This is a genomic window from Chryseolinea lacunae, from assembly GCF_016735595.1.
Taxonomy (GTDB): Bacteria; Bacteroidota; Bacteroidia; order Cytophagales; family Cyclobacteriaceae; genus Chryseolinea; species Chryseolinea lacunae.
Genome location: NZ_JAERRB010000004.1, coordinates 56,829 through 114,499, shown reverse-complemented (window position 1 = coordinate 114,499; position 57,671 = coordinate 56,829). Strand labels below are relative to the sequence as shown.

At 51.9% G+C, this 57,671-nt stretch carries 55 protein-coding genes (2 of these 55 cut by a window edge); 25 read left to right on the top strand and 30 right to left on the bottom strand.

Annotation, left to right across the window (positions count from 1 at the left end):
* The 4 genes in view from JI741_RS13310 to JI741_RS13295 are tightly spaced (at most 47 nt apart) and all read right to left on the bottom strand, a layout consistent with a single transcriptional unit that may run on beyond the window.
* Positions 1-441, bottom strand: partial view of a DegT/DnrJ/EryC1/StrS family aminotransferase gene (locus JI741_RS13310; RefSeq protein ID WP_369411778.1) — the 5' end (the start) only. 690 nt of this gene lie to the left of the window's left edge; the window shows 441 of its 1,131 coding nt (coding positions 1-441); it begins with the start codon at positions 439-441; the stop codon falls past the left edge of the window.
* Positions 442-488: 47 nt separating this feature from the next.
* Entirely contained in the window at positions 489-1,517 is a 1,029-nt protein-coding gene (galE, locus tag JI741_RS13305; RefSeq protein WP_202010202.1) for a UDP-glucose 4-epimerase GalE, read from the bottom strand.
* A 7-nt stretch (positions 1,518-1,524) separates the two neighbouring features.
* Entirely contained in the window at positions 1,525-2,775 is a 1,251-nt protein-coding gene (locus tag JI741_RS13300; RefSeq protein WP_202010199.1) for a nucleotide sugar dehydrogenase, read from the bottom strand.
* A gap of 12 nt (positions 2,776-2,787) precedes the next feature.
* Complete coding sequence (locus JI741_RS13295) at positions 2,788-3,810, bottom strand: NAD-dependent epimerase (RefSeq protein ID WP_202010190.1); 1,023 nt, start codon at positions 3,808-3,810, stop codon at positions 2,788-2,790.
* A gap of 91 nt (positions 3,811-3,901) precedes the next feature.
* Between JI741_RS13295 and JI741_RS13290 the strand changes: the two genes are divergently transcribed.
* From JI741_RS13290 to JI741_RS13260, 7 genes are all read left to right on the top strand, one after another.
* Positions 3,902-4,759 carry a GumC domain-containing protein gene (locus tag JI741_RS13290; protein ID WP_202010188.1) on the top strand — a complete coding sequence of 286 codons (858 nt, stop codon included), beginning with the start codon at positions 3,902-3,904 and terminating at the stop codon, positions 4,757-4,759.
* Complete coding sequence (locus JI741_RS13285; RefSeq protein WP_202010186.1) at positions 4,756-5,412, top strand: heme exporter protein CcmB; 657 nt, start codon at positions 4,756-4,758, stop codon at positions 5,410-5,412. Before JI741_RS13290 ends, JI741_RS13285 begins: the two co-directional genes overlap by 4 nt.
* 71 nt (positions 5,413-5,483) lie before the next feature.
* Positions 5,484-6,161: a cytochrome c biogenesis protein CcsA gene (ccsA, locus tag JI741_RS13280; RefSeq protein WP_202010184.1), complete on the top strand. Its 678-nt coding sequence runs from the start codon at positions 5,484-5,486 to the stop codon at positions 6,159-6,161.
* On the top strand, positions 6,145-6,390 hold the full coding sequence (locus tag JI741_RS13275; protein ID WP_202010176.1) for a CcmD family protein: 246 nt from the start codon (positions 6,145-6,147) through the stop codon (positions 6,388-6,390). Before ccsA (JI741_RS13280) ends, JI741_RS13275 begins: the two co-directional genes overlap by 17 nt.
* 86 nt (positions 6,391-6,476) lie before the next feature.
* The gene (locus JI741_RS13270; protein WP_202010174.1) at positions 6,477-6,881 is read left to right on the top strand and encodes a cytochrome c maturation protein CcmE domain-containing protein; all 405 of its coding nucleotides are present in this window, start codon (positions 6,477-6,479) and stop codon (positions 6,879-6,881) included.
* A gap of 117 nt (positions 6,882-6,998) precedes the next feature.
* Positions 6,999-9,530 (top strand): cytochrome c biogenesis protein CcsA, encoded by a 2,532-nt coding sequence (ccsA, locus tag JI741_RS13265; RefSeq protein ID WP_202010172.1) that lies wholly within the window; start codon positions 6,999-7,001, stop codon positions 9,528-9,530.
* A gap of 131 nt (positions 9,531-9,661) precedes the next feature.
* Positions 9,662-11,086, top strand: coding sequence for an amidohydrolase (locus JI741_RS13260; RefSeq protein ID WP_202010165.1), 1,425 nt, complete (start codon positions 9,662-9,664; stop codon positions 11,084-11,086).
* A 43-nt stretch (positions 11,087-11,129) separates the two neighbouring features.
* Here the strand turns inward: JI741_RS13260 and JI741_RS13255 are convergent, their stop codons facing one another.
* The 7 genes from JI741_RS13255 to JI741_RS13225 all read right to left on the bottom strand — a co-directional run bounded on the left by JI741_RS13255 (position 11,130) and on the right by JI741_RS13225 (position 19,247).
* Positions 11,130-12,098 carry an AAA family ATPase gene (locus JI741_RS13255; RefSeq protein ID WP_202011070.1) on the bottom strand — a complete coding sequence of 323 codons (969 nt, stop codon included), beginning with the start codon at positions 12,096-12,098 and terminating at the stop codon, positions 11,130-11,132.
* A 2-nt stretch (positions 12,099-12,100) separates the two neighbouring features.
* Positions 12,101-13,462 carry a peptidylprolyl isomerase gene (locus JI741_RS13250; RefSeq protein ID WP_236676054.1) on the bottom strand — a complete coding sequence of 454 codons (1,362 nt, stop codon included), beginning with the start codon at positions 13,460-13,462 and terminating at the stop codon, positions 12,101-12,103.
* 1 nt (position 13,463) lies between these two features.
* Positions 13,464-14,339 carry a peptidyl-prolyl cis-trans isomerase gene (locus JI741_RS13245; protein ID WP_202010163.1) on the bottom strand — a complete coding sequence of 292 codons (876 nt, stop codon included), beginning with the start codon at positions 14,337-14,339 and terminating at the stop codon, positions 13,464-13,466.
* A 13-nt stretch (positions 14,340-14,352) separates the two neighbouring features.
* Positions 14,353-16,320, bottom strand: coding sequence for a peptidylprolyl isomerase (locus JI741_RS13240; protein ID WP_202010161.1), 1,968 nt, complete (start codon positions 16,318-16,320; stop codon positions 14,353-14,355).
* Positions 16,321-16,343: 23 nt separating this feature from the next.
* Positions 16,344-16,763 carry an ATP-binding protein gene (locus JI741_RS13235; protein WP_202010159.1) on the bottom strand — a complete coding sequence of 140 codons (420 nt, stop codon included), beginning with the start codon at positions 16,761-16,763 and terminating at the stop codon, positions 16,344-16,346.
* Positions 16,753-17,097: an STAS domain-containing protein gene (locus JI741_RS13230; protein ID WP_202010157.1), complete on the bottom strand. Its 345-nt coding sequence runs from the start codon at positions 17,095-17,097 to the stop codon at positions 16,753-16,755. The genes JI741_RS13235 and JI741_RS13230 overlap by 11 nt, the downstream gene beginning before the upstream one ends.
* Before the next feature lie 77 nt (positions 17,098-17,174).
* A complete protein-coding gene (locus tag JI741_RS13225) occupies positions 17,175-19,247 on the bottom strand; it encodes a GAF domain-containing SpoIIE family protein phosphatase (protein ID WP_202010155.1) in 2,073 nt (690 codons plus the stop codon).
* 228 nt (positions 19,248-19,475) lie between these two features.
* Here JI741_RS13225 and JI741_RS13220 point away from each other — a divergent pair, with 228 nt between their 5' ends.
* Entirely contained in the window at positions 19,476-22,235 is a 2,760-nt protein-coding gene (locus JI741_RS13220) for a T9SS type A sorting domain-containing protein (protein WP_202010153.1), read from the top strand.
* A gap of 71 nt (positions 22,236-22,306) precedes the next feature.
* Here the strand turns inward: JI741_RS13220 and guaB are convergent, their stop codons facing one another.
* Positions 22,307-23,779: an IMP dehydrogenase gene (guaB, locus tag JI741_RS13215; protein ID WP_202011068.1), complete on the bottom strand. Its 1,473-nt coding sequence runs from the start codon at positions 23,777-23,779 to the stop codon at positions 22,307-22,309.
* A gap of 173 nt (positions 23,780-23,952) precedes the next feature.
* Between guaB and JI741_RS13210 the strand changes: the two genes are divergently transcribed.
* From JI741_RS13210 to JI741_RS13195, 4 genes are all read left to right on the top strand, one after another.
* A complete protein-coding gene (locus tag JI741_RS13210; RefSeq protein ID WP_202010151.1) occupies positions 23,953-24,636 on the top strand; it encodes a septal ring lytic transglycosylase RlpA family protein in 684 nt (227 codons plus the stop codon).
* Positions 24,637-24,750: 114 nt separating this feature from the next.
* Positions 24,751-25,539 (top strand): sulfite exporter TauE/SafE family protein, encoded by a 789-nt coding sequence (locus JI741_RS13205; RefSeq protein ID WP_202010149.1) that lies wholly within the window; start codon positions 24,751-24,753, stop codon positions 25,537-25,539.
* 100 nt (positions 25,540-25,639) lie between these two features.
* A complete protein-coding gene (locus tag JI741_RS13200; RefSeq protein ID WP_202010147.1) occupies positions 25,640-27,103 on the top strand; it encodes a sensor histidine kinase in 1,464 nt (487 codons plus the stop codon).
* A gap of 65 nt (positions 27,104-27,168) precedes the next feature.
* On the top strand, positions 27,169-27,573 hold the full coding sequence (locus tag JI741_RS13195; RefSeq protein ID WP_202010145.1) for a response regulator: 405 nt from the start codon (positions 27,169-27,171) through the stop codon (positions 27,571-27,573).
* A 50-nt stretch (positions 27,574-27,623) separates the two neighbouring features.
* Here JI741_RS13195 and JI741_RS13190 read toward each other — a convergent pair whose 3' ends face one another.
* Positions 27,624-29,087, bottom strand: coding sequence for a flavin monoamine oxidase family protein (locus tag JI741_RS13190; protein ID WP_202010143.1), 1,464 nt, complete (start codon positions 29,085-29,087; stop codon positions 27,624-27,626).
* Between the two features lie 67 nt (positions 29,088-29,154).
* On the opposite strand from JI741_RS13190, the gene JI741_RS13185 reads away from it, so the two are divergent.
* The 4 genes from JI741_RS13185 to JI741_RS13170 are packed head-to-tail and all read left to right on the top strand — an operon-like array spanning position 29,155 to position 32,695.
* Positions 29,155-29,691, top strand: coding sequence for an AAA family ATPase (locus tag JI741_RS13185; protein ID WP_202010141.1), 537 nt, complete (start codon positions 29,155-29,157; stop codon positions 29,689-29,691).
* Positions 29,692-29,694: 3 nt separating this feature from the next.
* Positions 29,695-30,933 carry an MFS transporter gene (locus JI741_RS13180; RefSeq protein ID WP_202010139.1) on the top strand — a complete coding sequence of 413 codons (1,239 nt, stop codon included), beginning with the start codon at positions 29,695-29,697 and terminating at the stop codon, positions 30,931-30,933.
* Between the two features lie 18 nt (positions 30,934-30,951).
* Positions 30,952-31,350, top strand: coding sequence for a DUF2721 domain-containing protein (locus JI741_RS13175; RefSeq protein WP_202010137.1), 399 nt, complete (start codon positions 30,952-30,954; stop codon positions 31,348-31,350).
* A gap of 55 nt (positions 31,351-31,405) precedes the next feature.
* On the top strand, positions 31,406-32,695 hold the full coding sequence (locus JI741_RS13170) for an aminotransferase class V-fold PLP-dependent enzyme (RefSeq protein WP_202010129.1): 1,290 nt from the start codon (positions 31,406-31,408) through the stop codon (positions 32,693-32,695).
* Positions 32,696-32,744: 49 nt separating this feature from the next.
* Here JI741_RS13170 and JI741_RS13165 read toward each other — a convergent pair whose 3' ends face one another.
* Positions 32,745-33,047 carry a hypothetical protein gene (locus JI741_RS13165; protein ID WP_202010127.1) on the bottom strand — a complete coding sequence of 101 codons (303 nt, stop codon included), beginning with the start codon at positions 33,045-33,047 and terminating at the stop codon, positions 32,745-32,747.
* A gap of 190 nt (positions 33,048-33,237) precedes the next feature.
* Between JI741_RS13165 and JI741_RS13160 the strand changes: the two genes are divergently transcribed.
* Together JI741_RS13160 and JI741_RS13155 are read left to right on the top strand one after the other, a co-directional pair.
* On the top strand, positions 33,238-34,335 hold the full coding sequence (locus JI741_RS13160; protein ID WP_202010126.1) for a sensor histidine kinase: 1,098 nt from the start codon (positions 33,238-33,240) through the stop codon (positions 34,333-34,335).
* On the top strand, positions 34,332-35,072 hold the full coding sequence (locus JI741_RS13155) for a LytR/AlgR family response regulator transcription factor (RefSeq protein WP_369411776.1): 741 nt from the start codon (positions 34,332-34,334) through the stop codon (positions 35,070-35,072). Before JI741_RS13160 ends, JI741_RS13155 begins: the two co-directional genes overlap by 4 nt.
* Here JI741_RS13155 and hemH read toward each other — a convergent pair.
* The 3 genes from hemH to JI741_RS13140 are packed head-to-tail and all read right to left on the bottom strand — an operon-like array spanning position 35,069 to position 39,081.
* Positions 35,069-36,079: a ferrochelatase gene (hemH, locus tag JI741_RS13150; RefSeq protein ID WP_202010124.1), complete on the bottom strand. Its 1,011-nt coding sequence runs from the start codon at positions 36,077-36,079 to the stop codon at positions 35,069-35,071. The two genes, JI741_RS13155 and hemH, sit on opposite strands and share 4 nt — an antisense overlap.
* A 6-nt stretch (positions 36,080-36,085) precedes the next feature.
* Positions 36,086-37,255: a hypothetical protein gene (locus tag JI741_RS13145; protein WP_202010122.1), complete on the bottom strand. Its 1,170-nt coding sequence runs from the start codon at positions 37,253-37,255 to the stop codon at positions 36,086-36,088.
* On the bottom strand, positions 37,255-39,081 hold the full coding sequence (locus tag JI741_RS13140) for a PAS domain-containing sensor histidine kinase (RefSeq protein WP_202010120.1): 1,827 nt from the start codon (positions 39,079-39,081) through the stop codon (positions 37,255-37,257). The genes JI741_RS13145 and JI741_RS13140 overlap by 1 nt, the downstream gene beginning before the upstream one ends.
* 305 nt (positions 39,082-39,386) lie before the next feature.
* Here JI741_RS13140 and JI741_RS13135 point away from each other — a divergent pair, with 305 nt between their 5' ends.
* The 3 genes from JI741_RS13135 (at position 39,387) to JI741_RS13125 (ending at position 42,555) form a co-directional block, all read left to right on the top strand.
* The gene (locus JI741_RS13135) at positions 39,387-40,262 is read left to right on the top strand and encodes a YdeI/OmpD-associated family protein (RefSeq protein WP_202010117.1); all 876 of its coding nucleotides are present in this window, start codon (positions 39,387-39,389) and stop codon (positions 40,260-40,262) included.
* Positions 40,263-40,278: 16 nt separating this feature from the next.
* Complete coding sequence (locus JI741_RS13130) at positions 40,279-41,799, top strand: serine hydrolase (protein WP_202010115.1); 1,521 nt, start codon at positions 40,279-40,281, stop codon at positions 41,797-41,799.
* Positions 41,800-41,910: 111 nt separating this feature from the next.
* Positions 41,911-42,555 carry a DUF4349 domain-containing protein gene (locus tag JI741_RS13125; protein WP_202010113.1) on the top strand — a complete coding sequence of 215 codons (645 nt, stop codon included), beginning with the start codon at positions 41,911-41,913 and terminating at the stop codon, positions 42,553-42,555.
* Between the two features lie 12 nt (positions 42,556-42,567).
* Here JI741_RS13125 and JI741_RS13120 read toward each other — a convergent pair whose 3' ends face one another.
* Positions 42,568-43,026 carry a hypothetical protein gene (locus JI741_RS13120; protein ID WP_202010111.1) on the bottom strand — a complete coding sequence of 153 codons (459 nt, stop codon included), beginning with the start codon at positions 43,024-43,026 and terminating at the stop codon, positions 42,568-42,570.
* A gap of 130 nt (positions 43,027-43,156) precedes the next feature.
* On the opposite strand from JI741_RS13120, the gene JI741_RS13115 reads away from it, so the two are divergent.
* Positions 43,157-43,534, top strand: a complete 378-nt coding sequence (locus JI741_RS13115) for a helix-turn-helix domain-containing protein (protein ID WP_202010109.1) — start codon at positions 43,157-43,159, stop codon at positions 43,532-43,534.
* A gap of 7 nt (positions 43,535-43,541) precedes the next feature.
* On the opposite strand, the gene JI741_RS13110 is transcribed toward JI741_RS13115, so the two are convergent.
* The 12 genes from JI741_RS13110 to JI741_RS13055 all read right to left on the bottom strand — a co-directional run bounded on the left by JI741_RS13110 (position 43,542) and on the right by JI741_RS13055 (position 52,009).
* On the bottom strand, positions 43,542-44,174 hold the full coding sequence (locus tag JI741_RS13110; RefSeq protein ID WP_202010107.1) for a class I SAM-dependent methyltransferase: 633 nt from the start codon (positions 44,172-44,174) through the stop codon (positions 43,542-43,544).
* Positions 44,171-44,986, bottom strand: a complete 816-nt coding sequence (locus JI741_RS13105) for a hypothetical protein (RefSeq protein ID WP_202010105.1) — start codon at positions 44,984-44,986, stop codon at positions 44,171-44,173. The genes JI741_RS13110 and JI741_RS13105 overlap by 4 nt, the downstream gene beginning before the upstream one ends.
* Before the next feature lie 57 nt (positions 44,987-45,043).
* Positions 45,044-45,934 (bottom strand): ATP synthase F1 subunit gamma, encoded by an 891-nt coding sequence (gene atpG, locus JI741_RS13100; RefSeq protein WP_202010103.1) that lies wholly within the window; start codon positions 45,932-45,934, stop codon positions 45,044-45,046.
* A 24-nt stretch (positions 45,935-45,958) separates the two neighbouring features.
* Positions 45,959-47,539 (bottom strand): F0F1 ATP synthase subunit alpha, encoded by a 1,581-nt coding sequence (gene atpA / locus JI741_RS13095; RefSeq protein WP_202010102.1) that lies wholly within the window; start codon positions 47,537-47,539, stop codon positions 45,959-45,961.
* A 13-nt stretch (positions 47,540-47,552) separates the two neighbouring features.
* Positions 47,553-48,113, bottom strand: coding sequence for an ATP synthase F1 subunit delta (gene atpH / locus JI741_RS13090; protein WP_202010100.1), 561 nt, complete (start codon positions 48,111-48,113; stop codon positions 47,553-47,555).
* Between the two features lie 3 nt (positions 48,114-48,116).
* Complete coding sequence (locus JI741_RS13085) at positions 48,117-48,611, bottom strand: F0F1 ATP synthase subunit B (RefSeq protein WP_202010098.1); 495 nt, start codon at positions 48,609-48,611, stop codon at positions 48,117-48,119.
* 81 nt (positions 48,612-48,692) lie between these two features.
* Positions 48,693-48,941 carry an ATP synthase F0 subunit C gene (gene atpE, locus JI741_RS13080; protein ID WP_236676053.1) on the bottom strand — a complete coding sequence of 83 codons (249 nt, stop codon included), beginning with the start codon at positions 48,939-48,941 and terminating at the stop codon, positions 48,693-48,695.
* Positions 48,942-49,004: 63 nt separating this feature from the next.
* Entirely contained in the window at positions 49,005-50,054 is a 1,050-nt protein-coding gene (atpB, locus tag JI741_RS13075) for a F0F1 ATP synthase subunit A (protein WP_202010096.1), read from the bottom strand.
* 90 nt (positions 50,055-50,144) lie between these two features.
* A complete protein-coding gene (locus JI741_RS13070; protein ID WP_202010094.1) occupies positions 50,145-50,519 on the bottom strand; it encodes a hypothetical protein in 375 nt (124 codons plus the stop codon).
* Positions 50,516-50,752, bottom strand: coding sequence for an AtpZ/AtpI family protein (locus JI741_RS13065; protein ID WP_202010092.1), 237 nt, complete (start codon positions 50,750-50,752; stop codon positions 50,516-50,518). Before JI741_RS13065 ends, JI741_RS13070 begins: the two co-directional genes overlap by 4 nt.
* Entirely contained in the window at positions 50,706-51,137 is a 432-nt protein-coding gene (locus tag JI741_RS13060) for a bactofilin family protein (RefSeq protein ID WP_202010090.1), read from the bottom strand. The genes JI741_RS13065 and JI741_RS13060 overlap by 47 nt, the downstream gene beginning before the upstream one ends.
* Positions 51,138-51,148: 11 nt before the next feature.
* The gene (locus JI741_RS13055) at positions 51,149-52,009 is read right to left on the bottom strand and encodes a M23 family metallopeptidase (RefSeq protein WP_236676052.1); all 861 of its coding nucleotides are present in this window, start codon (positions 52,007-52,009) and stop codon (positions 51,149-51,151) included.
* Between the two features lie 96 nt (positions 52,010-52,105).
* Between JI741_RS13055 and porW the strand changes: the two genes are divergently transcribed.
* The 3 genes in view from porW to uvrC are tightly spaced (at most 12 nt apart) and all read left to right on the top strand, a layout consistent with a single transcriptional unit that may run on beyond the window.
* A complete protein-coding gene (porW, locus tag JI741_RS13050; RefSeq protein ID WP_202010088.1) occupies positions 52,106-54,709 on the top strand; it encodes a type IX secretion system periplasmic lipoprotein PorW/SprE in 2,604 nt (867 codons plus the stop codon).
* Positions 54,678-56,987 (top strand): transglycosylase domain-containing protein, encoded by a 2,310-nt coding sequence (locus JI741_RS13045; protein ID WP_236676051.1) that lies wholly within the window; start codon positions 54,678-54,680, stop codon positions 56,985-56,987. Before porW ends, JI741_RS13045 begins: the two co-directional genes overlap by 32 nt.
* A 12-nt stretch (positions 56,988-56,999) precedes the next feature.
* On the top strand, positions 57,000-57,671 hold the start of the coding sequence (gene uvrC / locus JI741_RS13040; RefSeq protein ID WP_202010084.1) for an excinuclease ABC subunit UvrC. Its footprint extends 1,125 nt past the window's final position; only the first 672 of its 1,797 coding nucleotides appear in the window; the start codon lies at positions 57,000-57,002; its stop codon lies beyond the right edge, outside the window.

Here is a 57,671-nt window from a genome sequence, read left to right as displayed (position 1 = left end):
CAGTGCGAGAATGGGCTCCATGTCGGCACATTGTCCATACAAATGCACGGGCACGATGGCAAATGTTTTCGCGGTGACCTTTGCTTCCAGCGCTTTCACATCCACGTTAAACGTGTTGTCGTCCACTTCCACAAACACCGGCTTCAGGCCCAGCAACGCCAGCACTTCGGCGGTGGCCACATAGGTGTGCACGGGCAAGATCACTTCGTCGCCGGGCTTTGCATTCAGCGCCATCAGTGCGATCTGCAACGCGTCGGTTCCGTTGGCACAGGGCACCACCGGAGTACCTCCCAGGAATGTTGACAGCGCGTCGGCAAATACCGAAACATCTTTGCCCTGAATGAAGGCCGTCGTGTTCAGCACGTGTTGTATCGCTTCATCAATCTCTGGCTTGATGCGCAGGTATTGCGTTTGAAGGTCAACCATTTTTATCTGTTCCACGGCGCGACTATAAATTTCGGTTTATAAAAAACGTTTCTTAAAAACGTTTATTGAATGTTCCTGATTTTCTTTTCCCACTGCCATGCGTGCAGCAGCGATTCTTCAAGGGTATATTTGGTCTTCCAGTTCAACGCGGCATTCACCTTGGCGGGATCGGCATACACTTTCTCCACATCGCCAGGTCTTCTTGGTCCGATGGTGTAGGCAAACTTCACGCCGGTTGCTTTCTCAAACTTGTCGATGAGCTGCAGCACCGAAACGCCCACGCCAGTGCCCACGTTGAAGGCCTCACACAATTTATCTTCCGGCCGTTTTGCAAGATATTCCATCGCCTTCACGTGTGCGATGGCCAGGTCCACCACGTGAATAAAGTCGCGGAGACACGAACCGTCAGGGGTGTTGTAGTCGTTGCCAAACACCGTAAGCTTTTCGCGAACACCGGCCGCCGTCTGTGTCACATAGGGCACCAGGTTGTTGGGCGCGCCAATGGGCAACTCGCCCAGTTGTGCCGAAGGGTGCGCACCCACTGGATTGAAGTAGCGCAGCGAAATGACACGGTAGCCATTGAGGTGCGCGTCTTCCAGGATGCGCTCGCACATTTGTTTGGTGGCGCCGTAGGGCGACTCGGCTCTTTTGAACGGCGCCGACTCGTTCACCGGTATCTGGTCGGGTTGACCGTATACTGTGCACGACGACGAGAATATAAAATCCGTTACGTTGTTTTCTTTCATCACTGCCAGCATGGTCACCAGCGAGTCGATGTTGTTTTGATAATAGGTCAGTGGAATCTGCACCGACTCACCCACCGATTTGTAGGCGGCAAAGTGCAGCACACTCGAAAAAGGTCCTTGTGTTTTAAACACGTCCCTAACAAAAACCTTGTCACAACAATCGCCTTTCTGAAAGTTCACCTTTTTGCCGGTGATCTTCTCAATGCCTTCCAGCAAGGTGCGATCGCTTTTAGAGAGATCGTCTATGATCACCGGTTCGTATCCGGCGTTGATCAGTTCTACTACAGTGTGGGCGCCGATATAGCCTGCGCCGCCGGTGACAAGGATTTTTTTTGTTAAAGCCATAGGGTTTTTAGAGTCGTGCCGTGATTTTAGATTTATCCAATGTACCCTTCACATCATAGATCACGGTTTTCTCTGTTGTGAAAGATGACCAGTCGAGATCAGTAAAGTCTTTGTGGCTCACCGCTAATACGACGGCGTGATACTTTTTGTTCGGCTTTGCCACCAGCGGCACGCCATATTCATGCATCACTTCTGCGCTGTCGGCCTGAGGATCGTATATATCCACCGTGGTGCCAAAGCTTTGCAGCTCGCGCACTACGTCAATCACTTTGCTATTGCGGATGTCGGGACAGTTTTCTTTGAAGGTGATGCCCAACACCAGCACGTCGCCTTTGTGAATGGGTTGCTCGTTTTGCGCCATCAGCTTAATGACCGTGTTGGCGATGTAGATGCTCATGTTGTCGTTGATCCGTCGTCCCGACAAGATCACTTCCGGGTGATAGCCCAGGCTTTCGGCTTTGTGGGTCAGATAATAGGGGTCAACGCCAATGCAATGGCCGCCCACCAGTCCCGGTTTGAAGGGAAGGAAGTTCCACTTGGTGCCGGCCGCTTCCAGCACTTCGTGTGTGTCGATGCCCACGCGCTCGAAGATGAGGGCAAGCTCGTTCACAAACGCGATGTTCAGGTCGCGCTGCGAGTTCTCGATCACCTTGGCCGCTTCGGCCACTTTGAGCGACGACGCTTTGTGCGTTCCGGCGGTAATAATTTTTCGATAGAGCTGATCCACCTTCTCGGCAATTTCGGGTGTGCTGCCGCTGGTCACTTTCTTGATGGTGGTGACGCGGTGCAGTTTGTCGCCGGGGTTGATGCGCTCGGGCGAGTAGCCGCAGAAAAAATCCACATTAAATTTCAAACCGCTCACGCGCTCCAGGATGGGCACACAAACTTCTTCGGTGCAACCGGGATACACGGTGGATTCATAAATAACAATGTCGCCTTTCTTCAACACACTGCCCACGGTCTTGCTGGCGCCTTCCAGCGGGCGAAGATCGGGTGTCTTAAATTCGTCGATGGGTGTGGGCACCGTCACAATGAAGTAGCTCACATCTTTCAGCGCAGCAATGTCTGACGCAAACTGCAGGTGTGTTGACTGCTTCAATTCTGCCGGTTCAACTTCCTTGGTGCGGTCATGACCGCGCTTAAGCTCTTCAATTCGTTCGGTGTTGATATCAAAGCCTACAACAGGCAATATCTTTCCAAACTCCACGGCCAACGGGAGGCCTACATACCCAAGTCCAATGATGCTTATTTTTTCCACAAGGTCTGTGCTTTATTTTTTCTGATAATAGGATTTATACCAATCGATAAACCGGCCAATGCCCGACTCGATCGTCGTCGATGGTTTGAAGTCTACTTCGCGCATCAGGTCTTCCACGTCGGCATACGTTTGGGGCACATCGCCTTCCTGCAGGGGCATCATGTTTTTGATGGCCTTGATGCCGAGTTTTTCTTCGATCACTTCAATGAAGCGCATCAGTTCAACGGGTTGGTTGTTGCCGATGTTGAAGATATGATAAGGCGCAAAGCTGGTGGCAGGGTCAGGCGCCATACCGTTCCAGTCGGTGTTTGGTCTGGCCGGTTTGGGCACGAGACGGGATATGCTCTCCACGATGTCGTCTACATAGGTGAAGTCGCGCATCATTTTGCCATTGTTATACACGTCGATGGGTCGGCCTTCGAGAATGGCCTTGGTGAAAATGAACAACGCCATGTCGGGTCGGCCATAGGGGCCATAGACCGTGAAGAAGCGAAGGCCCGTGGTGGGCAGATTGAAGAGCGCCGAATAGGTATGCGCCATCAGTTCGTTCGATTTTTTGGAGGCCGCATAGAGCGATATGGGGTGGTCAACATTGTGATGCACCGAAAAGGGCATCTTTTTGTTTGCGCCATAAACCGAGCTCGACGAGGCATAGACCAGGTGTTTCACCTTGTGATGACGACACGTTTCCAACACATTCAGAAATCCGTGAAGGTTGCTCTTCAGGTAGGCATGCGGGTTGGTGAGCGAGTAGCGCACGCCGGCTTGCGCCGCCAGGTTCACCACATAGTCAAACTTATAGGCGGCAAACACGCTGTCGAGCGCCTTATAGTCCACCAGATCGCCCTGTTCGAAGGTGAAGCCCGGAAGCTTCCGCAGGATGTCGAGACGGGAGTTTTTGAGGTTGACGTCGTAATAATCGTTGAGATTATCATAGCCCACTACCTTGAATCCCAGACTAGTGAGTTTTTGGGTGAGGTGGAAGCCGATGAAGCCCGCCGCCCCGGTGACAAGAACTGTTGCGTTTGATTGCATTGAATCGCTGCTGAATTAAGCCGACAAAATTAACAGATTAGGGGGAATTTGTAATATTTTCTAATTTTCGCGGAATTTAACCAGCACGGGAATGGCGAACGGTAGAAATGATGAGATCGACCTGCTTGATTTAGTCCTCAGGGCAGTCCGAATCATCCGCGACAATTTTTGGATGATTCTCATCTTCTTTGTTCTGGGCACCGCGCTAGGCTCCATGCACTATTTCTCTTCCGTTAAGGTATATGAAAACAAGATGATCGTGAGCTCCGAGATCATGACGGAGTCTTACAGCAAAAAGCTCATCGACAACATCAACCACTACCTAGCCGAAGGCAACACGAAGGCCCTCACATCGCTGCTCGGCATTTCGGCCGAGACGGCCAGCAACGTAGGGGTGGTCAGAATTGAAAGCCCCTACTCAAATGAATCGGAAGTAGCCAAAGAGGAAGACCGCAAATATTTCATCATCACCGTAGAAGTCTACAACCAGGACATTCTGCCCGATCTTCAAAAAGGACTCATCAACTATTTCGAAAACAACGCCTATGTGAAAGTGCGCGTCAACCAAAAGCGCACAGGCTATCAGGAAACCATTGCACGCTACGACCAGGAAATCAAAGACCTCGATGGGTTGAAAAAACGGATCTACGATGGCGATTTCTTCAACAACACCAAAGGCAGTGTGGTGTTCGACCTCACCTCCATCAACAAGGAACTGGTGGAGCTCACTATAAAACGGTTGGAAGTGAAAGACAAACTGGAGTTGGTGAACAGCGTTCAACTGTTGGAAGGCTTCACCCGGTTCAACAATCCCGTGAAACCCCGGCTTTCGGTTTCCATTGTGGCCGGTTCGTTTGTGGGGCTCATCTTTGTGTCGATCCTCATTGCATTCAAATCCATTCGCAAGTTGCTTCGCATGGAAGAAGCTGCGCGCGAGGCCAAAAGATGATCTTCAAACTGATCCATAAAGAACTTTTGCTGGAGCTTCGGCGCAAGGCCGTGATCTCGGGCATTGGCCTCTATTTGTTCAGCCTCATCTTCATCTGCTACCTCACCTTCAGCCTTCGCGAAAATTCCATCAACGAAGCCACGTGGTCGGCGCTCTATTGGCTTGCCATTTTGTTTTCGGTGGTGAACAGCGTGGCCAAAAGTTTTATCGGCGAAAAGAAGGGCACCTTCATCTACTACTATGCGCTCGCAAGCCCTCAGGCCATCATCCTTTCCAAAATCATCTACAACACGTTGTTGTGCCTGTTGTTGTCGCTCACGGGCTATGTGCTGTTTTCGCTTTTCATCGGCAACCCGATTCAAGACCATGCCCTGTTCGTGTTCACGCTTGTGCTCACGTCATTTGGATTTTCGGCCGCACTCAGCCTCATTTCCGGCATTGCCTCGAAGGCAAACAACAGCAACATCCTGATGGCGGTGCTGAGTTTTCCGGTCATCATCGCGTTGCTGCTCATGGCCATCAAAATCACAAAAAATGTGCTCGATGGTCTCGACCGCTCGGCCAGCATGGACGAGTTGCTGAACCTGTTCGCAATAAATTGCATCCTGTCCGCCTTGTCGTACCTGCTCTTCCCGTATATTTGGCGCAGCTAAAAACGCAGCAACGAGGGCAACTCCTTTCAGCAAATTCCGTTGCACCTTTGTTCTGTCTCCAACGATCATCCATGAAGAACTGGCTCAAGATTATTGCAGTCTTTTTATTATTCTACGTTCACACCGCCGGCCTCTTGTTTGACGTGCCGCGGCTGAACATCCTCAACGAAACCATCCGCGCGCTCTACTTCCACGTGCCTATGTGGTTTGGTATGGTCACCTTATTTTCTATTTCGGTCTATTACTCCATTGTCTATTTGCGAAATCCCACGGCCGAGAACGATCGCAAGGCAGTGGAGAATGCCAACGTGGGCCTGGTGTTTGGCATCCTGGGCATGCTCACCGGCATGCTTTGGGCAAACTATGCCTGGGGTTCGTTCTGGCACGGCGACCCGAAACAAAACGGGGCCGCCATTGCCCTGCTGGTGTATCTGGCCTATTTTATATTGAGAGGTTCTGTGGAAAACGAGGAACAAAAAGCCCGCCTCAGCGCCGTCTATAACATCTTTGCCTTTGCGGCGATGATTCCTTTGATCTTTATCATCCCCCGCCTCACCAGCTCCCTCCACCCGGGCAGCGGCGGCAACCCCGGATTCAACATGTATGATCTCGACAATCGCATGCGCATGGTGTTCTACCCGGCCGTGATCGGCTGGATATTGATCGGCATCTGGATCGTTTCGTTGCGGGTGAAAATGCGAACCCTGGAAGACAAAATTCACGACATAGAAGATGAAAAAATTCATTAGCAGCCTCCTGAGCCTGATTCTCGCCCTGGCAAGCCTTTCGGCCTATGCCCAAACCGGTGCGACAGACGTTCCCATGGCCGACGGTTTGCGGGCCGAGGGCAAAATTTATGTGGTGGTGGCCATCATTCTCATTGTGCTGGCAGGCCTCATCACCTACCTGTTCACGATGGACCGGAAAGTGAAAAAGCTGAAAAACCTGCTGGCTGACAAAAATCACCGAACCAAATAGGCAGCCCTCCGTTTTTCAGGTAAAAAATTACCTGAATTTCTAGTCGTTTGTGGCTAATTTTGCCCCGGCTTTTGAAGGAGGCTCTTATGAAAAAATCACACATACTCATTCTCGTCATCATTGCCGTGGCAATCGGCATCATCGTGTCCACCTCGAACGACGCCAGCACCTATGTGGGCTTCGACGAAGCGCTGAGCATGTCGACTGCGGGTAACAAAAAGGAAATCCACGTGGTGGGCGAACTTAAGAAAGATGACGAAGGCCACGTGCTGGGCATTACCGAAGGGGCCGACAAAGTTTCCTTCTCCTTCATCATGATCGACGAAACCGGCAAAGAACAACTGGTGCAGTACGCCCAACCCATGCCCGCCGATTTTCTGCGTTCCGAAAAAGTGGTGGTCATTGGCAGCTACCACGACGACGCCTTCAACGCCAGCAAGATTCTGCTGAAATGTCCCTCTAAATACCAGGAGCAAAAGATAAACGTCTAAGGTTTTTCTTCGCCTGGCATCCTCCATAAAAACACACCCAGATCCCTTCCGCACCCACACCCGAATCGCGACGGTTCCCTACTGGCACCTGACTGAATTTTTACTAACCACACCAGCATGCATTATTTCATTGGTGACCTGGGCCACCTTTTTGTCATCACCTCCTTCATCACCTCGCTCGTTGCAGCTTTTGCCTATTTCAAAGCCACGACATTAAGTGACCTGAAAGAAAAAACACTCTGGCTGCAAAACGGCAAAACCGGATTCTACCTGCACGCGCTGGCCGTGCTCGGCATCTGTGTTACACTGTTTGTGATCATTGCCAATCACTATTTCGAATATCACTACGCCTACAACTATTCCGACCGCAAGCTTCCGGTCTACTACCTCATCTCCACCTTTTGGAATGGACAGGAGGGCAGCTTCATGCTGTGGTTGTTCTGGCATGCTGTGCTGGGCATCATCGTCATCAGCACCAACACCTATTGGGAAGCGCCGGTCATGACCGTGTTCGCGGTGGTGCAGGCATTTCTGGCCTCTATGATCCTGGGCGTTGTCATTCCCGGGCTTGATGTCAAGATCGGAAGCTCGCCATTCATTTTGCTGCGCGACGCCATGCGCGATGCCCCCATATTCATGGCGCAACCCGAATTCATTCCCAAAGACGGCAACGGCCTCAATCCGCTGCTGCAAAACTATTGGATGGTCATTCACCCGCCCACGTTGTTCCTGGGGTTTGCCAGCACACTGGTGCCGTTCTCTTTCTGCATTGCCGGATTGTGGATGAAAAAATACCGCGACTGGGTTCGTCCTGCTCTACCCTGGGCGTTGTTCAGCGGCGCCATTCTCGGGCTTGGCATTTTGATGGGTGGCTACTGGGCCTATGAAACCCTGAACTTTGGCGGTTACTGGAATTGGGACCCCGTAGAAAACGCGGTTTATGTTCCGTGGCTCGTATTGGTGGCGGCCATTCACACCATGATCACCTATAGAAATAGCGAAACCGCGTTGAAAGCCTCCATCATTCTGGTCATTGGCGTGTTTGTGCTCATTCTCTATTCAACGTTCCTTACCCGCAGCGGCATCCTGGGCGATGCTTCGGTGCACTCGTTCACCGACCTTGGTCTTTCGGGACAGCTTTTCATCTATCTTTTCTTCTTCCTCGGCGCGGCCATCATCCTGGCCATTGCACGGTGGCGCGAAATTCCATCGTCCGAAAAAGAAGCTTCGGTCTATTCGCGCGAATTCTGGATTTTCATTGGCGCGGTCACGCTGTGCCTCATGGGCTTTCAGGTGCTCATGCCCACCTCCATTCCGGTATGGAACAAGGTGCTGGGATTTTTTGGTGTGACCTCCAAGCTGGCCTTGCCGGCCGATCAGATTGCATTCTATTCTAAGTTTCAGTTGTGGTTTGCTGTGGTGGTGGGTCTGCTGTCGGGCATTGGGCAATTTTTCTGGTGGAAGAAGATCGATGCCGACCGGTTAAAGAAAGAACTGACCACACCGGCGCTGATCACGCTCATTTTATTTGCCCTGATTGTTACCATCGGAAAAGTTTATACACCGGCCTACATTGTGCTCACCCTGGCAGGCGTGTTCACGCTGGTGAGCAACGCCAAGATTTTGTTCTCGGTGCTTCGTTCAAGCCCGGGTCTGTCGGGTGGTGCCGTGGCACACATCGGTGTGGGCATGATGCTGCTGGGCATCATGTTTTCGGCGGGCTATTCCAAGATCGTGTCGCTCAACAACACGGGCATGCTCATCTCCAAAGAATTTAGCCAGGACTTTAACCGCGACAACCTGTTGCTGTTTGTGAACGAACCCCGTGGCATGTGGGGCTATGATATCGAATACCTCGGCGAACGCCTGGAGCCGCGTCATAACGGAGGCTATATACGCAAAGGCGATGTGACGCCTACCGGCGACCGCGACCTGGTGGTGGCCAAGCGCGACATTGTGGCCGACGGCATTACCTACAAAGCCAACGACACCATCGACATTAAAGGCGAAAACACATTCTACGAAATTCAGCTGCGCAAAAACAACAAGACCTACACGCTCTATCCGCGCGCGCAGATCAACCCCGAAATGGGCGGCCTTTTGGTTTCGCCCGACATCTACAAAACCGTGTCGGCCGATTTATACACACACGTGTCGTCGGTGATGAAACCTTCGGAGGGGGAAGAGTGGAGTAAGCTCGAAGAAATGAAGGTAAAGATCGGGCAGGAATTTTATGCCAACGACTATGTGTCGGTGCTTCAATCGGTGGAGCGGATTTTTGAAGTGAATGGCATAAAGCTCGACCAGGAAGACGTGGCCGTGAAAGCAAAAATTCAGATTCGCGGAGAGAATGGCGACTATTTTGCCGAACCCATCTTCCTGATCAAAGATAAAATGGCGGGCCGTATCCCCGACGAAGTGGCCGACCTGGGTCTGCGCCTCACGCTGCTCAACATCCATCCCGAAACAAACGAATTTGCCCTGGGCATCAACACCCGTCAGAAAGATTGGGTGGTGATCAAAGCCCTGGAGAAGCCCTACATCAATGTGCTTTGGCTGGGCACACTCGTGCTAATGGTAGGCTTCGGCATTGCCATGACACGACGCGTGCGCGAGTTCCGCAAAATGAAAGAAAAGGGCCTGGAGTGATCCTGCCCAAAATTTTCTTCACACCATTCTCAGCCTCCACCTCAATCCATTGCACTGCGGTGTTCGGGCCGCTGTTGGAAAAGCTTAGGCTTTAAAATTTCCATTCGCTATTTTCCGTCAAACATTAACCTATGATGAAGACGGCCTTGACCACCGGATTGCTCTGCGCATCCTTATTTTCCTTTGCCCAAAAAACAAAACCCGATGTAGCGAAAGCCATCGACGCCAAGTATCAAACCTATGCCGACGTGGCAAAAAAGATTTGGGACTTCGCCGAAGTGGGCTACCAGGAAACCAAAAGCTCTGCACTGCTCCAGGAAACCCTGACACAGGCAGGCTTCAAAGTAGAAAACAACATTGCCGGCATGCCCACGGCCTTCATCGCCACCTTTGGCTCGGGCAAACCCGTGATCGGCATCCTGGGCGAATATGATGCACTGCCCGGCATCTCACAAGACGCCGTTCCCGAAAAGAAAACCATCGATGGAAAAACAGCAGGCCATGCCTGTGGTCACCACTTGTTCGGCACAGCTTCGGCCGCGGCCGCTATCGAAATAAAGAACTGGTTGCAGGCCACTAAAAAATCAGGAACACTTCGCTTCTATGGCACACCTGCCGAAGAAGGTGGCTCGGGAAAAGTATACCTCGTGCGCGATGGCCTCTTCAAAGATGTTGACGTGGTGCTGCACTGGCACCCCGGCGATGGCAACTCGGCATCAACGGGTGGCACACTGGCCAACAAAAACGGAAAGTTCAGATTCTACGGCGTGGCCTCGCATGCCGCCGCTTCACCCGAACGCGGTCGCTCCTCGCTCGACGCCGTTGAAGCCATGGACGCCATGGTGAACATGATGCGCGAACACGTGTCGCAGGAAACCCGCATTCACTACGTGATCACCCGTGGCGGCGAAGCACCAAACGTAGTGCCCGCTTTCGCGGAAGTTTATTATTATGTGCGTCACCCGAAACGCGAAGATGTGAAAAGCACCTGGGACCGTATTGTGAAAGCCGCTCAAGGCGCAGCGCTGGGCACCGAAACACGCATGGAGGTGGAAGTGACCGGCGGCGTCTACAACATGCTGCCCAACGAAACCCTGGCGCGCGTGATGGACAAAAACCTCCACGCGGTTGGTGGCTATACCTACACACCCGAAGAAAAATCATTTGCTACAAAAATTCAGAGCACGTTCACCACGAACGTGCCCAAACTTGAAAGCACAAACGAAGTGGAAGCATTCAAAATTCAGGAAGGCCCCGCGTCCACCGATGTGGGCGATGTGAGCTGGGTGGTTCCAACGGTTGGGCTATCTACCGCCACATGGGTTCCGGGCACCGCCGCGCACAGCTGGCAGGCCGTGGCCGCCGGTGGCACCACCATTGGCTATAAAGGCATGATCGTTGCCGCAAAAGCCATTGCCTTCACCGCGATGGATTTGTTTGAATCGCCAGCGGTGATTGCCGAATCGTGGAAAGAGTTAAAGAAAAGAACGGGCGAAAGCTTCACCTACGAAGCCCTGGTGGGCGATCGCAAGCCTGCGTTGAACTACAGAAACTAATGTTTTAAAAGAGAAGAGTTTGAATGAACGCTTAAGGAATATCTTAAGCGTTCATTAATTTTTCGATAAGGTCATCCACACTGATGCCTTCGGCTTCGGCCTTGAAGTTGCGCACAATGCGGTGGCGCAACACGGGCTTGGCAATGGCCTGCACATCTTCGATGTCGGGCGAATATTTTCCATTGAGCAAGGCATTGCATTTCGAACCCAGCACCAGATACTGCGAGGCACGTGGTCCGGCTCCCCACTCCAGATAGTCGTTGGCGATGGACGAGCTACCTGCCGAACCTGCGCGGGTTTTGTTGGCAAGGCCCACGGCATATTCTATAACATTATCGGCCACGGGCACGCGGCGCACGAGGTGCTGGAAGTAGGCAATTTCTTCGCCGGTCAGCACCTTGCTGATTTTCTTCGGTGTGTCGGACGTGGTGCTTTTCACCACCTCCACTTCGTCTTTGAACGACGGATAGGTGAGCTTGATGTTGAACATGAAACGGTCGAGCTGTGCTTCGGGAAGCGGATATGTTCCTTCCTGTTCAATCGGGTTTTGCGTGGCCAACACAAAAAACGGGCGGGGCAAATCGTAGCGCACGCCGGCAATGGTCACACAATATTCCTGCATCGACTCCAGCAACGCAGCTTGTGTCTTGGGCGGGGTGCGGTTAATTTCGTCGGCCAACACTATGTTGGCAAACACAGGACCCTTCACAAATTTAAAGTTGCGTTCGCGATCCATGGTTTCCGCGCCAATGATGTCTGACGGCATCAGGTCGGGCGTGAATTGGATACGCTTAAATTCCAGGTCGAGCGACGTAGCGATGGTTTGCACGAGCAAGGTCTTGGCCAGGCCGGGCACGCCCACGAGCAATGAATGCCCCTGACAGAAAATGCCGGTAAGCACCTGGCGCACCACTTCATCTTGTCCGATGACAATCGTGGATATTTCTGCTTTTAATTTCTTATAGGCTGCTGCCAAGGCATCGGCTGCGGCTACGTCAGAAGAAAATTGTATCATTATCGCTCGTCTAATAGTCCACAATTGTCATAGGCGGGGTCGATGTTGATAAACACATCGGTCCGCGCTTTCTGAAACCACTTTTGCAAAATCCTGTCTTTCTTTTCGGCCAACGTTGCAGCCTGTATTTTTGTCCAGTCGGCTTCCAGCGATGCTTCGTGTGGAGGGATGCGACCTTTGTAAAACAAAATTCTCACCGCATCTTTTCCTTCGTCGGTGCGGTAGGCAATGGGTTGCGACACCTCGCCCACTTTCATGGAGTCAAGCTTGAAGAACACAATCGGGTCGAGGTCTTCCACCGTCAGGCGTATGCCACCGTCGCGGTCGGCAAAGAAACCGCCGTTGCCTTTGGTGGTCACATCGTCCGAAAATTCTTTGGCTGCTTTTTGAAAGATGATGCTGTCGTTCACCACAAGCAAGCGAATGCTGTCGAGGAAATGTGTGGCGTCTGCAAGATCCTGTGCCGAAGGTTTTGGCGAGATCAGGATGTGGCGTGAATTGTATTCGCTACCGCGACGTTCAATCAATTGCATGATGTGAATGCCGAAGGGCGAACTGAAGGGCATCGAAATTTCGTTGGGCTTCAGTTTGAATGCCGTTGCTTCATACTCCGGCACCATGCGGCCACGACCCGACCAACCCATGTCGCCACCGTTCTGAATCACGCTGGGGTCGTCTGAATATTTGCGGGCCAGGTCGGCAAAGTTTTCTCCCGCCAGCAAGCGCTTGCGGATTTCCATGAGCTCGCCCTTGGTGATGTTCTTCTGGGCTTCGCTGACCTTAGCCACACGCACAATCTGCGCCACTTCAACCGACGCAGAAAAATAGGGAAGACTGTCTTTGGGAATTTTTCCAAAGAAGCGTTTCACTTCCGAAGGCGTCACGGCAACACCCTTGGTCATCTCTTCTTCCATTTTGCTCACAATCATCTGCTCGCGCACCTGGTCGCGCAGTTCGAGGCGCACCTGCTCCAATGTTTTACCATAGAGTTCTTCAAGGTCGGCCACCGAACGTCCCGATTGCGACACAATCATGTCCATCCGGTTTTGTGTGTTCAGATCCACTTCGCCGTCGAGCACCACCACCGAGTCGATCTCGGCTTTGGCCAACATTAACTTGTTGCGCACCAGCATGGCCAGGTATTGACACTTGGCCTGGCCCGAAGCCGAACCACCGTTGGTGATATACTCCTGGTAGGCACGCTCCAGTTCCGACTTGGTCACAATATAGTTGTCGACCTTCGCGATGATTTTGTCAACCACGAAGCTGTTGCTGGCTTCTGTTTCCTGCGCCACGGCATGTTGCATGGCAAACGCTGCAACCACGACCAAGGCAATTCTTACTCTGCGTACAATCTGCATATCAATTAAATATCTCAAATTCTTTTTGATCCTGGGCTTCCTTAAACACTTCGTCTTCCAGTTTTTTTCCCAACTCCACTTTGCGTTTGTTCACCAGGATGTTCTGGATGTCGTCTTTCACAAACTCCATGGGCGACACGTTATCGGATATTCTGTACTGCCCCACTTTCAGGAAGTATAAAAAGTTATCGTCCGATGTTTCGTAGTACGGGTTTGACTTCAGGAATTGAATTTTGTTGGGGATCTCTGCCAGCGGAGAATTTTTCACCAGGTCGTCGAACACCACCCAGGTGGAGTCGGAGATGTGATAGGCCGATGAAAAGCTCAGGCAGTATGATTTCAATTCCCGTTTGTCTTTGTCGCGCGTTGAGAAAATCAACTCTTTTATTTTCGCCGTGCGCGGTGCGTTCTTCGGAATTTTGATGAACACGCCCTGCACGATATTTTGCTTCAGGATAAAGTTATCAATGTTGGCCTTGTAGTACGTTTCAATTTCATCGAGCCCCACCAACGTGTCGAGGTGTTGTTTGATGTAGTAGGTCTGGTATTCGTAGGCAATGATGCTGTAGCGATAGTCCAGAATTTTGCGTTCCACCTGGGCCTCGTTGATGTCTATTTTGCGCGACGCCTCCTGGATGAGCAGTTGTTTGCGTATCCAGGTGTTGATGTAGGCCTCCACCAGCTTGGTGCTGTCTTCGGGAGGCGTGCCGGGAGCGGTGATGCCCACAAGCTCGTCTTTATACAAATAAGAATCGTTGGCCCGGGCCACAGGGGTTCGCCCGGCTTCTCCGTCGGCGTGGCTGCCTTTCATTTTGATAAGGTCGCATCCGGAAAAAAGCAGGCACAAAAGTACAAAAACGGTGGTCGCACCGTTCATGCCCCGTGTAGGGTTATTTTGCCTGAAGTTCTGCCAGTATGAATTTTTTTCCTTTCTCATTCACCTTCACGGTATGCTTCTTTTTCAGCTGATCCAGCCATTTTTTCTCCAAAAAGGCCTGGTAATCCGAGATCACGGCCGGCCTTGCTTCTTCAAACGACATAATGCCGGGGGGCAGTATCTCCTTTAGCCACGCAAGGTAATATATTCCATTGTTTTCCGCGGGATAAACGCCTTTAGCCCAGGGCATCTTTTCCAAGATGGCCTTGTCTTCCTTCTTAAAGTAGCCCGATTCGGTCTTCAACTTCCGAAAGGTCACCGCCTCCTGGATCTTGTTTTCGTCGCCTCCCTGCACAATTTCCCGCACGGGCGTCATAAACTCGCCCGTATTGCCCGAATAAAACACGGCCTTCACACGGTCGCCGGCCGTATAGCTGGCCCGGTGCTCGTCATAATACTTGCGCTGGCCGGCCGTATCCTGCGAAGCCTTGTTCCAGACTTCCTTTTCCATGATCTCAAACAGCAGGATTCCTTCGTAGTATTCGCGGAGCAAAAAGCCATAGTCGGGATTTTTAGTGGCGATTTCCGCTTCTACCAAGGGCATGATGCAGGCCTCTGCATAATGGTTGTAAAGTTCTTCGAAATATTTGCGGGGGTCCTGCAGGTTGGCGTGCTGGTTTTTTTGCACATAGGCCATAAAATCTTTCACCGCATAGGGTTTGCCCTGCACGCTGAACAACATTTCCTTATCCGCTTTCAGGGTGGCCGGCACTTTCCAGGCGGCTTTTTGAAGCGACGAGTCGGCGGCGCCCATGGCCCGGGCCTTGGCCGCTACATTTTCTTTGAAGAGGTATTGATGGCGGAGTTTGGCCTGCAGCGCGGCTTTGGAAACTTCGCTCCGATCGTCGCGCACCACTTTGCTTTTCAGGGCCGGTGCCGCTTCGGCATAGGATTGCATCGGCAGTTTTTGTTCGAGGCGAACAATGTGCCAGCCGTATTGGGTTTGAAACGGGTCTGAAAGTTCGCCGGGTTTCTGGAGGCTGAACGCCACTTTTTCAAATTCCGGCACACCGGCCATGCCTCGCGTACCAAAAGGCCGGAGCCGGCCACCGTTGTCTTTCGAGCTGGGGTCTTCCGAATATTGTTTGCACAGCTCCTCCCATTTCACGCCGGCCTGAAGCTGGTCGTAGAGCGAAAAGATGGTGTTCTTCACTTTCTCGTTGTCTTTGCCATCGCCGGTCCGCAGCATGATGTGCGACACTTCCACTTCGCCGGGTGCCGGGCGCCGGTCCGTCACTTTCACCAAATGGTAGCCAAAGCGGGTGCGGACAGGCTGGCTCATTTCGCCTGTCTTCAACTGATAGGCTGCAGTTTCAAAGGGATACACCATTTGCAATGCCGTGAAGTAGCCCAGGTCGCCGCGGTTCAGTTGAGCCGAGGGATCCTGCGAATAGGTAGCGGCTGCGTTGCCAAAATCTGTTCCCGCCAAAATCTTGTTGCGCACTTCAACAGCCTTGTTGTAGGCGCGGAGGGTGTCGGCCGGTGAGGCGTCGGGCGTGAGGCTCATGAGGATGTGCGATGCCCGGATTTCCTCTTTCGACCGTTCGTAGGTGAGGCGCACCAGGCTGTCGGTGAGTTTGGCGTCGGGCAGGTAGGGCTTGCGTAGTTCTTCTTTGTAGGAATTAAATTCTTTCACAAACGCGGCGGTGGTGTCCATGCCACGGCGTTTGGCTTCCTCCACTTTCACCTTGAAGTTGATGAACAGGGCGAGGTATTCATTTATTTTTTCGGGCGTATAGTCCAGCGTTTTGTTGGGATGATTTTTCCGGTAGAGGTAGGTGAATTCGTCGGCATTAACAGGCTTGCCGCTCACCGTGAACACCGTGACGGGTTTGGCTTTGGCAACGGGACTGTGGGTTTGAGCAACACTCAGGGAGACGAGTGTGCCGCAGAACAGCATCGTGATGGCGCTTTTCAACATGGCTCTGAAAAAAGATTGGTGATTTAAATAAAGTGAACGGTCTTCACCAGGCGGCAGATATTCCGGCCACCGGTTTTTTGATATTCTATTTTATCCATGATCGATTTCACTAGGCGAATGCCTAACCCTCCCTTGCGCTTTTCGTGCACGATGTTGTCGAGGGCGGGGGTGTTGAATTCGTTTATATCGAAAACCGTTCCGTCGTCGATGAGTTCGAAGACGAGGGGATGATTCTTTTCTACACTGATGATGAGCTCAAACAGATCGTCGGGGTTGCACTGGTGTGCATGGATCATGAGGTTGGAACACATCTCGTCCAGGGCCAGCACAATCTCGCTTATTTCCAATTCGGAAATATTGTGATTCTTCAGAGAGCTGCGAATGAAGTCGCGCACCCCCTTCAGGTTCTCGATGCTACACCCAACTTTAAACTTATAGTTCATTGACAATTTGCTTAGCTTGAACTTTATCTTTTCCGATGTGCAGCAGCTCGTTAAGCCCCAGGATGCTGAAGGTGTTGGCAACCTTATCGCTCATTCCGAATAATACCATCTTGATGTTGCGGTCCTTGAATTCTTCGATGTAGGACATGAACACACCGAGGCCCGCCGAAGAAATATACTCCAATGCACTGCAGTCGACCAGGATCTTGGAGAACCCCTCCCCCACACTCTTGGCAATTGCCAGATCAAGCTCAATGGAAGAGCTGGCGTCTATTTCGCCTACCAACGCGATGACGTCGGCACCATCTTCCTGCAATCTTTTAATGTGGATCATAAGTTTTTAACGTGGTTTAATATTTTATGTTGAGTTCCATGCAAAGCCCTATTTCAAGTGAAACGGGAACTTTTTATTTATTTAAATTTTACAATCATGGTCGTGTAGTCGTCATCAATATTTTCGGTGCCCGAAAATTCATACAGCTTGTGAATCATATAGTCCTGGATCTGCGCCGGCGCCAGGTCTTTGATCTCGCAAACCATGGCCAACAGGCGTTCATAGCCAAACTCCTCGCCTTTGCCATCTTTGGCTTCCGTCACACCGTCGGTATAGAGCACCATGATATCGCCCGGCTTATACGCAAACTCGTTGGCCTGAATGAAGCTGGCGTAGCTCTTGTTGCGCACCATGCCCAGGGCCACGCCCTTGTCTTTAAAGTACTCCGTCAGTTGGCGGTCGGCATGATAATACAACACCGGGCAATGGCCGGCGCGGGCATAGCGGATCTTCTTGGTTTGGGTATTGATAATGAAATAGGTGGCCGAAATAAACGAGCCACGTTCGAGACAGTAGACCAACGCCTGGTTGGCCTGCACCATAAATTCGTCGGGCGCAATGTCGCGTTGTGCCAGGCTGTGAAAGATCCCTTTCATTTGCGACATGTGGAACGCGGCCGTGGTGCCCTTCCCCGAAACGTCGGCAATGATGATGGACACCAGGTGGTCGTTGATGCGGAGGGTGTCGTAATAGTCACCGCCCACTTCATCGGCCGACTCCGAAAACGCAGCCACGTCAAAGTCGGGGTCTTGTTCCAGCAAGGTGGGCAGCAAGCTCTTCTGCACCATCTTGGCAATCTTCAGTTCTTCTTTGTAGCGCTCGTTTTGAAGCGCTTCCTCCATCAACCGGAAATTCTCGATAGAAATTCCCGCCTGATTCGAAAACGTCGACACGATCTTGGTCATCTCCTTGTTGAACCCCTCGGGAAGCTCTTTTAACAAGGCCAGCGTGCCAATGTTATCGCCTTTTACATAAATGGGAAATGCCAGGATCGAACGGAACCGTGAACCCTTCAGCGTGGCCAGGTGTTTTGACAGATTTTTTGTTTTTTCGCTTCCCTGATCAAACACGCCTTTGATGTTGTGCGAGTTCAGGTGATGAATGATGTCGTACGATTCCTTGTCGGTTATCTTATAGGTGAAGAGTTTGTGTTCATGCGCGTTGCTGTTGATTTCCAGCCATGCCGCGTCGGCAAACACCGAGCTTACCGAAGTTTCCAGCAAGATGTTGTAGACACTCTCTTCGCTTTGTTCGGTTTGAATGGACTGGCTGATGCGTTGAAAGTTCACCACCTCTTCCAGCTTTTGCTCGAACACCGACGTGGTGGGCAGGTTGAACAAAATCACCAGGAACGAGAAGATGCTATAGACCGTCACAAACACAATGAGCGACATGATGAACACGTGCTGGTGATAGTCGGTATAGAACGTCGAAACTTCGCCGATGCCTTGTGAAAGCGTGCTGTTGGTGAAGAAAATGTAGAGCAGGTAGAAAATGGTGAGCAGCAATAAGAGCAAGCTTGTCCACTTCTGTTTGAAGTTGAGGAAGGCCACCCACTTCATGTTGCCCGACAGCACAAGACCTACCACCACAAAAATCCCAAGCAAGGCGCCAAAGAGCCATTCCACCTGCGGCACTCGGAAGCTGTTGTAGACCAATGTCACCAGCAGGCCCACTTCAAAAAAGGCCCACAGGCGCAACAGCCATTTTGATTTTTGATAGAGGATGAGTCGCTTCCAGGCACTGAAGGCCATCATGAGGAAGCCGATCATGAGCCCGAGGTTGATGAGGTAGACAAGGTCGTTAAAGACCACGTTGAACGCCGAGTGCGAATCTATTTTGGGACTGCCCAGCAGGTGTTCTACCAGGCGCAGGGCCAGCGAAATCACGGTCGAGATCAACCCGGTGGCAAACACACGCCACAGCAGGTCAACAAAGTTCAGCACCTCGTCGCGCTCAATTTTCAGCTTATAATAATAGAAAAGCGAAAGGATGAAAAGGTTGAGGATCACCCCGGGAAGCCACACGGGCACCTCGGGTTTTATGTTGCTGAGCGAGCTGAACAGGATAGAAATGTCTGTAAACACCAAGGCCAGCCAGGTAATCACACCCACCGTAAACAATAACCTGGTGATAGCTTTTGAACGCACAGACTGCCGGATTTTAACAAAAAAACCAATCCTGAGATTGGCCTACAATTATAGGAATAAAGTGAGAAACTATGGATTAACCTTGAAATTTAGGGTAAACCTTGAATGCACCAATCCAGAATTCTTGCTTTTCGCCATTTTTTTTGCATGAATCTTACATAACGATCTCCTGTAAAACTATCTTTGATCACTGTTTTTCGAACGAGAACCCTATCCGATTCAAATATTATGCGTCATTCCGTTTATCAGGGAGTAGGCCTGGCCCTGTGCGTATTTCTTTCTGTTACCTTTTCTTTCGCACAAACTTCAGGCGACTATCGCTCCATTGCAGACGGTGACTGGTCGATTACCACAAACTGGGAACGCTTCGACGGCGCCATCTGGGCCACGCCCGGCGCACTGGGCTATCCCGGTCAGTTCGACACACCCGAAACCGTGACCATCCGCAACAATCACGATCTGCTTTTGGATGTAACGCCTCCCCTGAATGTGAATAACCTGGTGGTGGGCGGCGGTTCTTCCGGCAGTTTTGCCACCAGCGCCGCGGCATCGCTCATGGTGGTGGGCGACCTCACCATCAGCACCGGCGCAAACTTTTTGTTCTCCAACACGGGCAACCTCATTGTGAATGGCGACACCCAGGTGAATGGCTTCTTCCAATCGTCTACCACGGGCAACACCATCTTCACCGGCATGGTGACCAACGCCGGGGCCTGGAACACCACGGCCATCACCACCCAAAACAAAATGATCTTCAACGGCGGCCTCACCAACGGCAGCACGTTCAACGCCGGGGGTATACGCCTCGCGGCAGGCCGCACACTCACGGCCAACAGCCTCACCAACGTGAACAGCGGTCTCAATTCGCCGGGCGACCTCACCATTGCCGGCACCTCGGCCGTGGTGGTGGCCAACGACGTGTCCACGATCGGCCGCGACCTCATTGTGCAGGGCAGCATCACCTTTTCAGGGTCCGACCCCGCCGGTGTGCTGCTGGTGACACGCAACCTGGTGGTTGACGGCACACTGGTGCTCAATTCGCCTACCGAAGGCAACATGGACATTCAGGGCACCACCACCATCAACGGCAATTTCATCGATGTGCAAAACAGCGGCATCGACAACTTCAACGGCAAGGTGACCGTGGCGGCCACCGGCAACTGGAACACCACGTCGGTGACGGCCGAAGCCAACATGATCTTCGAAGATGGCATCACCAACGACGGCAATTTTTCGGCCGGCGGTGCTTCATTCAACACACGCGACCAGTCGATCGACGGAACCTCAGCGCTCATCTTTTCCAATACCGTGACCGTTGCCTATCAGAAAATTCTGACCAACAACGGCATCGTCACCATTTCCAACAGCGCGCCCGAGTCGCTCACCGGCACCGGTACGTTTGTGCAGGGGGCCAACAGCGTGTTGAACTATGCCGGAGGTTCGTCAAACATCATCACGTTGCAGGCAGACCAGACAGGCAACACCGTGAACTATAACGGCTCGGCCGATCAAACCATTTTCAACACCACGGGTGGCGAATATTATAATCTGCAGGTATCCAATAGCGGCATCAAGTCGCTCTCAAGCAATTTTCTGGTGCATGGCAGTGTCACCATCACTGACGCGGCCGTGCTGAAGAGCGATGGCAGCGACCTGAGCCTGGGCGGCGACTGGATCAACTACAGCACGGCGCCCGACCCGTTCGAGCAGGAATCGCGCTCGGTCAGGTTTGTGGGCACCACACAACAACGTATCATCAACACGGGCAGCGCGCTGGGCACAAACTTCTTCAACCTCGAACTGAACAACTCCAACACCACGTCTCCCCAATTTGTCCTGAACACAAACGTGACGGTCGACAACCTGATCACCATCACAAAAGGAAACACAGACCTGAACACCTACACGCTTTCGCTGGGCATCTCGCCGGTGTTCTTTGGCTCTTTGTCGCGCACGTCGGGCTGGCTCTACAACGGCACGTTCACACGCCAATGTCCCGCGGGGGCCTTCAACGGTCTTTTTCCCATGGGCAGCGCCACCAACACCAGGCCCTTCAACATCCAGACCACGTCGGCACCTACCACTGGGGGCACCATCACCCTGACCTATACCGATTCGCCCTACACCAACTACATCGTGCCGTCGTTCATGGATGGCGCCTATGAAGTGCTGCTGCGTCACGAAGCCCAATGGAACGTGAGCACCACCGATGTTGCGGGTGGCGTGTTCAGCCTCATGGGTGGCGGCACAGGGTTTGGCGTCATCAACAACCTGTCCGACCTTCGGCTCATTCTGCAAACAAGTGCCGTGGGCACAGCCGGTGCCAACGGCGGCACCACGGCCAACCCGCAGGTTACGCGCACGGGTGTGACGCTAGCCAATCTCAACAACAGCTTTCACATCGGCTCGGGCGATCCCACCGACTCTCCACTGCCCGTTTCTCTCCTGTTCTTTAAAGCCGCTGGCGAAGGTCATCAGGTATACCTCACCTGGGAAACCGCGACGGAAACCGACAATGCTTTCTTCACCATCGAACGTTCGCGCGATGCAAAATCATTCTACACCGTGGGCACTGTTGACGGCAAAGGCACAACCTCCGTAGCGTCGCGCTACAGTCTGTGGGATAACGAACCGTATGCCGGTCGTTCCTACTACCGCCTCAAACAAACCGACATCGATGGAAAGGAAACCTATTTCGCCGTGGCCACCGTGAATCTAAAAATGGCGGAGCGCGAATTTTTCAGCCTCTATCCTGTGCCCTCTTCGGGCGAAGTGTTTGTAGATCTCAAAGGCATGGAAACCGGGCGCGAGCTTTTCGTGCGCATATACACCGACCAGGGGCGGGAAATTTATTCGCTTCAGAATTTCAAAATCGAAACCAACGCGCCGCTTTCTTTGAACGCGGGTGGCGAGCTTTCGCCCGGCATCTATCTGGTGCGCATCAGCAGCGGTCTTGACGTGCGCGTGCAAAAGATGGTGATCCGGTAAGAGAATCATTTTCATAAAAATGAAGAAGGCCACCCAAACGGGTGGCCTTCTTTCTATGCTCAGTTCAGCGCTTACTTTCGGCTATAGTTCGGTGCTTCACGCGTGATGCTGACGTCGTGAGGGTGACTTTCGGTGACGCCCGCAGCGGTGATTTTCACAAATTTCGCGAGCTTCAGTTTCTCGATGTTTTTGGCACCGCAGTAGCCCATACCAGCGCGTAGCCCGCCCGTAAGTTGATAGAGCACTTCCGACACCAGTCCTTTGTAGGGCACGCGGCCCGAGATGCCTTCGGGCACCAGCTTCTTCACATCGTCTTCCACATCCTGGAAGTAGCGGTCTTTCGAACCGTCTTCCATGGCCTCGAGCGAGCCCATGCCGCGGTAGGATTTGAACTTGCGTCCTTCGTAGATAATCATTTCGCCCGGTGCTTCTTCGGTTCCGGCCAGCAACGATCCAATCATCACGCTGTCGGCACCGGCCGCAATGGCCTTCACAATGTCGCCCGAGAAGCGAATGCCGCCGTCGGCAATCACACACACGTTCGATCCTTTCAACGCCTTGGCGGCTTCATACACGGCCGACAATTGGGGCAACCCTACACCGGCCACGATGCGCGTAGTGCAAATGCTGCCGGGACCGACGCCCACTTTCACGGCGTCTGCTCCAACCTTGGCCAGCGCCTTGGCCGCTTCGCCGGTGGCAATGTTGCCGACAATGAGTTCGAGCTCGGGATATTTTTTCTTCACACGCTTGGCGGCTTCCATCACACCTTTGGAGTGACCGTGCGCCGTGTCGATGCTGATCACGTCCACACCGGCGGCCTTGAGGGCATCGATGCGGTCGAGCACATCGGGTGTTACCCCCACGGCTGCACCCACGCGAAGTCTGCCAAATTTATCCTGGCAGGCCGTGGGTTTGTTTTTCTTTTTCTGAATGTCTTTAAAGGTGATGAGGCCGATCAGCTTGCCCTTCTTGTTCACGATGGGCAGCTTTTCGATTTTATATTTCTTCAGGGTGCCTTCGGCCTGTTCGAGGGTGATGCCTTCGGACGCGGTGATCAGGTTGTCTTTGGTCATGATCTTTTCCACCGGCACGTTCATGTCTTTCTGGAAACGAAGATCGCGGTTGGTGATAATGCCCACCAGCTTGCCGCCGTTGTCCACAATGGGAATGCCACCGATCTTGTAGTCGCGCATGATGTTTTCGGCATCGCGCACGGTCGAGTGGATGTCGAGGGTTACGGGATCGAGAATGAGACCGCTTTGGGAGCGTTTCACTTTGCGGACCTGTTCGGCCTGCAGCTCGATCTTCATGTTTTTGTGGATGAAACCCAGCCCGCCTTCCATGGCAATGGCAATGGCAAGTTCGGCTTCTGTCACGGTGTCCATGGCGGCCGATACCAGGGGAATGTTTAGCGAAATGTTGGGGGTTAGCTTGCTTGAAGTGTTTGTGTCGCGGGGAAGTACTTCAGAGTAGGCGGGAACCAGGAGCACGTCGTCGTAAGTCAGTGCTTCAAAGAGGAATTTGGATGTATCGAGTGGCATGGCAAATAATTTACGATTCATTATTTGCCGGGCAAAGGTAACGAGTTCAGATCATTTATTTGCACCGCAATCACAAATGCCGGGAATATTTCTTTAACGCTGCGTTGCACCCGGGATTTTATGCCGAAATTGGGGCCGTCAACGTATTTTTTAATCGGCTTAACCCCTTTTGCATGACGAGAATATTTTTTACGACCGTGTTGCTTTTTTTTGCCGCCGTTTCTTTCGCACAGGTTCAAACCGGAAAAGCATCGTTCTATGCCGACAAATTTGAAGGCGCCCGCATGGCCAGCGGCGAAAAATACCGGCGCAACAAATTTACGGGTGCCCACAAAACCCTGCCCTTCGGCACCAAGGTGCGCATCACCAATTTAGGCAACAATCAAACGGTTGAAGTAACCATCAACGACCGCGGCCCCTACGTGGAGGGCCGCATCATCGACCTGTCGCGCGCCGCCGCCGAACAGCTGGGCTTCACCAACAAAGGCCTCGCCGACGTATCGCTGGAAGTGATTGACCCTGGCGATGGCAAAACGAGCGACCCAGGCCAACCCATCGACCAGGTGTCGGTGGAAGAAAAAGAATTCTACGACTTCAAAATCTCCCGGCTCGAACCCAAAGGCTTTGGTGTGCAGATCGGAACCTACCAGGAACTGGTAAACCTGATGCGTCTTTCCGACAACCTCAAAAATTCCTACAAAAAAGAAGTGACCGTGCAGGTAAAGGTCATCAACGGCGTGAAATACTACGGCCTCATTCTCGGCCAGTTTTCGTCGCGCGAAAAAGCCGAGCAGTTCCGCGAAGAGCTTCGTCCCAAGTTTCCCGATGTGTTTATTGTGGAGTATAACCGGCTCTAGGCTGGTTTCAAACTCTATGGAAATAGTCGGTTAATTTCATTTTCGCCCAAAAAATAGTCCCTTTGTGATGGCGACACACCTTTCCACCAAAACGCGTTGTCGCCTTGTGGATACATGGAAATTGTTGGGTATGCGGCGGCGATTCTGATCGGTCTTGTGCTGGGCCTCTTGGGCGGAGGTGGATCCATTCTTTCGATTCCGATTCTCGTCTATCTTTTCCACGTCGATGCCGTGCTGGCGTCGGCCTATTCGCTTTTCATTGTCGGGGCCACCAGCCTGGTGGGAGCCATACCCAAATACAAAGATCACCTCATCAACATCCGAACGGGATTTCTGTTCGGCATCCCCTCCATCATCGCCATCTTCAGCACACGCCGGTGGATTGTGCCGGCCATATCCGATGTGCTGTGGCAGGGCGACGCGGTGGTCATCACCAAACGATTTCTGTTGCTGGGCATGTTTGCCGTGCTCATGGTGCTGGCCTCCATTTCCATGATTCGCGGGCGCCAGGAAATCCAAAACGATCGCGATAAATTCCGCACGTTCCTCGTCATTCTGGAAGGCACCCTCATCGGGTTCCTCACCGGGCTGGTGGGCGCCGGCGGTGGGTTTCTCATCATTCCCGCCCTGGTTCTACTGACCGGCCTTTCGTTCAAGACAGCCGTGGGCACCTCTCTTTTTATCATCGCCATCAACTCGCTCACCGGCTTTTTGGGCGACGTGTTGAACTATGCTATGGACTGGCCCTTTCTATTGCTGCTCACCGGTCTTGCGGTGTTGGGTGTGCTGGCCGGCAACCGGTTGTCGCGGCACGTACGGAGCGAAAAGCTGCGCACGGCCTTTGGCTGGTTTGTGCTGGCTATGGGGTGCTGGATTTTATTCCACGAAATCGTGCTGCGATAAGCGTCCATCCTTTCCCTGCTTTTGCTGGCGGCGGTTCCGATTTTAGAGTACCTTAGAGTAAACACATTTTCCAGTTGCCGTTGCTTTAAGATCCTCCGCCATGATTGTACGCCGTTTTGCTTTACTCCGTGAAAAACTCGTAGCACTCACCCAACGCAACTTCTTTGCTTTGTTGGTCACCATTGTTGTGTCTCTGGCGTTGCTAACCGTCACCAACTATTTCACCATAAAAATTCTATCGTCTGTTCGCGCCTATGCCAACGGAGAATCACAATATTCGAAAGGCGAAAAGGGCGCGGCACGTCACCTCATCTCGTATGTGAACACGCATGATGACAGCGACTGGGCAAAATTCAAGGAAGAGCTGGGCGTGCCTATTGGCGACAGTCTTGCCCGGGTGGCACTCACTCACAACGGCGACATCGACGTCATTCGCCAGGGTTTTCTTGCCGGACGCAATCACCCCGACGACATCGACAACCTCATCTGGCTCTTTCGCCATTTCAAAAACGTTTCCTTCATGGCCCAGGCCATCCAGGCCTGGAAAGAAGCCGACCAGGCAATCGAGAAAGAATATCGCCTAGGCGAAGAAGCGCACCATCGCCTCACATCGGGCCAGTGGAGCAGCAACGATCAACGCGAACTCATTCGCCGCATCAACGACATCTCGTCGGAACTGACCCTGAAAGAACGCACGTTCTCCAGTGTGCTCGGTGCGGCGGCGCGCGACATCAATCATTATCTTTTTGTCGCCAATATTTTCTTCACCCTGCTCATACTTGGGTGTGCCCTTGGCTATGCCGCTTCCATGATCGGCCGCATCCTGAAATCACAAACCGAACTTGAACTAAAAAACCTTGACCTGACCAACACCAATCGCGAGCTCGACAATTTTGTTTACAGCGCATCGCACGACATCCGCGCACCGCTCATGTCGCTGAAGGGCCTCATCGAAATTGCACAGATAGAAGACGATCCCGAGCAACTGAAGGAATATCTGAAGCTCATGCAGCTGAGCCTCGAGAAACAGGACCACTTCATCAACGACATCATCAACTTTTCGCGAAACAAACGGGTCAGTTTGCAGATGCAGGAAGTGAGCCTGGTGGAGGTGATCGACAACGCCCTGAACCAGCACCGGTTCATGAAAGGTGCCGACCGCATCGATGTGCACCGCGAATATTCGCTCGACAAGGTTTTCTCGGATCCGCTGCGGCTCAGCATCCTCTTCAACAACCTCGTTTCGAACGCCATCAAATACAGCGATGCGGCCAAAGATTGCTGTTTCCTGAAGGTGAAGACCTATCCCACCGAAGACCACAACATCATCAGCATAGAAGACAACGGTGTGGGCATCCGGCCGGAAGACCAGAAAAAGATTTTTGATATGTTTTTTGTTACCCAAAACAATAACAAAGGCACAGGCCTGGGGTTGTATATCGTGAAAGAAGCCGTGCAAAAGCTGGGAGGGTCTATTGCCGTGGAGTCCGAAAAAAATGTAGGAACAAAATTTATTATTCAAATTCCTAAGCGCCAGGTCGTATCTTTATCCACGCCTGGATAATGGTGACTCTGTGAGGCAGAAAAATGTTTTTTGTGACTTTGACTACCGAACTTCGCTGAAACAACATGAAAGCAAAATGTAAATTTCTCATCGTAGACGATAACGAGGTTGACCAGATGGTGACCCGCATGTTGCTGAAAAAGAAACTTGCGATCGACGATGTGAGCCAGGTGAGCACCGGCGACGAAGCCCTGCAATGGCTTCGGCAATCGGACTCCACGCTGGCGGAATGCCTCATCATTCTGCTCGACATTCAGATGCCCGAGATGGACGGCTTCCAGTTCCTGGAGGCCTACGACAAAATGGGCGACGATGTGAAACACAAGACCAGCATTATCATGCTGTCGTCCACGCTCGACCCGCGCGACATCCGCCGGGCCCATGACCATAAATATGTGAAGACCTTATTGAGCAAGCCCATGCCCACACACCGGCTTGGCGAATTGTTTGCCGAAGACGCTGACAACTAAAAGGCAGTGCATCAAAAAAAGAAGGCAAAAGATTTTCCCGAAGAAACTGATCAACCCAATTTAGCGATAACCTCCTGCGCGGCCCGTTCGCCCGACAGCAGTGCGCCATTCAGGTTTCCGAATTCTCCATTCACATCGGTGGCTTCGCCGGCAAAAAACACGCGGTCGCTAAGCGACTTAGCCAGGGCCACGCGGTCTTGTTGTGTTCCGCCAGGTTTCAGATAGGCCGCGCCACCTTTAATGTAAGGCTCCTTCGTCCAATCGTGTATTACGGCAATGTGGTTGTCGTTCAAATCCTTTCGCGCGTTGAGCGTGGCCTTGCCGGCGTAGATCGCGTCGAGCTCGGCCATCAACACCGGCAACGCGTCTTTGCCCAAAGCCGAGAGCTCTGCTCCTTTTGCACCACCCACGGTGACCGCCAGCGTTTTGGTTAATTCGCTCCGCAGCGCGCCATTGTTAAAATATTCAGGGCTTTGTGCTCCTCCATACAAAAAGCTGGAGGTGTTACCCCAAAAATTTATTTTGAAGTCGAGCAACACGCGCACCGTCGCGTCCATGTCGAAGCGCGAGAGGGCCGTCGATTTTTCGCTGGGCAGACTGGGCGTGAAAACAATGTTGCCGGCTTTCAATACCGACACAGGCACCGTCACAATCACTTTGTCGAACTCGGCCGAGAACGGTTCTCCCGTCACCACGTTTTGTCCGCTAACGGTAACCTTGTCGCTGGTGTAGTTTATCTCTTTCACCACGGCGTTCACCAGGGCATCCGTTGTCACCTTGGTAAAGCGCGACAGCAGGGCATCCTGCATGGGGTTGTCGGTGAGGGTTTGCAGGGTTTGGTTGCGCGTGCGCAGGGCCAGGCCCTCTGCCAGTGCCGTTACGCTGAGGCGATCGTTGGTGGTTCCGTATTTGTTTCCGATCCACGCATTCAAAATGCTGTGCGTCCGGTGGCTCAGTCCCGCAGCTTCGATTGCCTGCTGAACCGACACGTTGCCTCCGGAGTAGGTGGAGAGTGTATTGAAAAAATTCTGTGCGGCCACAAAGTCCGCATCGGCTTGTGCCGTGGCCGCGTTGGTCAGTGTTCCTCCCAAAAGATAATTGTCGGTGGTTCCGGTAGAGAGATTGCCTGCGGCAATTTTTAGATCGCTGATAATCTTTCCCCAGACAGAATCCGATCCCAGCACCACGTCGGCACCCAGCTCGTTGGGATAGTCGCTGCTGAGTTCGCTTGGCGAGTTGAGGTAGAGCGCAGTCGATGGTTTGTCGAACGACTTCAGTGAACGCACACGTCCACCAAGACGGCTGGAGGCTTCATAGATCACCACGGTGTAGCCCTTGGCCTTTAGTATATCGGCAGCGTACAAACCGGCGGCGCCGCCACCGATGATGCCCACCGAAGGGCCCGTGCCGGGTTGTGGGTCGTCGTCTTTTTTGCAGGAACTCAAGTAGCCCGGCAGAATCAATCCTGCCGTCAAACCAAGCCCCAGTTGCTGAATCGCTTTTCTTCGCTTCACGAATACAATTTTTTTGGAAAGTTAAGGATCGGGCTAATTTTACAGAAATATAAACGATTTTCGGTCTATGAATTCAAATGCCCTGCCAACGGTTAAAAAAGTCGCGGTGATTGGCCCGGAGTGCACGGGCAAGTCTGACCTGTCTCAGTTTCTGGCCAGCCATTTCAAGACCGAGTGGGTACCCGAATATGCACGTGGCTATATCGACCACCTGGTGCGGCCCTATGAAGAACACGACCTGCTGGCCATTGCCCATGGTCAGCTTAGGGTGGAAGATGAATATGCCCGCGACAGCAAAGGCATCCTGTTTTGCGACACCAACCTCTACGTCATCAAGGTGTGGAGCGAAGTGAAGTTCGGAACCTGTGCCGAAGAAATTCTAAAACAAATTGCCACACGTCACTACGACCTCTACTTGCTCACCTATGTGGACGTGCCCTGGGTAGACGATCCGCAGCGCGAACATCCCACGATGCGCGAAGAACTGTATCAGCGCTACCGCACCGAACTGAAAAACCAACCGGTGCCTTTCATAGAAATCAAAGGCGAGCGCGAGCAACGCCGCAAGCTCGCGGTAGACGCCACGCAAAAAATTCTTTCGTAGCCCATGAGCATTCCCACCGGCCCTTATGCGGCCCTGAAAATTCCGGACTTCCGGCTCTTCATCCTCACGCGTTTTTTTGTGACCCTGGCCATTCAGATCCAGGGCGTGGTGGTGGCCTGGCAAGTCTACGACATCACGCACGATCCGCTGTCGCTGGGACTCATCGGTTTGGCTGAAGCCATTCCATCGATCAGTGTGTCATTGTATGCAGGGCACCTCGCCGACATCGTGAACCGGAAGAAGATCATTGTGACGTGCCTGGTCACGTTGCTCTTTTGTTCGCTGGCCCTGTTGTTCTTCACGTTGGAGCCGGGCAAGTTTTGGTTGAGCTATGGCGCGCTGCCCATCTACTCCGTCATCTTTGTCAGCGGCATTGCACGCGGCTTCATCACGCCGGCGCTCTTTGCCTTCATGCCACAGTTGGTACCACGCGAGTTGTATAGCAACGCCATCACCTGGAACAGCACGCTGTGGGAAACCGCCGCCATTGGCGGACCGGCCATCGGAGGTCTTCTCTATGCCTGGAAGGGCGTGCAGTTTTCATACGGCGCCGATGCGTTGCTCATGCTGGCCGGGTTGTCGCTGGCCATCGGCGTGTCCAGCAAACCCCTTCCGCCCGAAAGCGAAGAACAAGGCATCTTCGACAAAATCAGCGCGGGGCTTCGTTTTGTGTTCAATCACCAGATCATACTCGGTGCCATCTCGCTCGATTTGTTTGCCGTGTTGTTTGGTGGCGCGGTGGCGTTGCTCCCCATCTTTGCAAAAGAAATTCTCGCCGTTGGTCCACAAGGGCTGGGCTTGTTACGGGCAGCGCCTTCGGTCGGGGCTTTGCTCATGGCATTCTACATCACTCACAATCCCATCCGTAAAAACACCGGCAAGATATTGTTGTGTTGCGTGGCGGGCTTTGGCGTGTGCATGATTTTGTTTGCGCTGTCTACCAACTTTCTCATCTCGTTGTTCCTGCTCATGATGAGTGGTATGTTCGATTGTGTGAGCGTGATCATTCGCGGCACGTTGCTGCAAACGCTAACGCCCGAAAACATGAAAGGCAGAGTGTCGGCCGTGAATCACATTTTCATCGGCTCGTCAAACGAGATCGGCATGTTCGAGTCGGGTCTGGCTGCGCGTTTGCTTCGGGTAGTGCCCTCTGTGATTTTCGGAGGATGCATGACTTTGATTTCGGTAGGCACCATCGCCGTGTTTGCCAAATCGCTTCGTCGTTTGCAAAAGGTTCAGTAAAACAAAAAACATTCGCGCATGGAAATGTCCATCAACACACCGGCCCTGCTCTTTCCCGCCATCACTCTGTTGATGCTGGCCTACACCAACCGTTTTCTGGCGCTGGCCACGTTGATCCGCAGCCTCCACACCAAATACAAACAGGTGCAGGAAGATCACGAAATCATCAAAGCACAAATCAAAAATCTGAACAAGCGGCTCATGCTCACCAAACACATGCAAGGTGCCGGCATCTCCAGTTTTTTTCTCTGCGTGTTGTCCATGCTTTTCTTCTACCTCGAAAATCATGTGATGGCCTATTCCATCTTCGGCCTCAGCCTGTTGTTTCTTCTGCTATCGTTGGCGCTGTCGCTAAATGAAATATACATCAGCACACGCGCGCTCGAAATTGAATTGAAAGACATGATGGAGGAATAGGGTTTCCACGGGCACTGAAAAATTTGTATTTTCAGTTTCCTAAACCCCTCCGCTCATGTCAACGCGCCGTTCATTCTTTCAAAAGACGTTGGGTGCCGCCGGTGCCCTTGCCCTCTCACCCATCGCCGTTCAGGCCCGGGCCGAAGAGGTTTCAGATGCCCTTGTTCAACTCAACAAATTCACGCCACAAGCCGCAGCGCTCGAAGAAGAATTGTGGGACCGCATGGCGCAGGCCTACACCGTTTCGCCCAACATGCTCAACCTCAACAACGGCGGCGTGAGCCCTCAACCCAAGGTGGTACAGGATGCAGTAGACCGCTACTATCACCTTAGCAACGAAGCGCCAACCTACTTCATGTGGCAGATACTCGACAAAGGCCGCGAGCCCCTCAGAAGAAAACTCGCCGACCTTGCCGGAACTTCGGGCGAAGAACTGGCCATCAACCGCAATGCCACCGAAGCACTGGCCACCGTCACGTGGGGGCTAAGCCTTTCCAAAGGCGACGAAGTGGTGATGACCAAAATGGACTACCCCAACATGATCCACGCCTGGAAACAAAAAGAGCTGCGCGAGGGCATCAAGATTAAATGGCTCAGCCTGAACCTGCCCATCGAAAAAGAAGACGACATCGTGAAAGCGTTTGCCGATGCCACCACACCCAAAACAAAAGTGTGGCACATCACGCACATGATCAACTGGACGGGCCAGATCATGCCCGTGAAAAAACTTTGTGAAGAAGCGCGCAGGCGAAACATCATTTCCATTGTAGACGGCGCCCACACCTTCGCGCACATGGATTTCAAGATCACCGATTTTAATCCCGACTATTTTGGCACCAGCCTCCACAAATGGCTGTGCGCGCCATTTGGCACGGGCATGCTCTATGTGCGCAAAGAAAACATCGCAGGCTTGTGGCCATTGTTTCCCAACGACAAACCCCAGAGCGGCGACATCCGGAAATTTGAAACCCTGGGCACGCGGTCGTTTGCTCCCGAGCAGGCCATTGGGCAAGCCATCGACTTTCACAACGCCATCGGCTCGAAGCGAAAGGCAGAACGCTTACACTATCTAAAAACTTATTGGGCCGAAAAAGTGACAAAGAACCCGCGTGTGAAACTCAACATCTCGCTAAAGCCGGAATTCTCGTGCGCGTTGGGCAACTTCTCCGTTGACGGCCTTGAACCTGAAACGGTGGCAAACCGGCTGATGGGCGAATTTCAGATTCACACCGTATCTATTAAATGGGAGAACGTGAGTGGCGTGCGTGTCACCCCGCATGTGTATACCACCACAAAAGACCTCGATCGTTTTGTGGAAGCAGTTTTAAAAATTGCCGCATCCTAAAAAAAAATGCCTGGCCATTCTCATGACCAGGCTGCTCTTTTAATCTAAATCAAATCGAATGTTTCGACTTGAGTCTTCGCAGAGAAGCTACGGTTCGGTCGTTGTAGCTTCTCAGCAACTGGTCTAATCGTTTTTTATGACGCGGCCGGTTAATATTGATGTATACACCATCGATCTTCACTTCATGCACCAACAGGTTGTCGACGGTATAGAATCGAACGATGGAGTAGTTTGTTTCTTTGGCATTGGTTTCCACCACCCAGTAGGCGGGCGATGACGCCGGAAGCGATTGGCTCACGGCCGCTGTCAGCGACAGCAGCACAAGGGCGGATAACAGAACGATGCGTTTCATAGTGTTGAGGATTTTTAAGAAAATACGCAAACTCTATCCACTTGTGTTCGGCATTTCGCTTCACAAGGGCATTCCCCGGACTGATAGTGTCCCTGCGGCGATCAACACGTTTGGTCTACGATAGCGGCACTTTCGTCTACAAACATTTTTTTCAGCAAACCTTTCGCAGGGTTTGGAGTAAGTTTAACCGATGGACTCATTCGTTTCGAAGCTTGTTCTTTCCGACGTTCCCTCCTACCGGGTGGCGCGGCATGTGCTCTTTTGGGTGGTGTGCTGGGCATTCTTCGGCATGCTCTATGGTTTCTATTTCGTGGTGGACCCGTTGCTCGCATTCAGGATTTCGTTCACCGAGTCGTTTATCTTTTTGCCGGCGCACATCTTTCTCAGCTATGGCATCATCTATGGCGTTCTGCCCAACCTGATCCAGCGCGATCGCTATTGGAGCGCGTTTGTGGTCACGCTTGTGCTCATTGTGATGGCCGCCGTCATTTCGGTGGGCCTCAACCATTTTGTGGTCACTGCGTTTCGCACGTGGATGCACTTTCCCATACGGCACACCACGGTGTTCTATTCATTCATGGGCGGCTTGCGTGGCACCATGACCGTGGGGGGATTTGCCGTGGCCATCAAGCTGGTGAAACATTTCTATGTGAAGCGCATCGAAACCGAAAAACTAGAGAAGGAAAAATTGCGCGCCGAACTCGAATTACTGCAGGGACAGCTTCATCCGCATTTTATGTTCAACACGTTGAACAGCATCTATTCGATGGCATTGAAAAAATCGGATCACACACCCGAAGCCATTTTAAAATTGTCGCAGCTCATGCGCTATATGCTCACCGACTGCCGCGGCGACACCATTGCCCTGAACAAAGAAATTCAGGTGCTCCACGACTACATCGATCTTGAAAAAAATCGCTTTGGCAATCGCCTCGACATCACCGTGAATGTGCACGGCGATATTCACCAGCCACACATCGCCCCGTTGCTGCTGTTGCCCTTTGTGGAAAACAGTTTCAAACACGGCGCCAACGAAATGATCGAGCAAGCGTGGATCAGCCTCGACTTGTCGGTACAACAATCACAACTGAAATTCAAACTCATCAACGGCAAAGCCGAAACAAAAGGAGTAGGCACCCATTCGGCACACGTGGGTTTGCTCAATGTGAAGAAAAGACTTGAATTGTTGTATCCCAAGGGTCACGAACTGCGTATCACGGAAGACGCGGACCTTTTCATCGTTTCGCTGACATTGGACCTCGACAAAATTAAAGTACCCTACCCGTGAGCACCAAATTCCGTTGCCTGCTTGTTGACGACGAACCCCCGGCCCTGGAGATTCTGCGCACTTACATCGACACCATGCCGACGCTGGAAGTGGTGGGCGAATGCCATCATGCACTCGCTGCGTTTGAATTTTTGCGCCAGCACCCTATCGACTTGTTGTTTCTCGACATCCAGATGCCGCGACTGCTCGGCACCGAGTTTCTGAAAACGCTCACCAACCCACCCCGCGTCATCTTCACCACCGCCCACCGCGACTATGCCGTGGAAGGTTTTGAACTGGGCGCCGTAGACTATCTGCTGAAACCTTATTCGCTTGAACGCTTTCTTCGCGCCGTGCACAAAGTGCTTGACCTGGAACAGCGCACAGCACCACCCGCGCCCCGCAAAGACCCCCTGCATTCAGAAGACGACCGGTTCCTCTATGTGCGCGCCGATCGCAAAATGGTGAAGATCATGGTCGACGAAATTCAATACATCGAAAGCCTGAAAGACTATGTGAAGATTGTGACCACGCGCCAGGTCATCACCAAACAAACCACAACCGCGCTGGAAGAAATGTTGCCCGAGCAGGACTTCGTGCGCATCCACCGCTCGTTTATTGTCGCGTTAAAAAAAATAGATTCCTACAGCCACCACGCCGTGTTCATGGGCAAAACCGAACTGCCCGTAGGCCCGCTCTACCGGCAGGACATCATGAAACGATTGAGCAAGATTGGGGTGAGCGACGCTACGCTCTAAGGTGCCAGCACAAGATCTTTCAAACAGGCAATCCACATGGGGTGTTCGTTGAGGCTTTCCACCAGCTGAACTTTCTCGCCACCGTGCTCCTTAAAAATTTCCTGATACTCTTCGCCGATCTCGATAATGGTCTCCAGGCAATCGGCAGTGAACGCCGGCGAGAACACAAGAATTTTTTTCATGCCCTTGCGCCCGCAATCTTCCACCACTTTGTCGGAAAACGGCATCAGCCATTTTTTATCCAGACGCGACTGGAAGCAGACGGTGTATTTTGATTCGGGTATGTTGAGCTGTGCCGCCAGCAAGCGCGTGGTGGCATAGCATGTGGCCTTGTAGCAATATTTGTTTTCTTCGGTGATCTCGTGTTCGCAGTCGTGATCGGAGCAAAGTTCTTCGTTATACACTTTGTCGACCTGCCGTTCGGGCAAGCCGTGGTAGGAGAACAACACGTGATCGTAGTCCGCCAGGTTATACTGACGTCCGCGCGCCACAAATGCTTCAATGAATTTGGGATGGTCGTAGTATTGACTGATCACTTTCAATTCGGGAATCACCCACCAGCTTTGCATCACACGCATCACTTCCTCCAATGCCGAACCTGTAGAAGCTGAAGCATAATGCGGAAACATAGGCAGCACTACAATCTTTTGATAGTTGTTCTTGCGCATGGTTTCCAACACCGAAGCGATGGAAGGATTTTTATAGCGCATAGCCAGGTGCACATCATAATCGCCACCCAGTTCTTTTTGCAACAGGTCTTTTGCCTGCTCGCTGATGTAGAGCAAGGGCGACCCTTTTTCGGTCCACAGCTTTTGATAGATCTTGGCCGACTTGGGTGCGCGGAAGGGAACGATGATGAGGTTCACCAACATTTTTCGCGCAAGCCACGGAATGTCGATCACCCGCGGGTCGTTCAGAAATTGAGAAAGATACGATCGCACGTGGCTCACCGACGGACTGTCGGGCGTGCCTAGGTTTATTAGTAAAACTCCGGTTTTGCTTTTCATACACTTCTATCCCAGGATGGGCGCACGCTTAAAAGGCTTTGTCTCGTCAAAAAGTTTTCGGTAGGTGGCATGTTTTTTACACACGGTGCCGCCGACCTGTTCAACGACAAGAATCATTTTCGGGTTGAAGTCGCCGATCCAGTTCATTTCATATTCATCGTAGCGCTTGTACTGGTCCTGCAATACCTCGCGCGAATTCATAATCATGGCACCATCAAGGCCTTTGCCCTGGTGTTCGGGCACTACGCCAAACAAAATGCCGAAGGCCTTGCGGTTGGTCTTCATCACGGTGTGGTAGAGAAACTTCAGTTTGCCGATCCAGTTCAGCTTGCCATTCACATATTTAAAAATCTGGTTGATCTCGGGCAGCGACAAAAAGAAGCTGACGGGTTCACCCTTATAAAATCCAAAGTAGAGTAACCGCCGGTCCAGGATGGGCTTCATTTGTTGCACCAGCAGGCGTGCCTGTCCGATGCTGAGCTCGGGGTTTTCCGAACGGTTTGCCCACGCCCGATTATAGACCTGGTGAATGTATTCCGGCAACTTCGGAAGTTCTTCTTTGCCGATATAACGAAAGTCGTAGTCAGGATCGGCCGCCGTGATGGCCGCCTTCTCGCGCAGACGTTCGATGACGGGTTCGTGTATGGCGCGGTAAAAGGTGAGCTGGTAGAAGTATACTTTGAATCCGTATTCTTCAAAAAAATCCTTGTAGTAGGGAAAATTATAATTGCATTGATAGTTGGGCTCGCGGTCAAACCCTTCGAGGAGCAAACCCCACCAACGGTCGCGGCTGCCAAAGTTCACGGGGCCATCCATCGCTTCCATCCCTTTGCCTTGCAGCCAGTGCCGGCATTGGTTAAACAGCATGAAGGCCGCGTCTTTGTTGTTCACGCATTCAAAAAAACCCATTCCGCCCGTAGGCTGGTCGTTGCCTTTCTTCACCGTCTTCTGGTTGATGAAAGCCGCCACGCGCCCGATGGTTTCCTGTTTGTCGTTCACCAATATCCAGCGGATGCATTCGCCGTGACGAAACGCTTTGTTTTTCTCCTCATCGAACACCGATTCGATGTCCTTGTCCAACGGACGGATCCAGTTTTTCTCGTTTGCGTAAAGCTTCACGGGAAGCATGAGAAACTCACGTACCTGCTGGGGTGTAGTAACTTCGTAAATCTTCATTATTGTTCAACGCCTACCGAAGGCATTTTGCCAATCATACTGTTTATGCGGTTGGGCAACAAAATGGCAAAGCGTGTGCCTTGTCCCACCCTGCTGGCCACGGTGATCTGGCCACCCAATTTGTCGATGGCGTTCTTCACAATGTATAAACCGATTCCCGATCCATCCGACTGTTCTGTCGCGCGATAAAACATTTCAAAAATTCTTTCCAGGTTCTCTTCGCTGATTCCGATACCGTTGTCGGCAAAGATAATTTCAGCGCGAAGGTGGTCAATGTTTATCTTAATACCAATTTCCGGCGTCACCTCGTCGAGCTGACGATATTTGATGGCGTTGGAAATGAGGTTGCGCAAAATTTCGGCGATGCGCCACGGGTCGCTATAGAAGTCGATGCCGTCTACTTTTATAATCTGTCTGATTTCCTTTGCACCTTCCAGGTAGTTCAGGTCGGCAAAGGTTTCGTTGATGATCTTGGAGAAATCCACCTTCATCACACTCACTTCCATCTTCAGATTTTTGGAATGGCTCAGCACATCGCCAATAAAATGATCGAGGTGCTCCACCTTGGTGCCAATGATGTCGATGTAGTCCATCGGGTTGTCGGTGTTGCCCGGCAGCTTCGCCAGGTTCACCAGCCCAAGAATGGACGACAGCGGTGCGCGAAGATCGTGCGATACTTTATACACAAAATTGTCAAGCTCACCGTTTCTGATTTTCAGCTCTTCTTCCACGCGCTTGCGTTCGGTGATGTCTACATACACACCATAGATGCCGATCGTTTCGTTGTCGAGCAGCACGGGCATGCCATAGAGGATCACGTTCACGATGCGTCCGTGGCGGTGGCGACGCACCGTTTCGATGCTCACAATGCGGTGGCTAGTGATGAGGTTGTTGAGGTCAACGCCTTCGTGCGTCAACTCTTCGGGAACAATAAAGTCGTTGATGCTGCGGCCTCTCAGTTCGGAAAGTGAGTAGCCAAACATTTCTTCAAAGCCACGGTTCACTTGCTCCACCTTGCCCGAGTCGGTGAGCAACACCACGGCCATGGGCACGTTCTGGAAAAGCTGGGCCAGCAGCGTTTCATTTTTCTTGATGCGCGCTTCGGTCTGCTTGCGTTCGGTGATGTCGCGGAAGATCACCTGCACACATTGCTCGCCGCGGAAGTTGAAGGGATAGGCCATCGTTTCCACGTCGATGGTCTGACCGTCCTGGCGAATATACTTTTGTTCGATCATGGCGCCCGGCATACCTTCAGCCACTTCTTTCATGCGACGGATCACCCGCTGCTGATAGTCGGGGTGCACAAAGGTGAGCAGGTCGGTGCCCACCAGATTTTCACTTTTCTCGCCACCCAGAATGGAGTGGGCAAAGGCGTTGGCAAAAACAAGCCTGCCCTGTTTGTGTATGACCACGCCAATGGGCAAACGCTCCACCAGCGACTGATAGCGGGCTTCGCTTTCGCGGGCCGTTTCTTTTCGTTCGGTAATGTCTTGAATGATGCCGCGGCGAACAATGACGCCGTCGTTTCGAAGTTCGTAGTTGGAACGGATCTCTACCCACTTCACCAGCCCGCGCACATGCATGCGTCCTTGCCAGTTCCATTCGCGCCCCGCCTGTTCGCACGCCAGCGAGGAGGCGCGCAGGTTGTCTAGGTCTTCCGGGTGAACAATGGAATCCATAAGGGTCACGTCGTTCATCACGGCGCTGGCCGGAATGCCCAGAAACGTATCGCAGGCTTCACTGATAAAATCAAAGCGCCGCGTGCCATCCGGATGAATGGTGTATTCATAGATGACTGCCGGTAAATGCTTGATAAGGTCCTGCATAGGTTTAGGTACAAGAAAACAGCTTGTTTCGGGATACGTCGGGGCCGCCTTACGAATGATTGTCTTCTCTGAAACTTCGCAAGATAAAGTATACACCTAAGAAAACAAGGAGCCACAACTGGATTTCAGAAGTTTGTTGGTTCCATACGAGTCATATATCAATTTTATTCCGCGTTTTTCAAAAGAAGAAGTTTATTATTTAACCGCTTTTTCACGCTTGCGCTTAAATTTGGTATGCGACCGCTCAGGAATGCGATGTAAGAATTGACGTAAGAAAGCGGCCGAAGCAGTACAATTTTTTCACCATGAACAAAACGCTCGCAGCCAAACTTAAAATCAAATCCAGTCACACTAGCCTGGTCTTGAACGCCCCACCAAAACACAACGCCGCGGAAGGCTTGCGCACAAAAGCACAAGCTGGCATGGTGTGTGACTTTGTGATGGCCTTTGTGAAAACAAAGCGCGAACTCGATGCCCTCGTCCCAAAAGCGCTGAAGGCACTCGCACCAGACGGCCTGCTGTGGATATCTTACCCCAAAAAAAGCAGCGGCCTCAAAACAGACCTCACACGCGACCGTGGCTGGGACATGCTGACGGGCGCAGGCTATGAACCTGTGAGCGTTGTGGCTGTGGACGACACGTGGTCGGCGTTGCGTTTCCGGTTGAAAACCAAAATTCCAGTGTCAACACGTCAACCCAAGCCATCGGCCCAGCAACAGTTCACAGCCACACTGGAAAAACCCGGCGACATCAACGGCGCCTATGTGACGGTGCCCTTCGACGTGAAAGAGCTCTATGGCACCGGCGGCCTGGTGAAAGTGAACGTCACCTTTGACGGCCATCCCTATCGGGGTGTGCTGTCGCCTATGGGCAAAGGCCGGCACATCATCATTGTGCGCAAAGACATCTGCGACGCCATCGGCAAAAAAGCAGGCGACACCGTGAAAGTGACACTAGCACCCGACACGGCCGAACGCACCGTTGCCATCCCCAAAGATCTGCAAGATGCCTTTGGTCAAAACAGCGCTGCCAAAACATTCTTCGACACCTTGTCCTATACCAACCGGAAAGAATATGTGGTGTGGATCACGTCTGCCAAAAAAAAGGAGACGCGAACAAAACGCCTTTCCGAAACCGTTGCCCGGTTGCACGCGGGTAAAAAAAATCCATCCGAAAAATAACCTATCCCAAAACCACATGAACCTTCGCACAATTATTATTATGACTGCGATCCTGCTCGCAGCTGTTCCCACCGTTGCCCAGAAAAAAAACGATGCCGCGCTCGTCAAAAAAGTGGCAGCCTTTGATGCCTACATTCAAAAAACACAACGCGACTGGGGCATCCCCGGTTTGTCGGTTGCCGTGGTGAAAGACGGAAACGTGGTGCTCGCCAAAGGCTATGGCGTGCGCACCCTCGGCAGCCCCGAACCCGTCGATGCACAAACGCTGTTCGCGTGCGCATCCACCACCAAAGCCATGACCGCCGCCCTCATGGCCATGCTCGTGGACGAAGGTAAACTGAACTGGAACGATCCCGTGGAGAAGCACCTTCCCGAATTCAAACTCTACGATCCTTACATGACCCGCGAGATCACCCTCCGCGATTTGCTCGTGCACGACACCGGCGTGGGCAATGCCGATTTTCTCTGGGGCATCATGGACATCAACAGCAACGAGGTGCTCAAAAAAATGCGCGACGTCAAACCGTCCTACTCCATGCGGTCAAGCTTCATCTATCAAAACATATTCTACCTCGCCGCCGGAAAAGTGATTGAAAAAACCACAGGCCAAACCTGGGATCAGGTGATCACGGAAAGAATTTTTAAACCGCTCGGCATGACACGCACCGTACCGCTGTCGAAACTCGCCACCGACAAAAACAAAACCGCCGCACACTGGAGCATCAATGGCGAGGTTACCCTGATCGATCATTCCGATGCCGACCAGATCGCGCCCGCAGGTGCCGTGTGGTCGTGCGCCAGCGACATGGCGAAGTGGATGCAAGTGATGCTCGACAGCAGCAAATACAACGGAGGCCGGTTGTTGTCGCCCCAATCGTGGACCGAAATGTTCAAGCCTCAGGTGATTGTGCCTGAAGGCGAATTCTATCCCAGTCAGCAACTCACCAAACCCCATTGGACCACCTATGGCCTGGGTTGGTTTCAGCAGGACTATAAAGGAAGAAAAATGAATTTCCACACCGGCAGTCTCGACGGCGCCACCGCGCTGGCTGCACAACTCCCCGACGAAAACCTCGGCATCTACATTTTTGGAAACCTCGACCATGCCGAAGCGCGACACGCCCTCGTCTACAAAGCGTTTGACCATTTTGCCCTCGGTGGCACCCGCGACTGGAGCGCCGAATTCACGACACTTTATGCTCCGTTGCGCGAGGAACAAGACAAGGCAACACGCGACTTCGAAAGCAAACGCGTAGCGAACACACATCCGTCGCAAGACCTCGACGCCTTTGCCGGCAAGTATACCGATCCGCTCTACGGCGAGTGTGAGGTGACACGCCAGGGCAACACGCTCGTGGTCGACGTCAATCATTCGCTCAAGGTCACGGCAGAACACTGGCACTACGATACTTTCCGCGGTCTCTACAATCGTCATTGGTACGGCAATGCCGTCATCGTTTTTTCGACCGACGCCACCGGCACAATCTCGAATGTGAATTTCGATGGCTTTGAATTTTCGCGTCCGGCCAAACCCTGAAGCGAAAAAAAACTGGAGGTTCTGGATACTGCAACACGCCAACCGCAGGTTCTACCACTGCGGTTGGTTTGATTTTTGTTTCTCAACCGCAATATCCTAAACCCCAACACCATGAAAGCACGGATGAAAACACTCGCCCTGCACGGGCTGCTAATGCTGGTCATGCTGGCTTGCTCGCCGGCCGTTCAACGGAGCATGACCTCGTCGCGATCGAAAGAAACTTCCAGCGACGATCGCCAGATCACGTACCACGCACACGTCACCCTGCGCCTGCTCGAACCCGACAGTCTCAACAAAGCCCTGCCCGAATTTGCCAAAAAGTATGATGGCTATGCCCTCACGTTGGGCGACAACACGTCGTCTATCCGCGTGTCGTCTGCGCGGCTCCGCGAGGCACTCGACGGGCTGGCGCACTACGGGAAGATCACGCAAAAAAACATTACCGGGGAAGACATCACCGAAGACCATGAAGACGCCACTATACGCCTCGAAAATGCCGAGAAGGCAAGACAACGTTATCTGCAATTGCTGGAGAAAGCCGAGACTGTAGAGGCGGCTGTGAAAGTGGAGAAAGAACTGGAACGCCTCAACGGCGAAATCGATCAGCTCAAAAGTAAGTTAGACCGGCAGAATCATTTGCTGGCCTATTCCACCGTCACCATCACCTTGGAAAAGAAATACAAAACCGGCATCCTCGGCTACCCGTTGGTGTGGAGCTATAAGGCTGTGCGCTGGTTGTTTGTGCGGAACTCATAAAAAGCGAGGTGGCTAGGCCGCCGTCATTTTCCGGAGCCAGTGGCGGGCCTCGCGGATCGACTCAAAATACTGCACCGTCATCACTTCGGTTTCGTCGGTCATGTCGCGGATGGTGAGCTGGGTAAATTTGCTGCTGGGCATCACAATGGCCAGATAGCGAACACCTGCTTTTTCCATGGCGGGCATCACGTGGGCTTTGAAGTGGGCCACATCCTCATCCAGCACGGGGCCGGCGGTGCGGCTGTCGGTGAGCATGTGAAGCTTGGGGTAGTTGCGTATTTCCTGGTGCATCAGCTCCAGGCGTTTGGTTTGGACAAGGTGATAGTGCTCACTGTAACGGGGCACGCCATTCAGTGTCAGTTTGATGCAGGGAATCGAATCGTCCAGCTCAATCGTGGCGTATTCGTCCTTATAGTAAGGGCTTACCATGCTTTCTGACGGGGTGAGAAGAGGGGCAAAACTGATTGTCATGGCTTTGCATACGTAATTTTACACCTTAATGCCGAAACTGTAAAATTATTGGTTACAAACCGTGCGCGAAACGGGGCAAACCGTAAACTAAAATTTTACGTATTTTGCTATATAACACCCCATTTACCCCATGGCAACCATTGAAATCGGCGAAAAAATCAAGGAGGTATTCGACAACCGCCACATGAAGCTCACCGACTTTGCTGATGAGCTGGGCACCGTGCGCCAGAATGTTTACAGGATTTTCAAAAAAAGGCATGTCGACACCGGCCTGCTCCTGAAAATATCGCAGGTGCTTAACCACAATTTTTTCCAGTACTATGTGTCCACCCCAGACCAGGAGGAGACCGAACAAATCAATCTCCTGAAAACGGAAAGCACCGACGCCAACAAACAACTGGAACTGTCGCGCAAGGAAATCGACTACCTGCGCCGCATCATCAGGCTCATGGAAGAAAAGGCCGAACTGGTCCAGCAACTGGGCAAGGAGCCGATGATCCTCCAGTAAAAAGCTTTCAACTTCCCGGAGTGCGATACGAAATGCTTTTTATGAAGCGCCTGAAAAAGTATTGCTCCTGATCTTTCTTCATCCCCATGGCCGTCATCAACGTTTCCCAAGGCGGAAGCGACCCAGCCTCGATGCCACATAGCCAACGGAAAAACCGGTACATGCTCCACAACAACACACGCTGCCACAACACGCGGTTGCGCACAAAATCAGAGGCCAGCCACAATCCCTCCGGTTGCATAGCACGGTGTATTTTCTCAATAGCAACGCGCAGCCCATCGGGCGGAAACAAATCGAAATAGAAAGCGGTGATCACAACATCAAACTTGGCGTCAGCCGGAATAGCATCTTCCGTACCGTGAATGTATAACACGCCGCCATCCTCTCCCCGCTGAAACCGCGCGCGCGTAAGCCGCAGCATTTCCGAAGACGCTTCAACATAACAAACCGTCAGGTCCGGACGCATCTTTAGCAACTCGGCCAGCACCCAGCCCGTGCCCCCACCCAAAATCAACACCTTCGCCGACGGCGATATCAACGGAAGAAAAAAGGCCTGGGCCTCGCGTATCGTCTCACCATAGATCCGGCGTGCCAGGGCATCATAGAGTGGCGCGATCCTATCGAAGTTCCTGGCGCTCATGCGAGATAGAGCAAGGGAAGCAGAAACACAGCGTCGCCCACCAACCGAAAATAATCGTGTGTGGCAAAAGTTTTCCGAAACACAAAGATCACGGTGAGCACCGTGCCCATCGCGGCCACAACGTTCACGGCACGCGTCAACTCTTGAAAATACCACGACACCAACGTCAGCGCGAAGCCAGCCGCAATCAGCACAATAATACAGGTGCGCGTGGTGCTCTCGCCAAACATGGTAACAAACGAATTTTGTTTATCCTGTTCGTCGCCTTCGCGATCGAACCACGAAAACAACAACAGGTTCAAAAGTGCCACCAACATAAATTGAACAATCAGGCGATAATGCGCGCCCGTCAACTCCACCTGCGTCACCGTGATGGAGGGCAACAATACGCCACACGTATAGAGACAGGCAATGCAAATCTCTTTCAGAAATTTCAGATAGCGCTGCACAAACAAATAGATCGACACACCCACGGCCAGCACCATGCCCCACACAAAAACCTGTTTGCGAATAAAAATGATGTTGATGGCATTCAACAAAACGGCCACCGCCGCGGCAATGAGCAATGCTTTGAAATATTGTTGATGGAAACGGTGCCGGGGTGTGGCCGCGCTTTTCCGGATGTTGTGTGCGTCACGAAGGTGGTCGGCCGTGTAGATGATCCACACCGTGAGCCCCAACGCAATCAATCCATACACTCGGATTTCAACCTGTAACACGGCGCCAAAAAAAAGGGCGCTCACCATCGCCCCCAGCACAATGTCCAGGCTAAGCAGATTAACATAGCGATAGGCCCGCGCAAAACGATGCATAAAAAAAGTCTCCCGGTAAGGGGAGACTTCAAATGTAAACCTTAAAACTATAAATTCTTAAGCCGACTTCAACGCTTCGGCACCACCCACGATCTCGAGGATCTCTTTGGTGATGGCCGCCTGACGCGAACGGTTGTAGCTAAGCTTCAACTCCTTCAGCAGTTCTCCGGCGTTTTCAGTAGCCTTGTCCATGGCCGTCATCCGCGCACCGTTTTCGGCTGCGTTAGAGTCCAGCAGGGCTTTGAATATTTGCACTTTCAGCGAGTTGGGAATCAACGCTTCCACAATCTCTTGCTGGCTGGGCTGATAGATGTAGTCTACCTGATTCGACGATGCACCCACAACCGGCTCGGGCGAAACCACGGGCAACAGTTGCTCTGTGCGCAAGATCTGGGTGGCCACGTTTTTAAATTCGTTATACACCAATTCAACCTTGTCGAACTTGCCTTCGCGGAAAGCATTCATCACATGCTCGCCAACAAGCGATGCCTGCTCGAACGTGAGTGTTGAAAACAGGTTTGAGTATTGACCCACCAGCTCCATGTTGCGTTTGCCAAAGAACTCAGCAGCCTTGCGGCCGATGGGCAAAATCACCACGTTGCCTTTGCGCGATTGCTCTTCATATTTCTCCTGGATCAATCGGATCACACCTTTCATGACGTTGGTGTTGAACGAGCCGCAAAGTCCGCGGTCGGAGCTAACCGTCAAAATGAGAATGCGTTTTTCCTCACGCACCTGGCTATACCAGTTGTCGTTGTCGCCCGAAAGCTGCGCCTCCGAAAGGTTCTTCAGAATGGCGTTCAACTTTTGCGCGTATGGACGCATTTGTGTGATCCGCTCCTGTGACTTACGAAGCTTCGCCGCCGCCACCATTTTCATGGCTTTGGTGATTTGCTGCGTGCTCATCACGGAGGTGATCCGGTTCTTAACTTCTTTTAAATTAGGCATACCTGCTAGTCGGTTGTCTACAGATTAAGCGGCGTATTTTGAAGAAAGGTCTTGTGCTGTTTTTTTGATGATGGCCACATCGGCATCTTCAAATTTGCCAGCGCGAAGGTTGTCCAGCACCACGCGGTGTTGGGCACGCAGAAGCTCGATAAATTCTTTTTCGAACTGCTTCACTTTCACAACAGGCACTTTGTCCATGAAACCACGGGTCGATGCCGTGATGATGGCCACTTGTTCTTCTACCGGAACAGGAGCGTATTGATCCTGCTTCAGGATTTCGGTGTTTCTTCTTCCGCGTTCAATAGTCAGCTTGGTAGCAGCATCGAGGTCGGAACCGAATTTCGCGAAGGCTTCCAGTTCGCGGAATTGCGCCTGGTCAAGCTTCAGCGTACCGGCAACTTTCTTCATCGACTTGATCTGTGCCGAACCACCCACACGCGATACCGAGATACCTACGTTGATGGCCGGACGGATACCGGAGTTGAAGAGGTTGGTTTCCAAAAAGATCTGTCCGTCGGTGATCGAGATCACGTTCGTAGGGATGTAGGCCGACACGTCGCCGGCTTGTGTTTCAATGATGGGGAGGGCTGTCAACGAGCCACCGCCTTTCACAAGCGGCTTGATGGACTCGGGCAGATCGTTCATGTTTCTCGCGATGGCGTCGTTGTTGATGATCTTCGCCGCACGCTCCAGCAAACGGGAGTGAAGGTAGAACACATCGCCAGGGTAAGCTTCACGTCCGGGAGGTCTTCTCAACAGAAGCGACACTTCGCGATAGGCCACAGCTTGTTTCGACAAGTCATCGTAGATCACCAGCGCAGGGCGGCCGGTGTCGCGGAAGAATTCGCCAATGGCTGCACCGGTGAAGGGCGCGAAGAACTGCATAGGAGCAGGATCGGCAGCCGAAGCAGACACCACAACGGTATAAGGAAGGGCACCAGCTTTCTCCAACGCAGAGGCTACGGCCGCAACGGTAGATGCTTTTTGACCGATGGCCACATAGATACAAAATACAGGCTCGCCTTTTTCGTAGAACTCTTTCTGGTTCACGATGGTGTCGAGGGCCACAGCCGTTTTACCGGTCTGACGGTCGCCAATGATCAACTCGCGCTGACCACGGCCAACAGGAATCATGGAGTCGATGGCTTTGATACCGGTTTGCAGCGGCTCGTTCACCGGCTGACGGAAGATAACACCAGGAGCTTTGCGTTCGAGGGGCATCTCATAGAGCTTGCCTGCCAACGGACCTTTGCCGTCGATAGGCTTGCCCAGGGTGTCCACCACGCGGCCCAGCATGCCATCGCCTACTTCAACAGAAGCGATTTTGCCGGTGCGTTTCACGGTGTCACCTTCTTTAATGCCTTTGGATTCGCCCAGCAATACGGCGCCCACGTTGTCTTCTTCGAGGTTGAGCACCAGGGCCTTCAGGCCGGTTTCAAACTCCAACAACTCACCGGCTTGCGCTTGTGTGAGTCCGTAGATGCGGGCCACGCCATCGCCCACGGTGAGCACAGTGCCCACTTCTTCGAGTTCGGCTTCGGTGCGTGCTTGTGAGAGTTGCTCGCGTAATATTGCTGATACTTCTTCTGGTCTGATCTCTGCCATGATTCTTTAGAGATTAAAATTCTTTTATATAGGGATTGTAACTAAACTTCACTTTCAGCGCTTTCAACTTGTTCTTGATGGAAGCGTCTATCTGGCGGTCGCCAACATTCAACACAAAACCACCGATCATGTCTTTGTCGACTTTCTCGGTCATTTCGATTTGCGATTTGGCCGTCAGTTGTTTCACGATGGTTTCAAATTCGGCTCGCAGTTTCGCATCCAGCGGAACAGCCGTGGTAACACTGGCTTTGCCAATGCCTTTGTATACGTTATAGGCCGTGTGAAACTCGCGGGCAATGGCGGGCAACAGGGGCTCGCGGTTTTTGCGCGTCAGAATGTCGAGGATCGAGATCGTCAACGGGTTCATCTTTCCGGTGAAAAGCTTTTCGAGAATCTCCCGTTTCTTGTCGTGCTTGATGATGGGGTTGAGGAGCATCAGCTCGAACGACCGGTTTTCATCACAAATTTTCGACAACAGAAGCATGTCGTTGTGCACGGCTTCCAGTGCATTCTTCTCTACGGCCAAATCCAGCAGAGACTTTACATAGCGTGATGCTGCGCGTGAGTCTGCCATGCCTTAGTTGATCTTTAAGTCTTTGATGTAGGCTTCCACCAATGCTTTCTGAGAAGCATCGTCGGCCAGGTTTTTCTTCATGAGCTTCTCGGCAATTTCGAGCGAGAAGTTCGACACCTGGATGCGGATGTCCTTTAAGGCAGCCTGCTTTTCGATGTTGATGGCGGCGCGCGCATCTTCAATGATTTTGTCGGCCGATTTTTTGGCGATGCCTTGTGCTTCTTCCACCACGCGGTTGGCAGCTTCGCGGGCGTCGCGCAACATCTTGTCGCGTTCTTCGCGGGCTTCCTTCAGCAGGTTGGCGTTGTCGGCTTGCAACTTGGCCATTTCACGGCGTGCATTCTCGGCCGTGTCAAGAGCATCCTGAATGGATTTCTCTCTGTCTTTCAGCGACGACATGATAGGTTTCCATGCCAGTTTCGACAGCAGGAAAAACAACAGCACGAAAACGATGAGTTGCCAAATGATGAGGCCAGTGCCGGGGGTTAAAAGTTCCATATAGAATGAATATCGGGTATGTAGTTTCAACTAAAAAGAAACTTGCCCGGCCAATTGCCTAAGGCAAGTTTCTTGATTTTTTTACGCTGCGCGCTGAGAAATCAGCAAGCAAATTACAAGCGCAAACAGGGCGGCAACCTCAATGAGGGCGGCGATGATCAACATGGCACCCTGGATTTTTCCAGAAGCTTCAGGTTGACGTGCCATACCTTCCATTGCAGAACCACCGATTTTACCGATACCAATTCCGGCGCCAATTGCAGCCAGACCCGCACCGATACCTGCACCCATGATCGCATAGCTGATGTCCAATAAAAGAGCTAATAGCATAATTGTAAATTAGTTAAGTGAAACAAACCCCAAACACGTTGGGGATATCTTTATAATCAATAATTAATGATGTTCGTGTTCTGCTGTGGCCATGCCAATGTAAAGCGACGAGAACAACGTGAACACGTACGCTTGTATACCGGCAACCAGCAATTCAATCAAACTAATGAAGAGAACCATCACGGTCGATCCTGCTCCTACCCACACACTCTTGAAGATGAAGGCCAGACAGATCAAGCTCAACAACACAATGTGTCCGGCGGTGATGGCCACAAAAAGACGGATGGTCAGCGAAATGGGCTTTGTGAAGATACCCACGATTTCAACTGGCAAAATGATCAGGCGAAGGGGCAGCGGCACGCCGGGTGTCCAGAAAATGTGCGCCCAATAGTCTTTGTTTCCTTTAATGTTGGTGATCAAGAACGTGAGCGTAGCCAGCGTCAAGGTCACGGCGATGTTACCCGTCAGGTTTCCTGCACCTGGCAACAGCCCGAGGAAGTTACCAAAGAGAATAAAGAAGAACAGCGTGAGCATATAGGGCAGATACTTCTCGTAGTGACGGCCAATGTTCGGCTTCACAATCTCGTCGCGCACAAACACAATGATGGGCTCCATGAAAGACTGGATGCCGCTGGGGGCTCTTCCCTCGTTTTTCTTGTATCCTTTTGCTACCGCAACAAACACCAGCAACAGCAACGCCGCGTTGATGAGCAACATGGCCACGTTTTTAGTAATCGACAGGTCCAGCACCGGCTTGCCACCCAGCAAAATGTGATTGCCGTGATCGAGCGTGTAGCCGTTGTATTCTATAGTATTATGGTGTTCGTCATAGAAATGATGCGACGAGAAAGTTTCCAGTCCGCGTTCCGAGGAATAGACAATCACGGGCAGGAAAATTGTGCCACCGTGATCCCACAAGTGCCAGACATGGTCGTCCATCACGTGGTGAAGAATCACTTCGCTGGCGTTAAACCCGTGTTCAGCAGCTGTGGGCTCTTCCTGGAGCTCATGAACCTGCGGTTCGTCAGCCGCAAAAGCAGCCGTCGAAAAGCCGACAAGCAATAGGAAAAAAGCAACAGAAAATTTTTTGGGAAGACTCAAAAATGCGCTCATTCAGGGCTAATTTCAAGGTTTTTGAATACGAGCGCAAAGGTATTAATTAATGCTCCAGAAAAAAATCTTTTATAAAGATTTTGCCCCTCTTCAATGCTTTCCGCCGCTGGTAATGCGACGATACAAAAACCCGATCTCCAGGGCCGTAAATCCGAAATACACACACATAAAAAACATAACATTCAACACCGCTCCGGGCTTGTCTTCCAGAATCACGATAAATATATAGGCACCATAGGCAATGAACTTCACCACCATGGTGAGCAGGTAGAGTTGCAGGAAAAAATCAGGCTTGTTTTGCGTGTAGAGGTAAATGAAAATAATTGCGGTGCTGAACACCAGGAAGATCAGCGTCTGGTAAAAAAAGGACGGAAGCTTGTCAACATGGCCGTGTGCGTGTGCATACCACCCGCCAAACGCCAGCAGGGCGGCACAAGCCAGCAAAACAAGAATGAATCGAATCAAGAATTGTCGCGGTTAATGGAACGATAGACCTGGAACATCATGCCGCCAAATGCCAGAAATCCAAACAACAGCATAAACACGGGAATCTTCAGGGCGAGGTAGCGGTCCAGCAAATATCCCAGCCACCCAAACACACCCATCACCACAAGCAGTTGAATGCCCAGGCTGCTATATTTCAGATAGCTATTATACGTTTTTAACTTCTTCTTGGGGGATGGCTCGGTTAAGCCCATTTTCGCCGATTTTAATGTCCTTGATCACCGCACCCATCTTGCACGAGCCATTGAAAACGGCACCCGGCTCAACCACCATTTTGCCGGTCACAATGTCGCCATTGATAACCGCAGTGGCTTTCAATACCAGCAATTCGGTGACTTCGATTTTTCCTTTCACTTCGCCTTCGATGTCGGCATTTTGAGCAATGATGTTGCCCTGAACCTGCGACGAAGCGCCCAGTGCCACTTTCGCTTTTGATTTCACGTTGCCGGTGATCTTTCCTTCGATGCGTATGTTGCCAAAGGTCTCGATGTTGCCTTCCAGGAAAGTTCCTTTGCCGATGTTGTTGCTTGAGTTGCTAATCTCTTCGGCTGCGCGTTTTTGTTCTTTAGAAGTTAGCATGACATTCTGGTTTAAAAAGTTACAAATTCTTCAGGGTTGAGAGAGTTGCCGTTGTACCACAATTCGAAGTGAAGGTGGGGCCCATTGGTTAACTCTCCGCTATTGCCAACAATAGATATGATTTCACCTCCGTTGACAAAAGTACCAACTTTTTTCAAGAGTTGAGCATTGTGCTTGTAGGTGCTCAGCAAATTGCCCCGGTGTTGAACGATTATTACATAGCCGGAATCCTGCGTCCACGATGAAAAAACCACCGTGCCATCGGCAATACACTTGATGGGCTCGTTGGCCTTCGCCACAATGTCAACCCCGAGGTGACCCTTCTTCACATCGTATTGATCGGAGATAAATCCCGTGATGGGCGAGTAGAAAAATGTCTCCTGCAATTCCTTGTATTTCGAGTTGAGCGCGATGAGCGACATGTCCGATTGTTCGAAGTCTTTGCGGAACACTGAATCGGTAGACGTGGCTTTTAAGTCGGTAGGTTTCGCCACAGGCGGTTGATCGCCACGCAAGGCCTGCGCCGGATCTTCAAAGTTGGCTGTGTCGCCACTGAGCACACGCTGAAAGTTGGCAATGAACTGATCCTTTCGCTCCACTTCCAAGCCCAGCGAATCGACCTTCTGCGCAAGCTCCAGCAACTGGCGGTTCAGCACCATCTGCTCGTGTTTGGGATCAAACCATTTGGCCAGAATTGTCTTCGACATGAACAGGCTAAGCAGGAACAAGCCGGTAAATAAAATCACTGAAAAAAGAATTACTTTCGAGTACGTAAACCCCATGCTGGTCTTTTCAGCGAAGTTCTCTTCGTTGCGGATGACGAGCTGATAACGGGTGGTCAACCAGTTTGATAATGTTTTTTTCGGCTTCAAAATATTCCGCTTTTTTGCACAAAATTAGATATTCCAGGGTATTATAATATGGAATTTAGGTTTTTTGCGTTTTTACCATCCACAAATCACACTTGCTTGAGAAGCCCCCTGTCTACCATATCCGTTCTCCTGTTCTGCTTCATCGTCATCGTGTTGTCGGCATGCTCGTCTGAACAAAAAACCATCACGGCACTCGCCTACCACAACACAACGGCGCACTACAACGGTTATTACTATGCGCGCGAAGAGATCAAGAAGATCGAAAAAGACGTGTGGTCAAGCATGGTCGATGACTACAACCGCATCCTTCGCCTATATCCCGCACTCGACTCAACGCTCGCCAAGGGCTACGACAAAGATATTCAGGAAGCCATCAAGATGGCCTCGCTCTCCATTCAACGTCACCCCAACAGCAAGTGGGTAGACGACTCGTATATTCTCGTGGGCAAAGCACGGTTCTACAGCCTCGACTGGGGCAACGCCATCCAGACCTTCAAGTTTGTGAACACAAAGAGTCCCGACCTCAACACCAAACACGCGGCCATCATCCAACTGGTGCGCACCTTCACCGAACATAAAGAATACGCCAACGCACAAGCCGCCATCGACTTTGTGCAGAAGGGCCCGCTCACGAAAAAAAATCAGAAACAACTGCTGCTCGAAAAAGCCTACTTCTATCAGGAACAAGGCGACCTCGACAACATGGTGCGCAACCTCACACAGGCAACGCCCATGCTCAAGAAGAAAGATCGCCCGGGAAGAATCTTTTTCATCATCGGACAGATCTATCAAAAGCTTGGCTTCGAATCGGAGGCCTACAACTATTACAAAAAATGTCTGTCCACCAATCCTGAATACGAAGTTGATTTTTATGCGCGGCTCTACATGGCGCAGGTAACCGAAATCTCGCGCAGCAAAAGTGTGAATGCCGCGCGCAAATCGTTCCGAAAACTTTTGAAGGACAGCAAGAACAAAGAATTCAAAGACAAGATCTACTACGAGATGGGTGTGTTTGAATTGAAACAAAAAAATCTTCCACAGGCCCTGGCCGATTTCAACAAGTCTATCCGCGAAGGCACCAACAAACGCATCGACGGCGAAGCCTACTTGCGGCTTGGTGAAATCTACTACGACACCTTACGCAAATACGAACTCTCGCAAGCCTACTACGACAGCGCCATCAACGCATTGCCCAAAGACTACGAAGGCTATGCGGCCATCAAAGCACGCCAAAGCATTCTGGACGAGTTCGTGAAGAACCTGAACACCATTAAATGGCAAGACAGCCTGCTGGCCATGGCTGGCATGGACTCACTGGCCCTCCGTGCCCGCATCGACTCTTCGTTCCAGGCCAAAAAGGCGTTGGCCGAAAAAAGCGAAGGCAAGAAAAAGAAAAAGCGAAACCGCGTCGACATCCAGTCGAACACCAACAACATTTTCAACACGGGCGAGGAAGGACAGACCGAAGAAGCCGCCGATTGGTATTTCGGAAACCCCTCGGCCATGTCGCTGGGACAATCGGAATTTAAGCGCCTGTGGGGCGACGTTCCCCTCGAAGACAACTGGCGCAGATCGCTTCGCTCGGCCTCGGCAACACGCCCGGACGAATCGCTCACCGACACAGCCACGCCCGCTGCCACCGACCAAAAAGCCGCCACGGCAGCGGCACCCAGCGACCCGGTTGCCGCCGAGTATGCACGCGTCGACAAACAAATTCCGCGCACCGACGAACAAAAGCAAGAAGCCTACAAAAAAATCGAAGACGCCTATTTCAACCTGGGCGACATCTACTACTTCAAGCTGCTGGAAAAAGACAACGCCGTGACGTCCTACAACACATTGCTGAATCGCTTTCCCGAAACTGAATATGAACCCGAAATTCTCTACAAGCTTTACCTCATCTTCAAAGATTCCGATCCGGCAAAAGCCGAAGGATATGCCTCGCGTTTAAAAACAAAATATCCCAACTCCGACTTTGCCAAAACCCTCATCAACCCCGACTATTTGAAAGAGTCGAGCCAAACGGCAGAGAAACAAAAAGAAGTCTACAAAACCAGCTACGAACACTATCAGAACGGCGAATACCGTCTGGCACTCCAAACCCTGAACGAGGCCGCAGCCATGGGCGAAACCTCATTCACACCAAACCTGGATCTATTGAAGATCCTCATCCTGGGCAAAACCGACGACATCAACAAATATCAATACGAGCTCGGCGAGTTCATCAAGAGTCATCCCGACGATCCCCTGTCGGCCTACGCCAAAAAATTGTTGGAGGCATCCCGCACATTCCTCGAACAACAGGAGAAAGTGAAAACCATTCAATACATCCGTTCGCTGGAAGAGCCACACTATTTCGTGCTCGTGCACAAAAAGGCCGACAACCTCAGCGCCGTGGTGTCGGGCATGCTGGAGCGATTTAACGAAGCCAATTTCAAGGAGATGAAATTAAAGACGAGCAACATGGTGCTAAACGACGAATATATCCTCACCCTTGTCGACGAATTACCGCGTGTGAGCGCCGCATTGGAATACAAACAAACATTCAACGAAAAGCTTCCCACACTTACCGAGCTCAGGAACCATAAATTCCATAGCTTTGTCATTACGAAAGACAATTTCGATATTTTTTACCGAACAAAAGGTCTGGATGAATACCTCAAATTCTTTGAAAGAAACTATCCCGCAGAAATTCAATAAGATTCTGCTCACGCGAAATCCCTGGTTTAAAAAAGCTACCAAAGGCATCTGGATTCTTTTTCTCTGTGTCGTTCTCGGCTTCCCGCTCTATGTGCTCTCCGTGAGTGTGAACCTGTTCGGTTTGTTTGGCGACATGCCCAGCCTGAAGGCCATCGAAAATCCTAAAAACGATTTGTCATCCGAACTCATCTCGGCCGATGGCATTTCGCTGGGGCGCTATTTCCGCTTCAATCGCAGCCAGGTCACCTACGATCAGCTGTCGCCCGACCTGGTAAACACCTTGCTGCTCTCCGAAGACCATCGCTTCTACGATCACTCGGGGCTCGACTTCCGGGCCTACATGCGCGTGATCTTCGGCGTCGTCACCTTCAGCTCGTCGTCCAAAGGCGGCGGCAGCACCATCACACAACAGCTGGCCAAAAACCTTTTCAGCACCCGGGGCGAGGAATTGGATGGACCGTTGATGGTGGGACCGCTGCGCATCCTCATCAGCAAAACCAAAGAGTGGATCATTTCCGTGAAGCTGGAAAAGAATTTCACAAAAGAAGAGATCATCACCATGTATCTCAACACAAGCGATTTCAGCAGCAACGCCTACGGCATCAAAGTGGCTGCAGAAACCTACTTCGACAAACAACCCTCCGAGTTGAACGTGCAGGAGTCGGCCGTGCTGGTGGGCATGTTGCAGGCGCCCTCGTTCTATAACCCCAAACGCAATCCCAACAACGCGCTCACAAAACGAAACGAAGTGCTGTATAAACTCTACAGCCACGGCTACATTAAATCACAAGCCCAATACGATTCGCTGCGCAAACTTCCCATCCACCTCGACTTCGCCGTGCAAAATCAAAACGAAGGACTGGCCACCTACTTCAGAACCGTCATCCTCAACGACCTCATGAACTGGTGCAAGGAACACGGCTACGACCTGTGGGAATCGGGCCTCAAGATCCACACCACCCTCGACAGCCGCATGCAACGCTATGCCGAAGAGGCGATGGCCGAAAGCATGAAGCCCCAGCAAAAAACATTCGACACACACTGGAAGGGGAAAAATCCCTGGATCGACGAGAAGTGGAACGAGATCAAAGGCTTCCTCGACTCGCGCATCAAACAAACCGAAACCTATCGCAACCTCGTGGCACGCTATGGCGAAGGCAACGACTCCGTGAAGATCATGCTGAAACTGAAAAAGCCCATGACCATCTTCACCTGGAACGGCGAACGCGACACCCTCTTCAGCTCCATGGACTCGCTCAATTACTACAAGCGTTTCCTCCACGCGGGTTTTATGTCTATGGACGCACGCACCGGCGCCATCAAAGCATGGGTGGGTGGCATCAATCACAAATACTTTAAATACGATCACGTCCGGCAAGGCACACGTCAACCCGGTTCATCTTTCAAACCCTTTGTGTATGGCACGGCCATGGAAACCGGCTACAATCCCTGCCTCAAGTTGCAGGACGTGTCGCCCACCTTCAAAGTGCCTGGAGGAACGTGGAGTCCACCCAATGCCGAAGGCGATCGCGGAACAGGAGAGTGGATGACCATGCGCCAGGCGATGGCTAAATCAAAAAACTCCATCACCGCACAAGTACTCCAACGCGTCGGGGAAGTGAACGTCGTGAACTTTGCGCACCGCGTGGGCATAACCAGTCCGCTGGATGCTGTGCCGTCGTTGTGTCTGGGTGTAAGCGATGTGTCGCTCTATGAAATTGTAGGGGCCTATAGCACGTTCGTCAACGCGGGCATCCACACCGAACCTTTCTACATCACCCGCATCGAAGACAAGAACGGAAACGTGATCGAGAACTTTGTTCCTAAAACACAACAGGCCATCAGCGAACAAACCGCCTACAAAATGATCTACATGCTCATGGGAGGCGTGCAGGAAGAAGGCGGAACCTCGCGCGGACTGAATTTCAACCTTCGCACCGACAATGAAATTGGCGGGAAGACCGGCACCACAAACAACGCATCCGACGGATGGTATATGGGCATCACCCGCGACCTCGTGTCGGGCGCATGGGTTGGCGGCGACGAGCGAAGCATCCACTACAAACAATGGGATCTTGGTCAAGGCTCCAAAACGGCCCGCCCCATATGGGAAAAGTTCATGATCAAAGTATACGCCGACCAATCGTTGGAGTATAAGAAGGGACAGTTTCGACGACCGTCGGCCAAAATGGATATCACTTTCGACTGTAGTGCATATGAACTTCCCGACGACGATTCGGGCACAGCACAAGAAGACTGGAATCCCAACAACGAATAAAAAAGATGCTCTATGTATGACCGGCTCAAAGAAGTCGTTCAGCGATTGCCTGAATCTCCGGGCGTCTATCGTTTCTACAACGATGAAGACGTGCTCATCTATGTGGGCAAGGCAAAGAGCTTAAAGAAAAGAGTAAGCAGCTACTTCAACAAGGCCGCCGGCGTCAACCGGAAAACGCTGAAGCTGGTGTCTGAAATTGAGCGGATCGATTTCACCGTATCCAATTCGGAGTTTGATGCCCTGTTGCTGGAGAACAACTTCATCAAACAAAACCAGCCCAAGTATAACATCCTGCTGAAGGACGACAAGACCTTTCCCTACCTGGTGATTCTGAAGGAACGATTCCCACGCATCATCTACACCCGCAAGTACATTCCCAAGCAGGGCGAATACTTTGGTCCTTTCTCCAGCGTGGTGGCCATGAAAAATGTGCTAGAGCTAACGCTGAAGCTATACTCCATCCGAACCTGCAACCTGTTGCTCACCGAAGCCAACATCGCGCAGAAAAAATTCAAGGTCTGCCTGGAATATCACCTCGGCAATTGCAAAGGTCCCTGCGAAGCCTTCCAGGACGAAAAATCCTACCTGGAAGAAATTGACCAGGCGCGCAACATTCTGAAGGGCAACCTCAGCATCGTCTACCAGAACTTCACCAACAACATGAAGACGGCTGCGGCCAACATG

What these genes read in the sequence shown, in the direction of transcription:
- JI741_RS13205 (WP_202010149.1), top strand. Translation starts at nt 24,751, where the DNA reads ATGGAAATTGTTGGGTATGCGGCGGCGATTCTGATCGGTCTTGTGCTG.
- JI741_RS13140 (WP_202010120.1), bottom strand. Translation starts at nt 39,081, where the DNA reads ATGCAGGACCTTATCAAGCATTTACCGGCAGTCATCTATGAATACACC.
- JI741_RS13285 (WP_202010186.1), top strand. Translation starts at nt 4,756, where the DNA reads ATGATCTTCAAACTGATCCATAAAGAACTTTTGCTGGAGCTTCGGCGC.
- JI741_RS13290 (WP_202010188.1), top strand. Translation starts at nt 3,902, where the DNA reads ATGGCGAACGGTAGAAATGATGAGATCGACCTGCTTGATTTAGTCCTC.
- atpB (WP_202010096.1), bottom strand. Translation starts at nt 50,054, where the DNA reads ATGAGCGCATTTTTGAGTCTTCCCAAAAAATTTTCTGTTGCTTTTTTC.
- JI741_RS13210 (WP_202010151.1), top strand. Translation starts at nt 23,953, where the DNA reads ATGACGAGAATATTTTTTACGACCGTGTTGCTTTTTTTTGCCGCCGTT.
- JI741_RS13165 (WP_202010127.1), bottom strand. Translation starts at nt 33,047, where the DNA reads ATGAAACGCATCGTTCTGTTATCCGCCCTTGTGCTGCTGTCGCTGACA.
- JI741_RS13180 (WP_202010139.1), top strand. Translation starts at nt 29,695, where the DNA reads ATGAGCATTCCCACCGGCCCTTATGCGGCCCTGAAAATTCCGGACTTC.
- ccsA (WP_202010184.1), top strand. Translation starts at nt 5,484, where the DNA reads ATGAAGAACTGGCTCAAGATTATTGCAGTCTTTTTATTATTCTACGTT.
- JI741_RS13130 (WP_202010115.1), top strand. Translation starts at nt 40,279, where the DNA reads ATGAACCTTCGCACAATTATTATTATGACTGCGATCCTGCTCGCAGCT.
- JI741_RS13175 (WP_202010137.1), top strand. Translation starts at nt 30,952, where the DNA reads ATGGAAATGTCCATCAACACACCGGCCCTGCTCTTTCCCGCCATCACT.
- ccsA (WP_202010172.1), top strand. Translation starts at nt 6,999, where the DNA reads ATGCATTATTTCATTGGTGACCTGGGCCACCTTTTTGTCATCACCTCC.
- JI741_RS13160 (WP_202010126.1), top strand. Translation starts at nt 33,238, where the DNA reads ATGGACTCATTCGTTTCGAAGCTTGTTCTTTCCGACGTTCCCTCCTAC.
- JI741_RS13245 (WP_202010163.1), bottom strand. Translation starts at nt 14,339, where the DNA reads ATGAACGGTGCGACCACCGTTTTTGTACTTTTGTGCCTGCTTTTTTCC.
- atpG (WP_202010103.1), bottom strand. Translation starts at nt 45,934, where the DNA reads ATGCCTAATTTAAAAGAAGTTAAGAACCGGATCACCTCCGTGATGAGC.
- guaB (WP_202011068.1), bottom strand. Translation starts at nt 23,779, where the DNA reads ATGCCACTCGATACATCCAAATTCCTCTTTGAAGCACTGACTTACGAC.
- JI741_RS13250 (WP_236676054.1), bottom strand. Translation starts at nt 13,462, where the DNA reads ATGCAGATTGTACGCAGAGTAAGAATTGCCTTGGTCGTGGTTGCAGCG.
- hemH (WP_202010124.1), bottom strand. Translation starts at nt 36,079, where the DNA reads ATGAAAAGCAAAACCGGAGTTTTACTAATAAACCTAGGCACGCCCGAC.
- JI741_RS13145 (WP_202010122.1), bottom strand. Translation starts at nt 37,255, where the DNA reads ATGAAGATTTACGAAGTTACTACACCCCAGCAGGTACGTGAGTTTCTC.
- JI741_RS13060 (WP_202010090.1), bottom strand. Translation starts at nt 51,137, where the DNA reads ATGCTAACTTCTAAAGAACAAAAACGCGCAGCCGAAGAGATTAGCAAC.
- atpA (WP_202010102.1), bottom strand. Translation starts at nt 47,539, where the DNA reads ATGGCAGAGATCAGACCAGAAGAAGTATCAGCAATATTACGCGAGCAA.
- JI741_RS13085 (WP_202010098.1), bottom strand. Translation starts at nt 48,611, where the DNA reads ATGGAACTTTTAACCCCCGGCACTGGCCTCATCATTTGGCAACTCATC.
- JI741_RS13220 (WP_202010153.1), top strand. Translation starts at nt 19,476, where the DNA reads ATGCGTCATTCCGTTTATCAGGGAGTAGGCCTGGCCCTGTGCGTATTT.
- JI741_RS13115 (WP_202010109.1), top strand. Translation starts at nt 43,157, where the DNA reads ATGGCAACCATTGAAATCGGCGAAAAAATCAAGGAGGTATTCGACAAC.
- JI741_RS13260 (WP_202010165.1), top strand. Translation starts at nt 9,662, where the DNA reads ATGATGAAGACGGCCTTGACCACCGGATTGCTCTGCGCATCCTTATTT.
- JI741_RS13275 (WP_202010176.1), top strand. Translation starts at nt 6,145, where the DNA reads ATGAAAAAATTCATTAGCAGCCTCCTGAGCCTGATTCTCGCCCTGGCA.
- JI741_RS13230 (WP_202010157.1), bottom strand. Translation starts at nt 17,097, where the DNA reads ATGATCCACATTAAAAGATTGCAGGAAGATGGTGCCGACGTCATCGCG.
- JI741_RS13170 (WP_202010129.1), top strand. Translation starts at nt 31,406, where the DNA reads ATGTCAACGCGCCGTTCATTCTTTCAAAAGACGTTGGGTGCCGCCGGT.
- JI741_RS13125 (WP_202010113.1), top strand. Translation starts at nt 41,911, where the DNA reads ATGAAAGCACGGATGAAAACACTCGCCCTGCACGGGCTGCTAATGCTG.
- JI741_RS13105 (WP_202010105.1), bottom strand. Translation starts at nt 44,986, where the DNA reads ATGCATCGTTTTGCGCGGGCCTATCGCTATGTTAATCTGCTTAGCCTG.
- JI741_RS13185 (WP_202010141.1), top strand. Translation starts at nt 29,155, where the DNA reads ATGAATTCAAATGCCCTGCCAACGGTTAAAAAAGTCGCGGTGATTGGC.
- JI741_RS13110 (WP_202010107.1), bottom strand. Translation starts at nt 44,174, where the DNA reads ATGAGCGCCAGGAACTTCGATAGGATCGCGCCACTCTATGATGCCCTG.
- JI741_RS13270 (WP_202010174.1), top strand. Translation starts at nt 6,477, where the DNA reads ATGAAAAAATCACACATACTCATTCTCGTCATCATTGCCGTGGCAATC.
- atpH (WP_202010100.1), bottom strand. Translation starts at nt 48,113, where the DNA reads ATGGCAGACTCACGCGCAGCATCACGCTATGTAAAGTCTCTGCTGGAT.
- JI741_RS13235 (WP_202010159.1), bottom strand. Translation starts at nt 16,763, where the DNA reads ATGAACTATAAGTTTAAAGTTGGGTGTAGCATCGAGAACCTGAAGGGG.
- JI741_RS13240 (WP_202010161.1), bottom strand. Translation starts at nt 16,320, where the DNA reads ATGTTGAAAAGCGCCATCACGATGCTGTTCTGCGGCACACTCGTCTCC.
- JI741_RS13120 (WP_202010111.1), bottom strand. Translation starts at nt 43,026, where the DNA reads ATGACAATCAGTTTTGCCCCTCTTCTCACCCCGTCAGAAAGCATGGTA.
- JI741_RS13135 (WP_202010117.1), top strand. Translation starts at nt 39,387, where the DNA reads ATGAACAAAACGCTCGCAGCCAAACTTAAAATCAAATCCAGTCACACT.
- JI741_RS13195 (WP_202010145.1), top strand. Translation starts at nt 27,169, where the DNA reads ATGAAAGCAAAATGTAAATTTCTCATCGTAGACGATAACGAGGTTGAC.
- JI741_RS13200 (WP_202010147.1), top strand. Translation starts at nt 25,640, where the DNA reads ATGATTGTACGCCGTTTTGCTTTACTCCGTGAAAAACTCGTAGCACTC.
- JI741_RS13295 (WP_202010190.1), bottom strand. Translation starts at nt 3,810, where the DNA reads ATGCAATCAAACGCAACAGTTCTTGTCACCGGGGCGGCGGGCTTCATC.
- atpE (WP_236676053.1), bottom strand. Translation starts at nt 48,941, where the DNA reads ATGCTATTAGCTCTTTTATTGGACATCAGCTATGCGATCATGGGTGCA.
- galE (WP_202010202.1), bottom strand. Translation starts at nt 1,517, where the DNA reads ATGGCTTTAACAAAAAAAATCCTTGTCACCGGCGGCGCAGGCTATATC.
- JI741_RS13065 (WP_202010092.1), bottom strand. Translation starts at nt 50,752, where the DNA reads ATGGGCTTAACCGAGCCATCCCCCAAGAAGAAGTTAAAAACGTATAAT.